Here is a 57,671-nt window from a genome sequence, read left to right on the forward strand (position 1 = left end):
CCCAATCAATCATCTAATTACACCTTTATGGATCTGTTTTGCGGAGCAGGGGGAATAACACAAGGACTAGTTCAAGCTGGATTTCAACCCTTAGCTAGCGTTGAAATCAACCCAATCGCTTCTGCTACCCATAAAAATAACTTTCCACAATGTCATCACTTTTGCGGAGATATCGAACAGTTTGATTCCCATAATTGCCTACAACAAATCGGCTTACCTGAAGTACATCTTGTTATAGGCGGGCCGCCATGTCAGGGTTTCTCGGTAGCAGGAAAACGTGACCATAAAGACCCCCGCAATCGTTTATTTTATGAATTTGTACGTGTTGTCTCAGAAATACGTCCTTGGTATGTTGTTATGGAAAACGTTCCAGGTATTTTGACTATCCAAAACGGAGATGTAAAAAAAGCAATTATTGAAGCTTTTGAATCTATTGGTTATCCTAATATATCTGTTGCAATTCTTGAATCTGCTGCCTATGGAGTGCCACAAATTCGACCAAGAGCTATCTTTATAGCTAACAGATTTGGAATGCCAAATCCCTACCCCAAGGCTAAGTTGTTACCTGAAGAATATAAATCTATTGAATCAGCTATTTCCGATTTACCAGCATATACCCCAATCCCAGAGATAAACCATCAGTGGACTAAACATTCACCTGAGTATATGGAACGAATTGCTAAAGTGCCTCCAGGTGGTTCTTTATATACAAAATACGTTGATGCTTTCAAGCGTCAATATCCTGGTAAACCAAGTATGACTGTTAAAGAGAATCACGGCGGTACTCATATTCATCCATATCTAAACCGTGTAATTTCAGCGCGTGAAATGGCAAGATTACAGACATTTCCAGATTCATTTATTTTTGAAGGTTCTATGAAAAAAGCTATGTGGCAAATTGGAAATGCTGTACCACCACGTTTAGCAGAATGCATTGGCTACGCGCTTATTCCTTATCTAACTGATATTGCTATTAACACTAAAAATAAAGTTGATGCTTGCCAAAATGATATCCTCTGATATCCTTTTCATAAAATGCCATCTTTATAGTGAAAAGTAACATCTAGGTAAGATTTTGAGGCTTTACTATGCTTGCGCTTAATATCAACCTGAATATTTTCCAAATCTTTGTAATTCGTTATATAGCGGTTATCGGTTGAGTGAGGTACAAGAACCCCACCCCCAACCCCCTCCCCGCAAGCGAAGAGGGGGCTATGATGTACCTCATGTGATTAGGAAATGCTATATCTATCGGGAGCATCTCAGTTTTGCAAATATACCAGATGAGAAACAAGATTCTTGTTCCCTCTCCTTACCAAGAAGAGGGTTGGGGTGAGGTTTTACAAGGCTTTTTACACTCATTGAGATGCTCCCTATCCCACATTTCGCACTTCAAAATGTCATACCTTAATACTTCAATAAAACTTCTACTTCTAGTCTTACTTCTCTGCTAAACCCACTTGTCCTCCAATTAACCCCAGAAATCCTGTTCCAAAGTGCTGAATCTCCAAAAAACTGGCTTGCTCTGGTGAGGTTTTGTAAATCCGAAATGTCTTCATAATTCCCAAAGTAGCAGCACTTTCTAGAGGACCAACAAAGTTAACATCTCGGTTGAGAAAATAAGTTTGATTAGCCCAATGAGCCATCTGATTTGCATTCAAAAAGTAGCAGCCTGCGTGAGGATTGAGGGCACGACAAAAAGTAATTAGTGTATTCAGAATTGTACCTTTGAGTTCCTGTTGCTCTTGCACATTTTGAAAGTGAGCAGTTACTCGTAAAGCCAAATCCCCATCAATGTAAGCTTTGTGAACCAAACCCAAACCGTAGGGGGAGACTTCATAACGATTTGGCTGGAGCAAGTTTAAGTCACCAGCTTGTTGGGTAAACCAGTTTAATTTTATAAAAAACCAAGGGTCATAGATAATTAGGTCATCTTCAAGAAAGCAGTAGTAATCATACTGGCCGAGACAACTTTGCAGAACAGCTTGACACTCAAACCCTAAAAGTAGAGGTTCGATATCAGTAGAATGATGCTTATATAAATGAGATGGTAAGGGAAGCTGATTCAGAAGATGATTATCTTGGGTTGTGCAAATAACAATATCTAGTTCGTGAGACTGCGGCTGATTAGCAGGGAAAGCAAGTCGTTGAGCAATGTTGATGATAGTTTGAGATTTGCCAAATAATTGATGTAAGGCAATAAGGCTTTTAGTTAACGCCTCCAAGCGCGGTTGTGGGTCTTTGCGCTGCGAAGCATGACGACCCTCACTGCTAGGTTTGAAAAAATGGGCAATGGTAAAAATAATTCGCATTGGGGCTATAGATTTATTCTTTGTAAATATCCTTATTTTTTTAGTTTTTGCCAATCAAAAAAGTTCAGTAGATCACAATTAAACTTCGGTAAACTAAACCCCAACTATTGAGCTAATTTCTGGCAAATCCTTTAGAAGGTGAGCGCTTTTTCAAGCTATTAGAACTTTTACCAGCGAACATCCATTGTAAATGCTGTGGTAACAGTTTTGCCAAATCATAACGCTTGATAATTGTCTCTCGCGCATTCGCCCGAATTGCGTTCATCTCTTGAGGATTGTTCAGCGCCTCTTCAACCCTATTAGCAATATTCTGAGGAGAAAAGAAATCTACCAGCAGTCCATTTACCCCATCCTGTACGACTTCCAAGACTGGCGCAGTCTTAGAAGCTATTAATAAACATCCTGCTGCCATTACTTCTAACATTGACCAGGATAAAACAAAAGGACGGGTTAAATAAATATGAGCAGAAGAAGCTTGCAAAACCTGAAGGTATTCATTATAAGGAAGCCTATCTGTAAAGTGCAATCTCGATAAATCCAAAGATAATTTTTCTAGCATTAATTGTTTATAAGTCTGACCATCAGGGAGATTTTTACCATAAGCAACCCGATCTTCGCCCACAACTACCACATGGCACTTAGGTCTTCGCTGCTGAAGTAGGGCCACCGCTTCCATAAACTGCGGAAAACCTCTATAAGGTTCCATTCCCCGTCCCACATAAGTTACCAACTCTTCCACATGGGAAAGATCAAGATTTCTTCTTGGTAAAACTAACTTTGCGCCTGGTTTGGGAGCAAAAAATTTGGTATCAATACCATCATGAAGTACAGTGATTTTGTGATGATATTCTTTAGGAAACTGCTGCCGTTGCCAATTGGTCGGAGAAAGACCGCGATCGCAGCTATATAAATCAGTCAAAATCGGCGCATTTTTCACGCGGATGCGGCATTGATCATCAGCATTAAGTGGTTCATTGGGATCAAAATCTGCATCCGAACCGTAAGCATGGTAAAACCACTCGAAATAACACAATAATTCGGCTTTGGGGAAAACATCTTTCATAAATAAAGTTGGCCCCCAACCAGAATGACCATAAACTATATCTGGAAAGAAACCTTCGGCTTTTAATTTTTCTGCCACCCGATAGACAGCCTGCGCGGTGAGAACAGCATTTTCTAGGTTGCGAACATAGTGGTGCGTTTGGGGAGCAGCTTCACGAGAAGGAGTGTAAATAGCCTTATAAACGCCAGATATTTCCCCTTCACGACGATTTGTCCCAAAGACGACTTTGTGATTCTTATCCTTACCTAAAACTGTCGCTAGATTGCGAAATTGCGAGGGAAAATTGGGATGTAAAAATAAAATCTGCATCGGAATAATCTTGATTAACTTATTGCCAGATAAAATAAATTAAGACAAGCTTTTCCAGATTATAAGATTATTTCCCTGATTTTTGGCAAATAAATTTAGGTGAATTGTTGACGCGAAATGCCAAAATAATCGCAAATTCGTGTTATGACCATGAAATTTATTGGCATTGATTTAGGCTGGAAATCGCAACCAAGTGGATTATGCTGCTTAGAATGGATAGATGGACAACTACAACTACTTGATTTAGATCGCAAAGAAGCCATTGCAGACATCCTCACCTGGATCGATCTGAGGGTACAACCAGACGAACCAGCGATCATTGCCGTAGATGCACCTACACACCGTAGCCTTAGTAAGGAGAGGGAAGCCGGAGGCAGGGTGAGGTTTTATATTTAATTTGACCCACTTACTTATCAGTAAATACTTCTGATAATAGATGACTTTTTGTTCGGGAAAGGGATAATGCTGAAAGACCTAATTTTCTCTGATTAATTACTGACTAGGAGATTATTTTATGAAAACCAGAAAGCTAGGCAAACAAGGCTTGGAAGTTTCAAATATTGGACTTGGTTGCATGGGAATGTCTGAGTTTTATAGTGGTCGTGATGAAATTGAGGCGATCGCTACTATCCATCGGGCATTAGAACTTGGGCTAAATTTCCTTGATACTGCTGATATGTATGGGCCGTTTACCAATGAAGAACTATTAGGCAGAGCAATTAAAGATCGCCGAGATCAAGTAGTATTAGCAACCAAGTTTGGCAATGTCCGCACTGAAGACGGCGGTTGGAAAGGGATTAGTGGCAAACCAGAATATGTCCACACAGCTTGCGATGCCTCGCTAAAACGCCTGGGAGTTGAAGTGATTGATCTCTATTATCAACATCGTGTAGATTCAACCGTACCCATTGAAGATACTGTCGGGGCAATGGCAGAGTTAGTCAAGCTTGGAAAAGTGCGCTATCTAGGGCTTTCCGAAGCTGCTCCTGCCACGATTCGACGGGCTGTAGCAGTTCACCCCATTACTGCACTGCAAACAGAATACTCTCTTTGGACTCGCGACCCAGAGGATGAAATTTTACCTATTGTGCGGGAATTAGGAATTGGGTTTGTTTCCTATAGCCCATTAGGAAGAGGGTTTTTATCAGGCGCAATCACCAGCCCTGATGATCTTGCACCTGATGACTATCGAAGAAATTCTCCTCGCTTTCAAGGTGAGAATTTTTATAAGAACCTGCAATTAGTAGAGCAAGTCAAGGCAATTGCCGCCGAAAAAGGAGTAACTTCTAGTCAGCTTGCACTAGCATGGCTTTTGGCTCAAGGAGAAGATATTGTGCCAATTCCTGGTACAAAACGCCGTACTTATTTGGAGGAGAATATTGCAGCTACCGAAATCACCCTGACTGAACAAGAGTTGAATCGAATTGAAGCAGTTGCCCCAAAAGATATAGCAGCAGGTGAGCGCTACCCTGACATGAGTACTCTTAACCGTTGATCCATCTGAGTGCTGGAGTATTTTTTCTGATTCTGCTTTTGATGAGTGTAAACATTGCTCCCCTTTTCCTCTATAAAGGGCGGCATATTCGGGTGATTTGTCTTTTCGTCCTAGCTTAAAGGCTGGGGCGATCGCTCCTCTTTTCCTTTCACCGTGCCAATTTTAGATTTTATATTTTAAATTAACGCTGCGCTATCTGCTAGTTGGACTCTAATTCATGGCTTTATTCTGACTACTGACTCCTGAATACTGTTTTGATAACTATAGATGATACTTATGGCATAAATCTTCTGATAGAGAGACGATCACAAGATGAAATTGTATTCTATTAACAATGTCATTTTGAGAAAAATGCTTCTCATAAAAAGTAGTTTTCTATAAAGAATTGAAGTCAAGAGAATTACTCAATATTATTACTCAACAAAAACAGAATGGAGTAAACAAATGAAGTTTGTTCTAAGACGCCGCAGGTTCGGTAAATTGATGATTGTCAGCACAGTAGCAGCTACGATCGCTAATTTTGCAGAGAAAACTGTAGCACAAACTCAAGTCAAAAAAACTACTCCAATGCTGGAAACTTCGACACCTGAGACTATGAAGGTGACACTGCAAGTGAACGGAACAGCACATAGTTTGCAGATTGAACCGCGTGTTACCTTACTTGATGCACTGCGGGAATACATGGGATTAATTGGTACTAAAAAAGGTTGCGATCACGGTCAGTGCGGTGCTTGTACGGTGCTGGTTGATGGGCAACGGATTAATTCATGCCTGACATTTGCGATTATGCACACCGATGCCGCGATCGCAACTATTGAAGGGCTGGAGCAAGGAAACAATCTGCACCCGATGCAAGCCGCGTTTGTTGCCCACGATGCGTTTCAGTGCGGCTACTGCACACCGGGACAGATTTGTTCGGCGGTGGGTTTGGTGAATGAGGGACACGCTAAGTCAGATGCCGACATTCGTGAACTGATGAGCGGCAATATCTGCCGTTGTGGGGCTTATCCAAATATCGTGGCTGCTGTTCGCGATGTCTTAGAGGGGAAAAAAGATGCAGCCGTTTAGCTATCAGAAAATAGGAAAAGTAGACAATGCCGTGACATCGGTCGCTCCAGAGGTGGAAGCTGCTTACTTGGCAGGGGGTACAAGCTTAATTGATTTGATGAAGCTGAATGTACAGACCCCAAAACAGTTGGTTGATATCAACCCCCTACCGCTAACTCAAGTGGAAGTGCAGGGTAACAGTGTGCGGATTGGGGCAATGGCACGCAATAGCGACGTTGCTTATAATCCCATAATTCAGGAGCGTTATCCGGTGCTGTCGGAGGCGTTGCTATCTGGGGCATCACCGCAACTGCGAAACATGGCGACAGTAGGCGGAAATTTGCTGCAACGTACCCGTTGTTACTACTTCCGCGACACAGCTTTCCCCTGCAATAAGCGCGTTCCTGGTTCAGGTTGTCCGGCAATCGAGGGTTACAACCGCATTCACGCGATTTTCGGCGGTAGCGATCGCTGCATTGCCACACATCCTTCCGATATGGCGGTGGCAATGATCGCACTTGATGCAGTTGTGCAAACACGCTCTCCGAATGGAGAGCGCAGTATTCCCCTCGCCGATTTTCATCTTCTACCAGGCGATACACCCGAACGGGAGACAGTTTTACAACACGGAGAGTTAATAGTTGCCGTTGACTTACCTGCTTCAACCTTTGCCAAGCGATCGCACTATTTAAAAGTCCGCGATCGCGCCTCCTATGCCTTTGCGATGACATCGGTTGCGGCGGCATTAGATATTCAAAATGGGATTATTCGCTCGGCACGCATTGCCTTGGGTGGTGTGGGAACAAAGCCCTGGCGTGCCTATGAGGCGGAAAAAGCGCTTTTGAGCAAACCCGCAAATGAGGTAACATTTCTTGCAGCAGCATCAGTTGCGATCGCTGGAGCTAAACCTCAAAAATACAACGGGTTTAAGGTCGAACTGGCTAAACGCACAATTGTTAAGGCGCTGACAACCGTCGGAGGGATGGCATGAATACAGGGGATACAAATACAGTTGTCGGCAAACCGCTAAATCGAGTCGATGGACATCTAAAGGTGACGGGTGGCGCCCGCTATTCGGCGGAGTTTCCGATCGCAAAAATGACTTATGGAGTCACGATTCAAAGCACGATCGCTAAAGGTAAAATCGCCCAAATCGATACAAAGGCCGCAGAGCAAGTACCGGGTGTATTAGCAGTAATTACCCACCTGAACGCACCCAAGGCATCTGGTGAAAAGGGCGGCGGTCGCAAGCTGCAAGTGCTACAAGATAACGTTGTCCTATATAGTGGTCAGCACATTGGTGTCGTTGTTGCCGATACCTTTGAACGAGCTATGTATGCTGCTTCTCTGGTGCAAGTTCGCTATGACGAAGAGAAACCGACGATCAATATGCGGGACAATCTCGCTAAGGCATACTTGCCTAAAGGTAAAATCCCCAAAGACGAGCCGCCCGATTCAGCGCACGGCAATGTCAACCAGGGACTAGCGACTGCTGCTGTCCGCGTCGAGCAAACCTATACTACACCGATCGAAAATCACAATCCAATGGAGCCTCATGCCACAAGCGCAGTTTGGCAAGGCGATCAATTGCTGCTGTATGACGCAACTCAGGGAATCTTTTCCACTCAACAAAAAGTTGCAGGGGTATTAGGAATTGAGCCAGAGAAAGTCCGGATTATGTCTTACTTTATTGGCGGTGGCTTCGGTTGCAAAGGGTCGGCTTGGTCGCATGTGCCTCTAGCGGCGATCGCAGCCCGACAAGTTAATCGCCCAGTGAAATTAGTTCTGGGACGGATACAGATGTATGGGCCTGTCGGCTTCCGACCAGAGACAATTCAACAAGTTTCTCTCGGTGCAACCCGCGAGGGCAAATTGACCGCTCTGCGACACGCGGGGACTTCACAAACTTCAACTTTCGATGAATTTATCGAACCTGTTGCTAAAAGCGCCCGGATGATCTACGCTTGCCCGAATATCGAAACCAGCCACCGTCTGGTTAAACTCGATCAAGGAACACCAACCTTTATGCGTGCCCCAGGCGAAGCTTCTGGGTCCTTTGCCTTAGAATCGGCAATGGACGAACTGGCTTATGCGCTGAATATCGATCCGGTGGAACTGCGTCTGCGTAACCATGCTGATGTCGATCCCAGCAAAGGACTGCCCTGGTCGAGCAAGTCACTCATACAATGTTACAAATTAGGGGCAGAAAAGTTTGGCTGGCAGAAGCGCAATCCCAAGCCCCGTTCGATGCGAGACGGTAACTATTTGATCGGTTGGGGTATGGCGACAGCTACTTATCCGACCAACCGTTCTCCAGCATCGGCGATCGCTCAAATTATGGCAGACGGTACAGCCGTTGTGCAGAGCGGCTCACAAGATATTGGTACGGGAACTTATACTGTAATGACTCAAGTCGCAGCTGAAGCACTCGGTCTACCAGTTAACAAAGTTCGCTTTGAACTAGGCGATACTAAGATGCCAGAAACCCCCGTTTCCGGTGGTTCGCAAACTGCCGCCAGTGTCAGTTCGGCGGTGCATTTAGCAGGAAATCAAGCTCGCAGTCAGCTTTTGCAACTAGCACTTGCCGATCAAAAATCGCCGCTTTATAGTTCAAACGCTGAGGATGTGATTGCCCAAGATGGCAGCTTTTTCTTAAAAAACAAATCGTCAGCAAGCGAAACTTATGAGGCAATCTTGGCACGGCATGGAATGAAAATGATCGAAGCGCGTGCAGATGCCAAGCCGGGAGAGGAACAAAAGAAGTTCTCAATGCACGCATTTGGAGCGCAGTTTGCCGAAGTCCGCGTTGACCCTGACTTGGGCGAAGTGCGAGTAACGCGCTGGGTGGGAACTTTTGGCGTGGGACGCATACTCAATGCGAAAACAGCTAACAGTCAACTGATCGGTGGAATTATCTATGGTATTGGCATGGCGTTAATGGAACAGACGCTAACAGACCCTCATCGGGGACGCGTTGTCAATCATGATTTAGCTGAGTATCACGTACCAGTGAATGCAGACGTTCCTGATATTGAGGTGCTGTTCGTTGATGAACACGATCCACATATTAACCCGCTTGGTGTCAAAGGAATTGGTGAAATTGGGATTACTGGAAGTGCGGCGGCGATCGCTAACGCTGTTTATCATGCCACAGGTAAGCGCATCCGCGATTTGCCAATTACATTAGACAAACTTTTGTAGAGAGATTTGCGATCGCCAAAACGTTAACTAGCGATACCTGCGGTGGGCTACGCCTACGCAACTAGCTTTTTGCGGGAAGGACGCTTGCGGTCTGATTTTTTCTTCAGTCCCACAGCCTGAGCTTGATCGCTATCTGAACCATATTGCCCGCGCACGACTTCTTTCATTGCTAATACACCATTATGAAATTCCCATTCTGCTAATCGGGCAGCATCAGAAGCAGCACGGTATAAAGCTAGTTTCTCGGTTTCAGTTTGTTGAGAAATCAACATCAACTGATAAACTTCGTGTAACTTAGCATCTGAAGCATCAGCACGAGTCGTGTTGTAGGTGCTGACGGTTTGCAAACCGTGGAATGAGTCAATATCTTGACTAATGATTTGAGGGCGCAAACGGCGTGTTGTATCTTGGATAGTCATAAATGTATTTACTAATATAGGATACATACATTTAATGTACCCATTAAAACTAAAAATCTATCAGTAAGATAAAGTTTTAAATCGGGCAAGTCTAAACAAAAAGTAAGCATTGCCAATGCCTAAGCTTGCATTGGGAATACAGCAACTTGCATTGGGAATACAGCAACTTACATTGTGAATGCCTCAACTTGCATTGTGAATGCCTCAACTTGCATTGTGAATGCCTCAACTTGCATTGTGAATGCCTCAACTTGCATTGTGAATGCCTCTTACGAAGTATGTTTCAAAACATACCTTAGTTAGAGTCCCTGTGCCAGATTGTCGTGATACTATACAGCTCATTCCTGTTGTTACTTGTAGGAGACAATTATGGAGATCAGTAGACGCAGCTTGTTAAAAACTGCTTCTGCTTCGGGATTAGTAGCGGCAGGACTTGTAGTTTCGGAAGGATTTTTGCAGCCGCTTTTAGCCCAAACAGAACCTGTTGATGAAAATACTCAACTGCTAGCCCAAAGTTCACCTACTCCAACTCAACGCGGCGAAATGTTGTATCGCAGTCTTGGACGCACTGGAGAACAAGTATCTGTGATTGGCTTGGGTGGATCTCACATTGGACAAATTAAAGAAGAGCAAGAAAGTATCAAGCTGATCCGCACTGCCATTGATCGCGGCATCAACTTTATGGATAATTCTTGGGACTATCACAACGGCCGTAGTCATCGGTGGATGGGAAATGCTCTTAAAGATGGTTATCGTCAAAAGGTCTTCCTAATGACAAAAATCGACGGTCGCACCAAAGGCGCTGCCAAGATGCAGATTGATGAATCGCTCAAAGATTTGCAGGTCGATCACATCGATTTATTGCAGCATCATGAAATACTGCGCTTTGAAGACCCCGATCGCGTCTTTGCTCCTGGCGGCTCGATGGAGGCAGTCGTCGAGGCGCAGAAAGCGGGCAAAATTCGCTATATCGGTTTTACAGGACACAAGAATCCTCAGATTCACCTTCAGATGCTGGAAACTGCTGCACAAAATGGTTTCCGCTTTGACACTGTGCAGATGCCATTAAATGTGATGGATGCCCATTTTAGAAGTTTTGAACACCTGGTTTTACCTGAGCTAGTGAAAAACAACATTGGTGTACTGGGAATGAAATCCATCGGAGAGTCTTACATTCTTAGAAGCAACACCGTCAGTGCGATCGACTGCCTGCACTACGCCATGAATTTGCCAACCTCAGTTGTAATTACGGGCATTGACAGCATGAGAATTTTAAATCAGGCATTTGAAGCAGTCCGCACCTTTAAGCCAATGGATCAGGCACAAGTTACAGCACTGTTAGCGCGTACCCGTGAGGCCGCGGCTAAAGGGGAGTACGAACGATATAAGACCACAACCCAAAATGACACTACAGCCATGAATCCAGCTTTTATGGGGTAAAAATTAATCCTATTTTTAACCGTTTTTTTATGCAAACAGCGATGTCTACGACGGTCTTCTAATTCGTAATTTCAACTTGTCATCTTCAGCATTACTGATCGTACTCAACTGTGCGATCGCGCTTGTTTTTCATTCTGCAAGATATAGCTTTATTCAAGGAAAACATTGATTATGTTCAACTTCAAAATATTTTCTGGTGGTATAGTGGCGATCAGTTTATCTCTGGCGACTGGTTGCACACCAACTACTCCCCATGACCAGAATACATCTGAAGTTCCACCTGCTGTGCCTGTGCAAACCACTGAGACTCCATCATCAACTGCCTCACCAAGTGCTTCACCAACTGTTTCTGTTTCACCAACTCCATCAGGGCAAAATACCCTCAGTTCTTCAGACAGACTATTTATCACTCTAGCTGCTCAAAATGGTTTAGCAGAAGTCCAACTAGGGCAACTGGCATCACAGCGTGGAACTAAGAATGCAGTAAAACACTTTGGACAGCATATGGTTCACGATCATACCCAGGTGAACAATCAACTCAAACAGTTGGCAAGTCAAAAAGGTGTTACGCTGCCAACTAGTATCGGCAGCAAAAATCAGCAAGTGAAGCAACGCTTATCCAAACTTTATGGTGCTAACTTTGATCGCCAATATCTGAATCAGATGGTTCAAGCTCATGAACAGGATATTGCTGCATTTAAGAGGGAAGCTCAACAGGGACAAGATTCAGACGTGAAAGCATTTGTAACTCAAGCGCTACCAACACTCCAAGAACACCTGCAAGAGGTTCGGTCCATTGTTAATTCTGGAAGTTCAACTAGTACCCCAAGTTCAACTAGTACCCCAAGTTCAACAAGCACCCCAAGTTCAACAAGCACCCCAAGTTCAACAAGCACCCCGTAATCTGATGTCCGGCAAATCACACGTAATTAGTCAATTGCGAGTTAAATGACGCGATCGCAGGGTTTTTGGGATTGATTCCCTACCCCTGCGGCAACGCTAACTACAGTTTTGCGTAAAAGCATTTGCTCAAAGATGTCAATTTGATCGCTCGATTTGCCCAAGATTTCAATTCTCCAACGCCTGCTGCCGCAATTGTCAGGAGTGCTGAGTGCTGTTTCGGTCAGAGAAACCATTAAAACAGCAGTTAATCAAGGATGGGGGCAAGAAAATGCATCGGCATTGATCAAAGCTTTGGAGTTAGAAGCAGGAGTGACCGTTAAATGATAACTGCAAATTACTGAAATTAATTGGTTCTGTTTGTAATTCGTGATTTAATAAATTCGTCATCTTCAGCATTAGCGATCGCACTCAACTGTCCGATCGCGACAATTCTACGTTCTAAGATACAGCTTTATCTCAGGAGAAGATTAATTATGTCCAAGTTCAAAATATTCTCTACTGGTATAGTAGCGATCGCCTTATCTCTGGCGACTGGTTGCACACCAACTACTCAACAAGATCAAAATACATCGGAAACTCCACCTGCTAAGTCTGTGCAAGCAACTGAGAGTCCTGTTAGTCCTGGAACTCCAGACAGTACCCCAACTCCAGACAGTACCCCAACTTCAGACAGTACCCCAACTTCAGACAGTACCCCAACTCCAACCAGTACCCCAATTCCAACCAGTACCCCAACTCCAACCAGTACCCCAACTCCAGACAGTACCCCAACTCCAACCAGTACCCCGTAATCTGATGTCCGGCAAATCACACGTAATTAGTCAATTGCGAGTTAAATGACGCAATCGCAGAGTTTTTGGGATTGATTCCCTACCCTGCGGCAACGCTAAGTACAGTTATGCGTAAAAGCGTAGCGTTTTTAATACAGCCGACGCATTAACGAATAGCACTAAGGGACTGACAAATAAAAAAACATCCCAAATTTTCTTGTGGGACGGGTGAAGACACGCATCCCATGTTGTGGGGTGGGCATCCTGCCTGCCCCACAACATGGATAATTTATTTCTTGTCAGTCCTTAAGAAAAGCCCAAAGGCTTGTGTGGCCTGGTTAAGAGTCTTAAGACTGGGAATGTATTCCGAGAGGGCTGATGCCTCTGGTCAAGAGACAGGAGGCTTTGCCTCCCAGAATGGGTTAAGAGCCTTGAGGCTCTTAAGCAGTCAAGCAGTCAGGGGAAGGGGTTGTATCTTAACTTAGTGCTATTTGACGCATTGGTATTGTATCGGGATGCATTGCCATTGCAAGGGAACGCATTGGTATTGTATCGGGATACATTGCCATTGCAGGGAGACGCATTAACAATGTAGCCGACGCATTGATATTGTATTGGGAGGCATTAGCATTGCATTGGCAGGCATTAACATTGCAACCTATTGCCAAGCTTTGAAACCCCCATTCCCTTGTAAGGAAGGCGGGCTAGGGGGGGTTAGGTTCCTGATGCTTTTGATGTTACCAAAAATACTTGTTCATTCATCCTCTAACAGCAACGGTAACAATGACAGTTATAAGCTGACTTGATATAAATCCAAAATCTCATCATTAAAGAACCACGATGTCTGAATTGTTTAAAGGAAAATTTTCTCGTCGTCAGATTCTGACTACTGCGGGATTAGGAGCCATCTCAGCCACCGCACTTGGTAGTATAGGCGAAGAGGTTGCTGCTCAAGTGCCAACTGGGCAACCAACGCCACGCGGTGGACCCTTGCCGCCTCAAATACAATTTCCCCCCATCTCAGCACAGACGGAAGTGGATACGGGTGGGCCTCCGACTGCATTACCTCCAGAGCGACGCTTGGGATTTGCGATCGTCGGACTTGGCAGACTTTCACTAGAAGAAATCATGCCTGCATTTGCAGAATGTAAACTAGCAAAGCCAACTGCATTAGTTAGTGGCGATGCTGCTAAAGCCAATCAAGTTGCACAGCAGTATGGCATCAAACCGCAGAACGTTTACAACTATCAGAATTACGACAATCTCCGCAACAATCCAGACATTGATGTAATTTATATCGTACTGCCTAACAGTATGCACCGGGAATATACAGTGCGTGGTGCTAAAGCCGGAAAGCATATTCTATGTGAGAAGCCAATGGCAACCACAGTAGAAGATTGTCAGCAAATGATCGACGCGTGCAAAAGCGCGAATCGCAAGCTGATGATTGCTTATCGCTGCCAATATGAGCCGCACCATCGCGCCATGATTGAAATGATCCGCAGCAAAGAATTGGGAACCATCAAGGTGATTCAGGCAGACAACGGCCAAAACCAGGGGGGTGACTTAAACCAGTGGCGATTGAAACGTGCCTTAGCTGGAGGTGGCTGTTTACCGGATGTGGGAATTTATTGCTTGAATGCAACTCGCTATTTGACGGGAGAGGAACCGATCGCAATTAGCGCCCAAATCTTCAGCACTCCTGGCGATCCGCGCTTCCAAGAAGTAGAAGAAAGTGTTACCTTCCAGATGCGGTTTCCCAGTGGGATAGTAGCAATTTGCTCCAGCAGTTACGGCTTTCACGAAGCGCGGCGGTTTCGCGTCTTCGGCTCTGATGCTTGGGGACAAATCGATCCGGCGTTCTCTTACAACGGTTTGCGGATGATGATTTCGCGCAAATCACCAACCAACAGCATGGCAGAAAACGTCAGCGAAGTGCGGATGAGCGAGAAGAACCAGTTCGCCTTAGAAATTGATCACATGGCGGATTGTGTGATTCAGAATAAGCAACCCCATACGCCTGGTGAAGAAGGTTTGCAAGATCAAAAACTGATAGCGTTGATTTACGAAGCCGCACAAATAGGCAAAACGATCGCTCTACCTCATGTGTCAGGATTGGATGTCACTCGTGGCCCCGCTCCCAGAATGCTGAAGTAAATACGTGGATACCGCAGTCATGACAACCTCTGCTTAGAGTCCGCTCCGTAACTCTTTGTTTGGCGATCGATGGCAGCCATTACTTTAAATAGTGCTGGGTTTAGCATTGCACGAGCAGTTGAGCCAGCGATCGCCAGCTTGATTTTGGTAGCAGCAAATGCGGGAGTTGTCTTTTTGATTTTCATCCCTTAGCGTTGGCAGCACAAACCGTGACTCATGTTTGACACTAGCAGCGATGCACAATGGCACAGTAATCACATTGTTTTTATTGGGACTGCTTGCTGAAACTTACAAACTGCTAGAAACGGAAAAATAAGCAATCAAATGAACGAATTACAAGCAATTTTAGAAGGCTTCGAGTCAAGTCAAAAAAGTGGTGAAATCACTTTCCTGGCCACTGTAGTCAAAACTGAAGGTTCAACCTATCGCCGACCGGGTGCTAAAATGTTGATCACAAATACAGGTCGGATGATCGGAACAATCAGCGCTGGTTGCTTGGAGAACGACGTATTTCAGCATACTCAACAACGAATGTCAAGCGGCGAAGCAATTGTTGTTACTTACGATAACACCGCCTCTGAAGATATTCTTTGGGGCTTTGGTTTGGGGTGCAATGGGATAGTACAAGTTCTCATCGAACGTCTGGAGAGAGAAAGTACACCGAATGCGATCGCTTTTACCCAGGAGTGCTTAAATAAAAAACATTTGGGTATTATTGCCACAGTCTTTGCCATTGAAGGCGCAATCAATGTCAAACTGGGGTCGCGCTTGCTGCTATATCCTGATGGTAAAATTATCACTGACATCAAAGAGCAAAATTTAATTCAATCTCTGATTGCAGATGCTCAAGTAGCCTTTGCTAATCAAAAGTCAAGGGTAAACAACTATCATTTACCTTTAGGCAGTGTAGAAGTTTTTATTGAAGCCATCCAACCACCCACGCCTCTAGTAATATTTGGTGCAGGCTATGACGCTGTACCCGTAGCACAGTTTGCTCAAGCATTAGGTTGGGACCTTACTGTAGTCGATTGTCGAGCTAATGAGGCAACGAAAGAGCGATTTCCAATAGCTTGTGATGTCATTCTTAGTTGCCGAGAAGTTATACATAAACAGGTATTTATCGATGACTACACAGTTACTGTAGTGATGACGCATAATTACCTTGACGACCTGGAAATTTTAAAAATGTTGCTGCCATCTTCTGCACGCTACATAGGGGTTCTAGGGCCAAAGCTGCGTACTGAAAGATTCCTTGAAGATTTACGTCTGCAAGGAATAGTTTATAATACTCAACAATTAAAAAGATTGCATGGGCCGATTGGGATTGACATCGGAGCAGATACACCTGAAGGAATAGCGATCGCGATTATTGCCGAAATTCAAGCAGTGCTAACAAACCGCAATGGTAATTTTTTAAGAAATCGCAATCAACCAATTCACCAATCCTATGCAAGCAACTTAAACTTGCTACTTCCCACATAATTTTGAATTTTGAATTGTTAACTGTTATGGTATTTGACACTGAGCAAATAGACAATCAAAAATCAACCATAGCCATTATGATTCTTGCTGCTGGTGCATCGACTCGTATGGGTACACCAAAACAACTATTGCTTTACCAAGGACGTAGCTTTTTGGAATACATTACAGAAATGGCGATCGTTTCAGTTTGTCAACCTGTAGTAGTAGTACTTGGAGCAAATGCAGAACAGATTCATCCCCAAATTAAGCAACTTCCCGTTAGAGTAGTTAAGAATTTTGATTGGGCTTGTGGAATGAGTACTTCAATCAAGAGCGGTATTGAATTGTTAAATAATCTTCCTCAAAAAATAGAAGCAGTAGTTATTACACTTTGCGACCAGCCATTTGTTTCTCACCAAATTATTAATCAACTTGTTAATGCCTATTATTCGACAAAAAAACCGATCATTGCTTGTGAATATGCGAATACATTAGGTGTACCCGCTCTATTTAGTCAGAGATATTTTTCAGAACTTGCGGCTTTGAAAGAAACATCAGGAGCAAAAAAAGTTATTAATAATAACCTGAATGAAGTATTTTTCATTCCGTTTCCACTAGGGGATATCGATATTGATACACCAAAGGATTACGAACAATTGCTATCAATTACCAGAGCAGCTTCTGAAATATAGTAATATCAAGTTGGGATAATTAGTTATGATTCCCACAGTCATTGCACCCCACCCCCAACCCCTCCCCGCTCTTCGGGAGGGGAGACAAAGTGTAGCTTTGGCGGGGTGGGGTTCTTGGGGTTTTATAAGTAATCAAGCGGACATTATATAAGTGGTTATTTTGAGCGCTCAAGCGATCGCTACGAGCTTATTTTTCCTCAATGTATCTTTGCCACATCTGCTCATAAGCCTTTTCCATTTCACGGGTAAACTGTTTGCCATTCCACAATGGTGCTGTTTGCCGCGATGCTTTCAGTTTCAGAGCAACTTGCTGGCGTAAAACTTCATCCTTCCCCAAACGCACACCCCATTCTATATACTCTTCATCAGTCCAGCCAATGCCTTCTGTAATTCCTGCATTCATCATCATGGTGTAGCTGTTACGCGCTGCAAATTGTTCACCAACTCGCGTTACCAAAGGTATACCCATCCACAATGTTTCTAAAGTTGTTGTCGCTCCGTTGTAGGGAAATGTATCTAATACAATATCAGCAATGCCTAAATTAGCACGATGAACTGACTCTAAATGAACTTGTGGTAAAAATCGTAACCGCGAACAATCTACACCTTCTTCTTCGGCAATTTGGTAAAAGAAGCGTTTAATTGTTTCCTCCTCAGCAGGCCCCTTAATCAAAAAATAGCTGTTAGGTACTTGTTTGATAATTTGCATTTGCCACTTTATGGTTTCTGGATGGCGTTTATATCCTCTTTGGGCGCTGAGATATACAACGGCATCCATAGGAATATCCAAGCCATCGCGGCGGAGAGTTGGTACACCAACTTCAAAACCATCTACTGCTATATAAGTTTGAGGTAATCGCCAGATTTTCTCTGTATAGTAATTTTGTGCATCATCTGGCAGTACATAAGGATCTGCGATAAAGTAATCAATTGCAGGTATACCTGATGCATCCCACCCCAGCCAAGTAACTTGAATTGGGGCTGGCTTTAGTGCCATCACTTCACTGGTAATATCCAGAGTGATGCTATCGAGGTCAATTAAAATATCAATTTCATCTTGATATATCTGGTCAGCAATTTCCCAGCCATTCATACCTAATTTATGAGCATTTCCTGCCTTTTCTACATACCAATCCCCCAAGAAATCATCTACTAATTTATAGTTGACAAAATAGGTATGAATATCAAATTTCTCTCGACCATGATGCTCAAATAACCAGCGAGCTAGCCAACCAACAGAATGATTCCTTAAAGCGTAAGATATATAACCAATTTTTAATTTCTTGGGATGATGTGTTAAGGATTGATGATTAATAATTTGACGAGTATAGTTTTTTCCTTGTAATTGGGCAAGAGCTTGAATATAATTATTAAAAATCTCAGCTACCTGATTATGAATAGCTCGAAATTCCGCAGGAGCATCTTTAATGTGAGGTATCGCAAAAGATGGCGTAAGTAACCGTAATATTCTTGCTTCTTCTAAAGGAATTCGTTGAGCTTTAATAAACTGTTGAAACACAGTTTCCAATTCTTGACAAGTTGTGCATATCTCTTGCCAATATCCTCCTGCTGACATTAGACCTCTTAACAGCAAATGGAGTGCAAAAATTTTATCAGCCAAGCTTTCTGATAAGGAATAACACAACCTAGCTGTCTCTATGCCGTGAGAATAATTACGAGCATCTTGATAAAAAATCGCTAAGTGCCGCAAAATTTCTACATTATCTGGCTCCAATCTTAAATACAATTCTAGCAGAGATGCTGCTAGTAAAGGCTGCCGCAAAGTATGACTAATTTCCATAGCAGCAGGAAGCAGTATAGAGAAGCATTGATGAGTTTCAGAGAAATAAGGAAGACTAGCTTCTATTAAATTTAGATTGATTGGATGTAAGGGAACAGTATTTAAAAATTCTTTTAAAACTTGGATCAATAATTCGGGATTTATTTCTATATTTTCTTTTACATTTAAGCTTTCAATTAATCCCCAGTCATTCAAATTATCAATTTCTTCAAACTTTTGTAATTTTATAGAAAGTATAAGGATCTGAAGCAAATTATTTATATAACTAGGATTAATTTCCCGTATATGCTGGCGAATTAACCAAGCTAGAGAATATTCCGCCAGTGTTTCACGCCTTTCAGCTTCTATTTGCAAAACCTGAAATAGTTCATTTGTCCAAATTTGTAACTGTTCTTCATCTGCTTCTGTCATTGGCAGCATCCAAGTCATTTGAGCTTCTGCTTCTTGCCCTTGCAATAGCAATATTAATCCTAAATGCCAGTAATAAGGGATAGTATTTGGTTCTATCGCTATTGCTTGCTCGTATAACTTAGCTGCTTGTAAATAGTTCCCTTGAATGAAGTATTGTTCAGCTTGAACTTGCCAATTATATATATCAGTAACCATTTTAATTATCATAGAAAAAGGTATGAGAAACACCAATTGTGAATAAATCACAAAATTGAAATAAAGTGGATATAAAAAAATCTACACACTTGGGAAAATACGTAATTTAGCTTAATAAAAGCCGTCGTGACAAGTTAACTTTTATCTCAAGTGCTGTAGATGAGTAATATTTTGCTTATTAACTCACATATCTACTTAGCCAAAGTGGTGTAGCCGGTGGGACAAACAAGTGCTCCAGCGGTGTAAGCAAATTGAGAGGTAGTGGCACTTGCATTTACACCACCGTTAACCATAGCGGCGTTAGCTTCACACAACAAAGCTATAGTAGTAATTTCACTGGTAGCAGCTTGGGTTGTCACCTCTACACCACCAACATAGCTTTTGAGAGGCGCAGTGCTTAGATTTACTATTCCTTGGTTGGTTACTACACTATTGCCCGACAGCGTAACAACCTGGTATTTGTAATTTGCGGTTTGTGTTGCAATACCAAGACCTAAAGCGCCAATTGAAGCTGTAAATGAATTATTTTCTAAGTAATAAGCTTGTTGAGCACGGTTCATCGAACCTGTATAAGTTTTAGCTTCTGACTGCTTGGCTTTGTTAGCTTGGTTCAAGAAAGAAGGCAGTGCGATCGCAGACAAAATACCGATGATGATAATTACTACTAGTAATTCAATGAGTGTAAAACCCTCATCTCCTTTCTTATTGGCGAGGATGTGCTGGAGAAATTTGGCTTTTAGTTCGGTTTTCACAAGTGTTTTTGCGGAGGTCAGAAAATGCTTGGGTGTTATAAATGTAACTTACCCACTCCCATTTGCTTTGATATCAGCCCACCCCGAAAAAATTTTGACCATATTTATAGCCTTGGCGAATGGAATTCGCTTGTGAATAAATCACAAAATTGAAATAAAGTGGATAGAAGCATCTACCCACTTGCAAAAATATCTAGTTGAGAGACAGTTTATATACTGTTTGTCTTTGGTTGGTTACTTAGCCAAAGTGGTGTAGCCGGTGGGACAAACAGGTGCTCCAGCGGTGTAAGCAAATTGAGAGCCAGCGGCACCTGCATTTACACCACCGTTAACCATGGCAGCACTAGCTTCACACAAAATAGCTATCGTAGTAGCTTCACTGGTAGCAGCTTGGTTTGTCACCTCTACACCACCAACATAGCTTTTGAGAGGCGCAGTGGTTAGATTTACTATTGCCTGGTTGGTTACTACACTATTGCCCGACAGCGTGACAGCCACGTATTGGTAATTTACGGTTTGTGTTGCAATACCAAGACCTAAAGAACCAATTGAAGCTGTAAATGAATTATTTTCTAAGTAATAAGCTTGTTGCGCGCGGTTCATTGAACCTGTATAAGTTTTAGCTTCTGACTGCTTGGCTTTGTTGGCTTGGTTCAAGAAAGAAGGTAGTGCGATCGCAGATAAAATACCGATGATGATAATTACTACTAGTAATTCAATGAGTGTAAAACCTTCGTTTTCTTTCTTTTTGTTGAGGATGTGTTGAAGAAATTTGGCTTTTAGTTCGGTTTTCATAAGTGTTTTCCGTGGTGTTGGAAGTGCTTCTGTGTTCTAGATATAACTTACCCAACTGCGATCGCTTTCCTATCACCTTCAGAAAAAAAGTTTGGCGAGATGCGGTTACGCAATCCAAAATCCTTGCATTCAAAAGCCCCTAATGTACACCAGGGGCTTGATTCCCAATTTTGTTTGCGAGAGTGGCTTACTCAAATTCAGGTGGCCACAGTTCTGATACCGCCAGTTCCCAACCCGGTAACAAGTCCGGTAATATAAGTGTGTCTCCATTTTGCAACACCACTGGAGCTTGGTTTAATCGGTAAACCATCACTGTCAATTTATTAGGGTCAATAAGTAAGCCTACTACAGAGCCAAGCTGCAAAAATAGCTGAATTTTCTCTTCAAGCGGTTTAATTCTGTCGCTTTTAGATTTAATCTCAACCATTAGGTCTGGAACTAACTCTACAAAGTCGCGCTTGGTTTTCTTCAATCGATCAGCGCGAACAAAAGACACATTAGGGACACGCAAATTTCTTTTTTCCGAGTCGCCATCTTCTATACTCCGTATGATAAAGCCAGCGCTAGAACCAGTTATACGTCATAGTCTGCGCGACATGACCCAGTTATTCAAGAAGGTAATGAGACGAGCGCCAATTTCGTGTGACTCGTAATCTGATGGCCTCATAACTATGATTTTCCCCTCTACCAGCTCCATCTGCCATTCTGGATGCTCAGTTTGTGGCTGCTCTAAGTCTGTAATGGTGAAAGACATAATATTACAGAAAATACTTCTATAGATATCATAAGTACCGCACTCTAAAAGGTTGTTTTAAAAGTGGTTGGCTGTGATTTTAGGCACTTATTGATCGCACCTAGCTCCCCTTAAAAAGGCTACCGTGTACACACAAGTCTGTCTTGATGCAATTTACGGTTTATCGAATAGCCTAAAGAAACCTCACCCTGGTTCTGCTACGCAAAACCTGTCCCTCTCGTTACTAAGGAGAGGGATGTTTGTCAGGACAGGGTGAGGTTTTGTTTTAGCTAATTCGATGACTTGTGTGTACACCGTAGCTTAAAAAGAGGGGAACCGGAATCAAAGTCCTCCTTTTTAAGGGGGATTTAGGAGGATCTAGAACGTTTTGCTACCGATAATAGGACTTTTAAAACATACTCTACGAAAGCTACAATATATTGTATTCAAATAAAAGCGACTGTATAGTTTGCCATGAGTAGCATCAATGAAAATAGATGTAATTTTTTATTAACTTATCAATGAACTACCACAGATATTTTTTGAACTTATTGACAAACCTGATACTAATCCCAATATTTATACATTTATCGCACCGGAAATAAAACAACAATCATTTCGTTTAGACGGTTTATTTTCTACTGTCAAGGGATTTGAAAATGAACCTTTATACTTTGTAGAATTGCAAACCTACAAAGATGAGGAATTTTACGAACGACTTTTTGGGGAAATTTTTGTTTACTTCCGTCAATATAAACCCGCAAACTCAGACTGGTATGCAATTGTTATCTACGACAAACGCATTCATGAAACCCCACCTCACCCCCGCTATCAGGTTTTAGTAGAACAACATCTACGCTGTATTTATCTGAATGAACTTTCTAGTAGTACTGAAGATTCCTTGGGGATAGGAATTGCCAAACTATTTGTAGAAGCACTTACAAAAGCTACTTCCTTAGCCCAACAGCTAATCAATCAGGCACGAGAAGACTTTCCCGATGAAAATCTTCAAAAGAAAGTGATGCATTTATCCAAGCCATTATATTTTATAAGTTTCCCAATCTTGCTTTAGAGGAAATTGAAGCCATGCTCGATTTAGATGAATTCGTAAATACTCGATTGTACAAGAGCATCTTGGAAAAAAGTAGATTGAAATTAGCCCCAAAACTTAGTGATAAAGGTATGAGTATTCAAGAAATAGCAGAATTGCTAGAAATAGATGTTGAAGTTATCAGGAAATATCTGCAAGAACAGTCTTAACGGTCAGAGGATGTTTTAAAAGTATTATTGCTAACACCAAAAGCTCAGAAACCTAACCCCCCTAGCCCCCCTTCCCTATGAGGGAATGGGGGTTTCAAAGCCTCTCTCCGCTTCGGGGAGAGGAATGGAAGCGGGGTTTCTTAGCCCGCCTCAGAATGAATTCTGAGTCTAATAGCGAAAGTCCTCTGAAGACGACTGAGACAAGGTTATAGTCCAATACGCTTAGGTTAAGAAGAATAGTAGGTTGGGTTGAGCGTAAGCGTTACCCAACAAAGCCTTGATAATGTTGGGTTTCGTTCCTCAACCCAACCTACGCCAGTTTTAGTTTTTAGCCTTAACCCAAGCGTATTGGGTTATAGTCCGTTTTAACGGACTTTAGCTATTAGCCCGGAACTTTAGTTCTGGGCGGTTTATGTTTAGAACGAAATAGCCCTGCTTAACGGTTAAGAGGATATTTGATAAATGTTGAGCGCATAATAACCGTAGGCTTTTTGCGATCGCCTACCATCTGACGTAGCCAATCACAGTTTATTATGCTATATTAAGCGTAGTCGTTATGAGTTTATTTATTGCCATGACTAACCCCACAGTAGAAAACTTAGTAATTATCGGTTCTGGGCCAGCAGGGTACACAGCCGCCATTTATGCCGGACGCGCTAACCTGAAACCCGTTGTATTTGAAGGTTTCCAAGCCGGGGGATTGCCTGGTGGTCAACTAATGACAACAACGGAAGTCGAGAACTTTCCTGGGTTTCCCCAAGGAATTACCGGGCCGGAACTGATGGATCAGATGAAGGCGCAGGCGGAGCGCTGGGGGGCTGAACTATATACTGAAGATGTTATCTCAGTTGATTTGAGTCAGCGTCCCTTTATAGTGCGATCGCAAGAAAGGGAAATTAAAACCAACAGCATCGTCATTGCTACTGGTGCAACAGCAAAGCGTTTGGGTTTACCCAGCGAACATGAATTTTGGAGTCGGGGAATCTCTGCTTGTGCGATTTGCGATGGTGCTACACCAATTTTTCACGGTGCAGAATTGGCTGTGATTGGTGCTGGCGACTCGGCGGCGGAAGAGTCAATTTACCTCACTAAATACGGCTCTAAGGTGAATATGTTGGTACGCACTGATAAGATGCGGGCTTCTAAAGCCATGCAAGACCGGGTTTTGAGCAACCCAAAAATCCAGGTGCATTGGAATACAGAGGCTGTGGATATCTTCGGTAATGGTCGCATGGAAGGGGTGAAAGTCCGCAATACCAAAACTGGTGAAGAGAGCCAACTGCACGCTAAGGGTTTATTCTACGCCGTTGGTCACAGTCCCAATACGTCTCTATTTAAGGGGCAATTAGAACTAGATGAGGTGGGTTACGTTGTCACCAAGCACGGTACTGTAGAAACCAGTGTAGAGGGCGTTTTTGCTGCTGGCGACGTGCAAGATCATGAGTTTCGGCAAGCAATTACGGCTGCGGGTACTGGCTGTATGGCGGCGATGTTAGCAGAACGTTGGTTGTCGTCTACTGGCTTAATTCAAGAATTCCATCAACAGGCAGAAACAGCAGATAATGAATTAGAACATCAGCCAGCCAAAAAGACTGAAGCCGAGGAAGAAGCTGGATTTAATTTGAATGGGACCCGCCATCAGGGAGGTTATGCTTTACGAAAATTGTTCCATGAAAGCGATCGCTTACTCCTTGTTAAATACGTCTCTCCTGGTTGCGGCCCTTGTCATACCCTAAAGCCAATTTTAAATAAAGTGGTGGATGAATTTGACAGCAAAATTCACTTTGTGGAAATTGACATCGACAAAGACCGAGATATTGCTGAAAATGCTGGTGTGACAGGAACGCCAACAGTTCAATTGTTCAAAAATAAGGAACTGGTGAAGGAAGTTAAAGGTGTGAAGCAAAAGAGCGAATACCGTCAGTTGATTGAAAGCAGTTTGTAAGGAAGAGTTTCTGCTTTCGCTTGGGCGATCGCCTGTTGATTATCTGTTGCTAAAGCAATTCGAGTATTAATTCTAGGCAAAAGAGTTTTCCATTGTGCATCACTCATCTTGCCTAGCAGAGAAATTTCTGGACCCTCAGTTATATCTACATCACCCTCCATGAGCAAATTCATGGTCAAAGACGATAAAAGCATATCGGCTTCTTCCTCAGAAACGTTGTGAGTATCTATCAGGAGAGTTATGTGACTTTTATCTGGGTGAGTAGTGAGAGTAGAAATGACACTTGCTAAATCTTGATAGAGTAGGTCTTCTGGCTGTGACCAGTCTGGGAAAATAATTAGGTTAATATCTCCTAAGCGGAAATTTTGACTCAGAGTATCTGCAAGATATTTATTAAATAGTTCCTGGAAAAGACTACCTATTTTAGCTGAGTAAGAGCGGCTATCTAGAAAACTAGGATTACCTTGCATTTTTTCTTTGATTTGGGCGCTCTTTTGTTGACGTAATTCAGGATCAATTCCAAGTGCGATCGCTAACTGTATATAAGACTCTTCACTATCCGCAACTAAATCAGATACATCTAGTGCTTGCACTATTGCAGCCCCCATTGCAGAGCGAAAGCTAGTTCCCCGTCTAGCAATTACTGGTAAATTAACCTGTAGTGGCTCTATCAGAGAAGTTGTTCCCGCAAATGGATAAGAATCGAGATAGACATCCGCAATACCGAAGTATACTTTAACTTCTTGTCGATTTGGTACGGGTTGAGGATCTAAGACTATCAATCGTTCTGCTGGTATTCCATGCTTTGAAAACACTTGATTCAAGTAATTCACAAAAGCTTTTTTAGGATAAGCATTTGACCAATTTGGGCCAAATGGCAGAAGCACTAAAACGGAGTTGGGAACTGCAAAAATAATTTTTGCCCACGTATCAATCAGTTCAGGGATAACTTTGAAGTAGTTAGCACCAGAGATAAAAATAACTGTTTCTTCAGAGATACCCAAACTTTCTCGATCAACTTTGACAGTTGCATTTTCTTGTTCATTACCATAGCTAAAGCAATGAGCAGTTCCTTCAAGTTTCACCAACTTTTCTTGATATTGCTCTTCTGCCGTAACCAACGGATCGGTTAGTGTACCAGAGATGTAATAATCAATATGCCGCATTCCGGTAGTAACAACAGATCCGCCACTTGTGACTTGTATTCTAGCTAACCGATGCATTGATAAGAGGCAGATTTGATTTGTTACTGCCGTCACATTAGTAGCAATGAATAATATATCGAGATCATCAGCCCGAATAATATTTACCTGTTCTGCTAAATCTTGTGGTAGTAGTTTAAAGGAGTTTGCACAGCTTTGGCAATATTGCTCTAGTTGATAACCAGTTTGATTAAGAGAGTACAAGATTACTTCAAAATCTCTACTGATATACTCATAAACAGGAAGGTAAGCAAATGTTTCAGATCCAGGTAAAAAATATGCCGCCAGGGCACCCAACCTTATTTTTTTTCTGGTAGTAGGTTTATCAGCAAACTCGTAATCTACCTCATAGCCCTTAAGCTTTAGTAAAAACTCTATTATCTCTCCACGTTTAGCATAGATATCTTTAAGATTATGCTCATTAAAATATAGGGGAATAAAATTAGCAACGGGAGCAAAGTTATTAATTATTTCATGCCACAAGGAAGAATCAGGATTTTTAAGTATCGATGTGTGTAGGTAATCAATCCACCCCTGCATATAGTAATAGTAGTTATCTGCATCACCCAGTTGTTGAAAGTTGATTGGGGAAGAGAATAGGAATTGTAAATAGTCCTTAAGTAACCAACGAGGTATGCGAGAGAGATCATACTGTAATGGTAACTGGTCAGCACGGCGATACAGCATAGCTGCTAGTAAATACTGAATTGCTTTTGGCTGCTCAAAACCTTGAGATATATTTTTAACTATATCATTAGCGAAAATTCCTTCTTCATCAGTCAGACTTTCATATTTGATGCTACTATTCAGTAACATCTGATGTGTTTTACCTAGCAGACCCATGTACCTGTCTTTTATCTGTTCATCTGAAATATTTAGCCATTCTTCTGCTATTTGTTTTCGTAACTGACACAATTCAGTACTCTGATCACTCAAAGCTGCATATCTATAAAGAGCTTGTTGTCTCGTTGCTTGAGGATATCGCGGATCATTGTAAATTGTCTGAAAAAGTTTTTGGTAATCTAATAAGATAGCGTCCTTTAAAGCAACATTTCGACGAGTTTGTTGTTGTGAATGTATCCTAAAGTGAGATAAAACTTTGTCAACAAAACCAATTTTGTATTGGCTCATAATTCTAAGCCACATTTCCAAATCTACAAGTTGACAAAATTCAGAATTAAATAATCCTACTTTTTCAAATACGTCTTTTCTAATGAGGACTGTACTTGGTTCACCAATTTTATTAATTGGATTGTCAAGTATATTTGGATCTAACAAAAGTTGCTGTCCTAATTGAATCAGCTTTAATGTTGACCAAGCTTTGTGTACATCCTTGGCTTCGTGATGCATTAAAAAGTTTGAATCATAGTTACTATCGCCAGTATTGCTGAAAATTGTTCTAGGTGAAAAAATCAAACCTATCTGTTCATCTTGTTCAGCGAGATTGACCATTTCTTCAATAGCAGTTGGCTCTAACACATCATCTTGAAATAAAAATTTTATATATTTTCCTTTAGCTTGAGAAATACAAAAATTCCAATTATGAGCTAGTCCATACTGACTATGTTCGACAATTGAGAAATCAAAGGATGTTTTTTGTTTTAATGATTTAGCAATCTCAACTGTTCTGTCACTAGAATTATCATCAGATAAGATTATTTCTATATTAGAATAGGTCTGCCATAAGGCACTGGCAATTGCTTCTTTAACAAAATTTTCACCATTATAAGTAGGAATACAAATAGTAACTAGAGGTTGAGAGTGTTTAATCGATGTTATTTTATAAGTTACAATATCAGATAATTGAACCTGCTCTTTTTGATAATTTTTATCTTCTTTGTTTTCATCTACTTTAACTTCGAGTAAACCTTGCCTAAATAAAGATTTGAAGTGAGCTATTTCTACATCCTTAACTGAGATATTATATCTTAGTTGCTGTAATAAGACAAAATTAGTAGCATCTAAATCCTTAGTTAATTTATATAATTCAGTTAAGCCAAAATTATATTTTTGCTTGGCGGTATCTAGTATATCCTCATTTTGCAGTAATTCAAACAGTTTTTCTGCTCCGATACATTGGATGAAATGTAGATTATGTAACAGATAGAGAAAAGCTTTTTCTAATTTGTATTCGATTTCACTGCTAAAGTCTGGTTTTTTGATTTGATTGGCAAATGCATCTTTGAATATTTCAATAGGAACATCATTAAATATATTTTTAGATATTTGACAAAGTTCAAAATTTGAACGAGCTTGATTAGACACACTACTGAGGTTAGCATTAGTGGCTCGAATTCTATACTTAATAAGCTTCTCATTTAAAATAAATAATTCATGTTGTTTCAAGAGTTTAAGCCACATCTCAAAATCTTGTAGTTGAATAGTAGCTAAGTTAAATAGTCCAGCATCTAAAAGTAGTTCTCTACAGATAAAACCAGTTACAGCATTAATATAGTTTCCATTAAAAAAGAAATATCTTAGTATTTCAGTACTTGTTCTATTAGGATGATTAAATAAGCTTTTTACGAAATGACCATCAGTAATGATGTGGCTATTTTCATCGATAAAATTTACCCATGAAAAAACAACTTTCTTGTGAGATGTAGCTAAATAATTATATTGTGTTTCTAGTCTATGAGGATAACAAATATCATCTCCAGACATAAAAGCAACATACTTACCTCTAGAATCTAATATAGCTCGATTGATTGCACTACTTGTACCTTGATTCTCTTGATAAATATAAGTTATACGCTCATCTCTAAATTTTCTTATAATTCCATCAGTCTTATCATTAGAACCATCATTAACAATAATTAATTCAAAATTTTTATATGTTTGATCGAGAACACTTTCTATGGCTTCACCTATATATTTTTCATGGTTATAGGTAGTCATAGTTACGCTAATTAAAGGATTAGATAATGTCATATTTGAATACCTGTAATAAAATTAAAACAACTTTGATAGGCTGCATCGAGTTCTTCTTTTAATTGTAAAGGAGGAGCTTTTAAATCAAGAAATGGAACTTCCATTATCTATGCTCCTTACTGCCTTTATAAATTCATCGTAATCGCGATAGTAGTCAGATTCCTCATAGTAGGTCGATGCTAAAACCATACAAACAGAACCCGATGAGAAATTATCTAGTTCTCGCCAAACCATAGAACTAATATAAAGACCGTAGTAAGAGCGATTTAGAGGAAAACGCCATTTGCCATGTCCATCATCTAAAACCACATCAAAACTACCAGACATAGCAATGATTAGCTGCTGTAATTGTTTATGAGCGTGTCCACCTCTCTCTGCTCCTCCAGGAACATCATAGAGATAATAGACTCTTTTGAGATCGAAGGGAACATGTTTATTACCTTCTATAAATGTTAAATTTCCTCGCGGATCTTGTACCTTTGGTAGATGAATAATACGACACTGTTCAATACTCATGCTTGTAGTTAATCATTTGGAAAGCTTTCTAAATTGATATGTATCAGATTAGGATGAATTGTAGCAATATTAACTATTTTGGAATATTTTTTTGATACTGATATAATACATCTACTATTTTGAACGAATTTAAGAAACATTAAATAGATTACATCATAGGTCATGAATAAAAATAGCTTTGAGTTTTAACATACTATTCAAATAGGAATAGAGCTAACTAACTTCTTCGTTATTACTGATATCTCTAATCACTCGTGCTGGATTACCTGCGACCATTTTACTAGCAGGAACATCTTTGCTAACAACAGATGCGGCAACCACAACAGATTGTTCTCCAATACTAACTCCTGGTAAAATATTTGCTCCAGCACCAATAGCTACTCCATCACTAATCTTTGGACCTCTAACACGATCTTCGTCGTAATCTAGTTTTCCTATAGCCCGATCATTTGTAGTGCTAACTAGGACGCTAATAAATACATCATTACCAATCTCACAATTACCTGTAATATGTGTAAGATCCATGATTTTAGTATTATTGCCAATATTAGTATTGTAATTAATAGTTACATTTCTACTAATAATACAAAAATTGCCGATTGTAACCTTCTCTCTAATTGAAGTGTTCTCACAAATTAAGGTATTCTTACCAATACAAACATCATAATAGATTACTGTATTTGGTCCAATTACACAGTTATCGTCAATAATTGTCTTTTCTTCATAGTCTATTTTTCTAGAAACTGCACCAGTTCCTTTAGGTCGTTTCCCTAAATAAGCACCTGGAAAAATTTCAACATTGTCACCAATTATTACTCCCGCTTCTATAACAACATGAGGATGAATAATCACATTATTGCCTAAAATAACTCCAGCATAAATAACTGAGTAGTGCCCTATAGATACATTATTTCCAATTTTATTTGTTTCAATTATTGCAGTTTTTTTTTGTAACATATTCAACCTTTAATATTCAGTCTAGAGTTTAAATAAGCTCATCTCAGTGTTAATAAAGCGAACTAACTAACCACTTAGCGATCGCTCTTTCCTTCTTGTTTCTTAATTTGCTCTAATACAATTTTGTAATCTTGCCTTTTGGGGTGCAACTTCACCAGTTTCTCCAAAGGTTCCATCGCACCTTTAGCATCCTTCAATTGCAACCGCAGCACAGACAGTTTCTCTAAAGCTAGTTGGTTTTCTGGTTCCCGTTGTAAAACCAGCTCGTAGCCCCGCGCCTGTTGCTGTAATCCTGGCTCAGGAGAAGCAGACGCAATTGCTGGCTTAGGTTGGCTAGCCTGTTGGATTGCTGGAATGACTCTAAACACCATAGAACCAAAAAAGAAAAACATCGACACTATCGTGACAATCTTTTGTCGCCGCCCAATCTGCTTTTTATGAGCAATTAGGTATTCTGCCTCCGAACTAGCCATGCCTCACATACTTGCTGTGGTAAATACTTAGATATCAGCAAGGCTCCTATTGTAAGGATGCCCATCTGCTCAACAGAAACTAACATCTTGGCTAAAAATTTTTTACACAAAATTCAAATGCTGACTCTGAAGACGAGACAACTTTATGGTAAGCCCATGCTGTACCGACAATTTTGCCATGCGATCTGCTCCTATGCTTCAAAGCAAAACCCTCTCCTGCACCTAAACAGGGCAACCCTCCAAGTCTTATTCTCTAGGCGAAATATTAAAATTATATAAAGATTTGCAATTAATTTGCCTAATGGCAGATGTTTGCGATATTCTGAATAACGTTTAAAGAAACAGAAACAGTAGATATTTCTACTCAATTATAAATTTCCTAGTCAGTCAAAAACTTTCAAACTAACCCGTGTCCTATGGGTTCTTCAATAACCATACATATTTTTTGTGATTCAAACAAATAGAATTTTCCCAGTCGTCCTCATTAGTGCAACTTCCTAAAGGACTACTTCTTCTGCTCGGCGTCCACAATAGATATCTTACAAAAGGTACTGTCGCACTCTAGTGGAGAAAGGGTAAAGGTTATGTACAGCTTAATCTCACCCCCATAAAGCACAGCTCTATCTCCCCTCTCCTTACTAAGGAGAGGGGTTGCGGGTGGGATTTTGATATATTTTCATGCACCTGGGAACCCCTATAAGAGGACAAAGAAGACGGGGAAAATTTAAAGGGAAAAGGGGAAACATAAGCATCCCTTAACCCTTCGCCTTCAACCTTTGTCTGATTTCTGCAAAAAGTTTCAGGACTGCTTAGTGGAATTAGAGTTTTGTGGTGGTAATTACCGTACAAAACCGAATTGACCAGTAACTTAGTAGAGTTTGTTGTGGTATAGTTAGAAAGTTAAGACTAGCTTTACCGAATTACACCACTCTACGACCCGGCAACAATTGCAGAATGGGAAGCAGTTTTTATCAAGTATTTACCAACAAAACCTGAATTCAATCGAGAGTTATGACTCAGCAAGTGATTCACCCGATGGTGAAATTGCAGCGCAACGTGCAATCACTCATAGAATCGAATATTATCAAGCCAAGCGATAGCATCTGGAAAATCGCTTTGCTCTATGGTAATGAATGGCAGCACTGGAAACAGGAACTGCAAGACTTTGGCTTTAGTATGCAAGACCCAGTTAGTGAATTACTAGCTGTAGAAACTTGGGATGAGGAATAGGGAATAATATTATGTCCGCCAGATTATTCATAATAAAAGAACCCCACCCCCAACCCTCCCCGCAAGCGGGGAGGGGAGACAAAGCATAGCTTTGGCGGGGTGGGGTTCTTTGGGTTTAATAAGCAATCAAGCGGACATGATATAACGCCGTGTGCGACTTTCTCTCAAACTTAACCGCCAACCCCTTTTCTACTAGCGTTACCACGGTGTACACATAAGCCTTTGGTGAGGTTATTTAAGATTAATCGCGCAGCCCCTCAGATACCTCACCCTGGTTTTGCTATGCAAAACCTGTCCCTCTCCTTATTAAGGAGAGGGATGTCCGGTAGGACAGGGTGAGGTTTTTGTTTTGGGTAATTCGATGACTTTTGTGTACACGTAGACTAGCGTTGGGGAGTAAGAATCAAAGCCTCTCTCCTTGTGGAGAGAGGAATGGAAGCGGGGTTCCAAGAATAAGTTGCACATCGCGTGGAATAGTGATATTCAATATTCCCGACTCTCTAAACTTTGCAAGCAGCTAAAGCCGCAGCTAGCTCCTTTGCAGTTTGATAACGATCGCGTGGCAATGGTTCTGTAACCCGATCAATCACATCCCTTAATTGGGAACTAATGGTGGGAACTTTTGCCACATCAAACTTGAAGTTTCGCCCTCGTTGGTGGTAATACTTAAAGGGGTTTTCCCCTGTGAGCAGAAAAATCAGCGTTGGCCCAATTGCATACAAATCAGATTGAGTCAAAGGTTGTCCTCGTTCTTGTTCAGGAGCGCAATAACCTTCTGCACCAATTCGAGTACCGGGCGCTGTGCCAATTTCCTTAACTGCACCAAAATCCAGCACCACTATGCGATTTACTGAACTTCGCACCATCAAATTGGCGGGTTTAATATCGCGGTGAATCAGTGGAGGGCTTTGGCTATGAAGATAGTCTAAGATATCGCAGGTTTGGATCATCCAAGCGATCGCTTGGTTTGGGGTCACTGGCCCAGTGGTATAGACACGTTTCTCTAAATCTTGTCCGTGGATTAGTTCCATTGCCAAGTATTTTTTTCCGTCTTCTACAAAGAAGTCATAATACTTGGGAATTCCAGGATGGTTAAGGGATTTGAGAGTGTACGCCTCCCGCTCAAATAACTCTTGAGCCTTGGCAATTTTCACCATATCAGCATTCATTTGCTTCAACACCAGCAGTTGTGGCATACCCGCAATCAGACCAGCCGCATCCCACGCGAGATAAGTAGTACCCATACCTCCTTGTCCGAGAATTCGCAATACCTGATAATGGCGAATTTTCTGTTGCACAGAGAGGGGTTGACCGCAGTGGATGCAAAACAGATTATTCGGGGAGTTACCTTCGTGCGTGCAAGTGGAGGATGAATTTGCCGGATTTTTTTCTGAGTAAAGGATCTCGGCGGCGTTTGATTCAGTCCCTTGGATTTGTGGCGATCGCAAACCAGCTTCCACTACTGTTACCTCCTGAATTTGGAATTGCAGTATTGGGCCTCCCTGTGCCAATTGCAAAAGGGAATTATCTGGTAACGGACTCTGAATTACAAGGATACCGTTGAGAAAAGTCCCATTTGTACCCTGACTAATCAGCTGCCAAGCATCGCCATTGCTAGGGGAACCGACTTGTCTCAGTTCTAGATGATGTCGGGAAACTAAACTATCAGTTAAAACAACCTGATTATCTGCCGCTCGACCAATCCGAATTATCGAGGAGTTCTCAAAGCACCACTGCTGGAGGGGCGTTTTCTGTTGCGGTTCTAACAGAGTCAGACTAACCACAATACAACCTAAAAGCTAAGAGGAACAAGGAGTGGAAATTAGGTATTAACCCAAGTTGCGGGTTATAGATGAATAGCGATCGCTTTGCGGCATTGATTGCCGCCATTTTCTTTAATGGTAATTAGAGTCAGGCTTGTGCCTATATCAAAGACCATAATTTGATGCCAAGAATGTGAGAAAAATTACGATGTTACCACTATTACATAGACTTTCCATCTTAATCAACGATTTATCGAGGAAGACAGGAGGTAGAGGGCAGTTCTTCCAAGAGGATAAACTTGTGCCCGTACTCTAGAAATGCTGCGATGCCTACGGCGGGAAACTACGCTAGGGAGCCAAAACTAAAATTCTTGACCCACTCGTGAATCTGATTAAAGACCAAAGATTGTAACTTAACAATAATTATTTAATTTATATTACGATTGTGTGTTAGTTTATTACGTTTTGTTGCAAGTTGTGTGATGTGCTATTTCCATCATCTGAATCAAGCGATCGCTTGACACAAAATATTAAACTAGAAACTAAGATGCTCAAAATAGTCTATGGATGCCGCAACAACCACTTCACCTTCTACACTCAAGTTGAAAATTGACTTGACTGATGAGCAATTTTTCCAGATGTGTCAGAAAAACCGCGATTATCAATTTGAGCGTACAGCATCAGGGGAATTATTAATTATGCCACCTACAGGTAGTGATACTGGTAGACGTAATGTTAAAATTACCACTCAATTAGATATTTGGAACTCTGAGAGTAATTTAGGCGAAGTTTTTGACTCTTCAACTGGTTTCACCCTACCCAATGGTGCAGAACGTTCTCCTAATGCTTCTTGGGTGAAGATTGAGCGGTGGAATGCTTTAACCCTAGAACAACAAGAAAAATTTGCCCCGATTTGCCCTGATTTTGTAGTAGAGTTGCGTTCTCGTGATGATTCCTTGAAAGAATTGCAAGAGAAAATGCAGGAATATATCGAAAATGGCACTCAATTAGGCTGGTTAATTGACCGCAAAAACAAGCGAGTAGAAATTTATCGTCCAGGTAAAAATGTAGAGATATTAGACAATCCTACTAGTTTATCAGGAGAAAATGTCCTACCTGGATTTGTGCTAGATTTACGGCAGATTATGTAGCTTTATCGATTCGGATAGACATGGCGCATTTCAAAGCGACTTTATTAAAACAGAATTTAGGAGTCAGGAGTCAGAGTTTATGCTGAATTCTGACTCCTGAATTCTTCTTCAATCAGCCTCTAAAATTCCAAGTTTAGCGATACAATTATGGTTGAAATTAGAACATTAAAGAAGGCAAAAGGTAGAAAATTAGATGAGGCTTTGACAACTGAGCAAACCACTAATTAAGTAAAGGCAAATATTGGCGAATTAACCCAATTGTCACTGCTGGCAATTCCAACTGCGGTGTTAACCCCACATCTTCTAACTGTTGAAAAAATCGGATCGCTTGGGGATTAATTTCGGCAAGGCGGCGACCAATTGATGGCCCTGTAAATTCCGACCTTTGTCCCCAAATAATGGCGGTGGGAGTTGTTAGTTGTTGAATATAAAGAGATAAATCAAAGCACAAATCACCGCGTACAAAAGACAGCGCTGCATACTCAGCATTAGGCTGTTGGGCAGATTGTAAATAAGCATCAACAATTTCTTGGTACACTCGATTAGACTGGGCAAATTGCCGTTGCTCTAGGAAACTGCGAATACCCCCACTCGTAGCAATTCCAGTGCTGTAAAGTAAACGATCAACAAGGGGAACGCTGACTACCTGGGCAAAAAAACTACGGGAATAGTCTTCGCCAAAATCGGAAAGTCCGGCGGGGGTAGTCAGAATTAAAGACTTGAATAAATCAGGATGATTTGCTGCGACTCGAATTGTAAATGCTGCGGTTAAAGAAGAAGCGATCGCTGTTACTGGCCCAGTACAAGTCTGCTCGAAAAACTCCCGAATCGTGGTCAAATAATCCTCAATATTATAACTCCGCGCCGGATGCTCAGACCTACCCCAACCGATCAAATCTGGCGCAATGACCCGATATTCGGCCGCAAAAGCCGGATAAACTTTCGACCACTCATAAGCAGAAGATCCGCCACCAAAGCCGTGCAGGAATACCAAAGTTTCCCGATCATCTTTGGCAGTTACATTGTCCAGCCAAGGTGCCCCAGCAGCAGTATAGTATGCCATTCTACCTAGTGAGGTATTTATGGAGCGTTGTTCAAATCCTAGTGGTTGAAACATAAGTATTTTTTGTTGACTGTAGTAATTAGTTGGCGCAAGTGACAAAAGAAACCTGGGGATGCAAAGAGAAGTCTTAGCGTCGGCTTGCGGCTCTAGCGCAGCGTTACCGAGTCCGCGAGCGTCTGATTTTGCGACACAGAGAGAGTATTTGATAATTTCTCCGTGTCACCGCGTCTTCTTTAGTCATCCCAGAATACCTACCTGTTTAGTTCAAACTCCCCACTCATTGTTATTATCGGTGAACCAATCACTTTAGGACTTCTTACTACCGCTAGATTAAGTAGATATAAAATTACTGGATTACTTGTAAAGATTTGGTGATTATTTTTTCATAATAAAAAATAATTTAACGTTGTAATTACTGTTTTATAAGGGTTTTCCGTGGTAGCGAGTATCACCAAAGCCGGAATTAAACATAAGTTTTTATGGTAGTCTATCAAAAAACTCATAAATAATTTTGAGCGTCAATAATAGTTAAAACGCTCATTTTAATCAACTATTAATTCTACTTCTATATGTAGAAACAATAGCTTTTAATGTATAACTAATCTGATTTTATCTAAGTAATGGTAAGGACGAATGTCATGGTAAAGCAGGCTACTCTTCAATCAAATAAACTACCAACGATTGAAGACGCTAAATTTGCGCTTGACAACTTTGATATACAAAATGAAATTACAGCTTCAGCTTGGCGGGGTCAGGTCGAACCAGCTATTGACGTTGCCAGAGTGACTGTACCTACTTGTATTTGTTTAGACTTAGAAGACTTAAAGTGTTTTGAAACAGTAGAACGCCAGTATGAACGCTGGGGAGTAATTTTTCACAATTCTCTAGCAATACAGCCATCAAATCCAGCATTTCCAACCTATTCAGGGCTAACAGTCTTAATGGGGGCGCCTAAAAGCGGATTTTTAGAAGCTACTTTCTTGCGTCCGGTTAACTCGGTTAGCGCCTTTGTCACTAGTTCGCAACGGCTAATACTTTCCGCCTACGATCGCGATCGGCAATTGCTCGGTCAAACTGCACTACCAAGCGCTAATCTTGCCAATTCCGACTCGGCAATTTCCCCCAATACCTTATTATCTATAACTGTGAATAACATCTACAGCCTTACCTTCTGTGCCTTTGATGGTCAATTCACCCTTGATCACTTTCGTTTTTGTCTTTAAAAAGCCTTTATGCCTGACCAACTTGCTCCCGCACTCTGATCAGAGGACATGGAGGAAAGGAACTCTTTTTCTGGTAGAATTGTGCATCTTGACCATCAATGCCGTAAGGGGTATCTTGTGGTTTGGGTCTTCACCTACAATAGGTAATTTTGTAATCAAGTAGGTAAACACTGTGGCACAGGCTTCGTCTTATTGGCAGCAATTGATCAACCAGATCCCAAAATGGAACTGGCGGCTGACAAAATTCAAGGCAAAGGGAGCCACAAAGCAGCAAACATTTAAGCGCTTCTCTGGACCTGGGGGCTTTCTTGGGTTCTTGACAATCGTCGTTGCCATGTTCTTGTGGAACTGGATACTGCTATTGGCTCTCTTAATTGGCGTTGGGATAATGGTATTGGTTTACTCAATGCAGGAGTGGGACTGGCAATTGCACTGGTCTAAGATACGTAAGTTCTTAAACAGTTCAAATCGTCGGTTAGCCTTAGCAGTGGTCAGTGGTGGTCTAGCTACTGTTAGCACTTACATGGCAGTTGCAATTTGGGTTGACTCTTATAGTCCCTGGATTGGCGCTGGTGCTATTGTGCAAGGTCTGGGAACCCTGTTAACTTTAATTTTATTGGTATGGCAAATTGTCAACTTCTATGAAAATCGAGAAGAAGACCACCTCGATCAGTTGTTGGTCAATTTAACAGAAAAAGATCCATTGAAGCGGTTGATTGCCCTACGTCAACTAACTAAATTTATCAGCCATAAGCGAGTTGATTCTTCAGTGCAGCAAGATGTTGTCGAGTGCTTGCAACTCCTACTCAGTCGAGAGGAGGAAGTTGTGATCCGAGAGGCAGCTTTTAAGAGTTTACAAGCTTGCGATCGCCTACAACTGCTACCATCCAAAACAGCAGCAACTTTCGTACCCGTATCGACAAAAGTCAAGCACCACGTTTATTAATTACGGCTCAAAAGCAGTATGAAAGAGAGTTTCAGGTCAAGTCATACTGCTATGCTCCTTGAATTTTGTCAGTCAACCAGGCAAGATATGTGTAAATAAATGTGGTTATTCAATATATAGTATGCCAAGCTATAGCAATCCGATTTGATTCCTGAATTTACTTGCATGGTATAGAACAGGGAACAGGACAGAAAGGATTTCTATATTAGTTAAACATCAAAATCCAAATTTTATATCATGTCCGCATAATTAGTTGTGATTCCCACAGTCATTGCACCCCACCCCTTAATCCCCTCCCCGCTTGCGGGGAGGGGAGACAAAGCATAGCTTTGGCGGGGTGGGGTTCTTAGGGTTTAATAAGTAATCAAGCGGACATGATATTACTTAAAAATTAAGGATAGAACGCCCCAATTGCTACAAAATTTTCCCATGTTAGATAATAATGTTATTTTTTATTGTCTGGCAAAATTTCCATAATTTTGGCGAAGCAACTTCGCATAATTATTGAAAAGCCATCAACATTAAATTACTTTTGTGTAGCCAATGATAAATAGGATAGAAAAAACTCTAGACAAACAGCGAGATATTAGATTTGATATCTTAAAAACCATCGCCCTGGTTTGTATTATTTTTGCCCATGTAGGACCTGAAAATAATATTTTATTTGACATCAGACGTTTTGATGTACCTCTGATGGTTATTGCATCAGGAACATTATATTACTATTCAGCTAACAATAAAAATATCTCTTTTTGGAATTATTTGCAAAAAAGATTGCCTCGTCTGATTGCCCCGGTATGGTTATTTTTGACTTTTTTCTTCATTTCGGCTAATCTGATATTTTTTTTGCTGGCTAAACCTTATCCATTTTCGTCTTCAGAAATAATTGAAACATTTCTCTTCTTAAAAGGGATTGGATATGTCTGGATTATTCGTGTATTTACTCTCGTTGCTATTTTTGCGAATCCTTTATTGAAGTTATACAAATTATGTAAATCGGAAAATAAATTTTTAGCTTTGCTATTTTTAATATATCTGGGATACGAAATATTATTTCTTAAAATTGGTCATTTTCACTTAGACAATCAAATTATTATACAATTAATTAATGATTACTTATTTTATCTTATTCCCTACGGATGTTTATTTGGCTTGGGCATAGTGTTACTCCAACTTAGCTTCAAAAAAATATTATTTATTTCTGGAATCTTTTTAACTATCTTCTTATTCTTAACTGGTTTCTATTACCGAACTCTAGGACATTTTGCATCTACCGCAGATTTTAAATATCCACCCACAATGTACTTTGTTTCTTATGGTATTTTTATGTCTTTGTTTGCTTTTTGTGCAGTAGATAGAATTTGTTCTAAGTATAATTTATCTAATAATAATCATGTCTTGATCAGGGTAATTATTTTTATCAGTTCATCCTCTTTATGGATATATATGTGGCATATATTCTTTGTTTATTATTGGCAAACCCTGGTAGTATATTTACCAAAATTTGCTAGTCACTTTCTGATTGCCTTTTCAGTGGTAACTGTAGGAGCGATCGCAGTCACTTATCTACAGAAGAAAATCATTTCTGGAATAATTAGGAAAACCAGGTGTGGTCAGAATCACTCGAATTTGCTTTCTATGTTGTTGTTGAAATAATTTATACTCAGAGAAACAAGACAAAATAGGTTAGCGTTAGTCACGTCGCTTCTCTAACGAGACGCTGCGCGAACGCTGCGAATTCAAAATTCAAAATTCAAAATTAATAATCCCCATAAATAAATTTAGTTGCTCTGTATCATGAGTCTTTGTCGGTCAGGGGTAGCCGACGGCTGTTTCTGACTTCTTTTTTTGTAGTAAATTTAATAATCAATACTTGCTGTGCGCCCCTACTATTACTATATTTATCATTTGCAAATGACAAATGATAAATGACAAATGACCAATGCTTATTTTCAAGACAGCCGTCCATTGCGAACTTGCACTACCCGATGATTGCATCGCCGCACCAATTGTTCATCGTGAGTGGTAACAATTACCGTAGCTCCAAAGGAATTTAACTTCTGGAGAATCTGGATCACTTGCCAGGAATTATCTGGATCGAGATTTCCAGTAGGCTCATCCGCCAACAGCAGGGGTGGTGTACCAACGATCGCACGGGCAATACTCACACGCTGTTGCTCTCCCCCAGACAGTTGATCTGGAAAGCAGTCAGCTTTATTCAGCAAACCCACTAGCTTCAACGTTGGTTGTAGGCGTCGTTGAATTTCTTTACGGGTATAGCCTTGAGCTTGCAGCACAAAAGTCACATTTTCCGCTACTGTTCGTTGGCTAATCAGTTTGTAGTCTTGAAACACAATGCCAATCCGTCGCCGCAATAATGATAAGCGATCGCCCCGTAAACCCGCTACATTACATCCATCAACAATAACTTCTCCCTGTGTAGCCAACTCCTGTCCATACAGCAGTTTCAAGAGCGTTGATTTACCAGAACCGCTTGGCCCTGTGATAAACAGAAATTCTCCCTTTTTTACCTCAAGGTTCGCATTCAACAAGGCATGAGTGCCGTTAGTATAGGTTTTGGTTACAGATTGCAACTGTACCTTTGCAGTAGTATTACTACCGTGCTGTTGAGTTTCACCATCCTTTCTATGAACTGATTTGTCTGTCTTAACTTGAGTCCTTAATACTGGCATTGTTAAATTTTCCTCATACCCACAACCAAAAAGTTTGCCAACTTAGATGTGACATTCGTCTCACAAATAAGGATTCCCAGGTTTCGCCTGGGAATTTAAAATGCAACAAAGAAAATTTCAAATTTTTTGAAACCTTTAATAAAAACCAAGTAATAACACTTAGAGGTTGTTTGAAAAGTCTAATTTATTACTAGCCCTGGCGACTAGAAGTCGCGGCTATACAGACAAAACCCACCGACCTGGGTTAAAAACCCTAATTTTTCGTTAGTCCACGGAGGAAGACGAGAGTTTGTGTAGTAGCGAATTTTATTCGCCCAATACTTTTCAAACATCCTCTTAGAACTCCCCACTCCCCACTCTTAACTAATTGCACCTCTTGCTGTCAAACGATAAACAAACGCTTTCACAGCAAACGCTGGCAAAGCCAACATTCGCCGCCAACGCCAAGGTTCTTGATAAAGCCGATACAACCATTCCAAATTATTATTTCCCAACCAGGCGGGAGCGCGAGTTTTAGTTCCCGACCAAATATCAAAACTGCCACCAACGCCAATCCAAATTGCTTGAGGACACAAATGGCGGTTTTCAGCAATCCATAACTCTTGACGTGGCACTCCCAAACCGACAAAAATCACTTGTGGCTGCAATTGGACGAGAGTTTGTCGCAATTGTGCTTCTTCTTCTGGCGAATGGTAGCCTGAGTGAGTGCCTACTATATTCAAATCTGGAATTTGCTGTTGCCAAAAATTTGCCGCAATTGACGCCACTCCAGGCGCTCCTCCATAGAAAAATACCTTTGCCCCTGTCTTCTGTTGCCCAAGTTCTTGCAAAAGTTTTTCTGCTAATTCAATCCCCGGAAAACGCTGGACTTTTTGCCATAACAGCCACCGCAAATACAGAACAACCCCCGCTCCATCTGGAATCACTAGTTCAGCATTTTTAATCACCTGAGCTAAGAATTGATTTCGCTCTGCCTGCATAGTCATTTCTGCATTCAGGGTTACTACATGAGTTCCTTTGCCTGCGTCCAGGCATTCTAACAACCAGCCTGGATAGTTAGCCATCACATGAACTGGTATTCCCAACACTGAAAATGCTTGATTGCCGTTAGACATAGCCTATTCTTGATTAACCATCACACCAGATTTTTGAATGTTAAGTTTATCAAACGCCAGTGAATGCTTACGGGTGTATCCTCTGACGGCGACGGTAAAACCGTTGTTATTCGGTCGATTTTAGCACAAATTAAGTTAAATCAAGATGAGCATTCATTGAGCAATTGTTAGCTTATTGAATGCTGTTGATTAACAAATACTATACTACTTGCGCTTAGTGTGGGAGTATGTCACGAAACTCGACTTTATAGTTAAGGTAGTGTAACGGGCTGAAGTTGGCTATGAGTAAAATTCGTATCGCTCTGATTGAAGATCATGACCTAACTCGTGTAGGTATTCGGACAGCACTACAGCAAAAAGATGAAATTGAAGTTGTAGGTGAAGCTGCTAATGCTGCTGAGGGACTAAAAATGTTAAAAATGCTACAACCAGATATTGCGATTGTAGATATTGGTTTACCAGATAAGGATGGCATTGAACTGACACGGGAGGTAAAATCTACTACTAATGGGCAGCAGCTAGTCACAAAGGTGTTAATTTTGACGCTGCGGGATAACAAAGAAGCGGTGTTGGCAGCTTTTGCTGCTGGGGCAGACTCTTACTGTATGAAGGATATCAAATTCGATAATTTGCTGGAAGCAGTGCGAGTAACTTACAATGGCAACGCCTGGATCGATCCGGCGATCGCTCGGATTGTATTACAACAAGCGCAACAAAATCCCCAAAAGTTGGAATCGGCTTTTGTCGATATCAAGACTATTGCCTCTAACCCTGATTCTGTCGAGAATCTGGAAGGAATTCAACCTTACACCCTGACAGAAAGGGAATTAGAAGTGTTACAGTTGATTGTCGAAGGTTGTAGCAATGCACTAATTGCGGAAAGACTTTACATCACTGTTGGGACTGTTAAAACTCACGTTCGCAATATTTTGAATAAACTATGTGCCGATGACCGTACCCAAGCAGCAGTCCGCGCCTTGCGTTCTGGGTTAGTTGGATAAAGTTAATTTTGGCGTGGAGCAATTATTGAGGATGAACAAGAGAAACTCACAACTTTGAGAAAGTTATATTTTCAAAGTGAATGGCTTCTCTGATTTTTTGTTATTTATCAGGTGGGATAAACATTATGCTATCTCGCCATTCAAATATGTGAAAACTGAAGTTAAATATGTCTGAGATCGGGTTGGACAAACTTAAGCTCATGGTGGTAGATGATGAGCCAGATAACTTAGATCTACTCTACCGCACTTTCAGACGAGATTTTCAAGTATATAAAGCCAATCATGCCTTTGCTGCTCTGGAAATCTTGGAGAAATTTGGCGAAATGGCGGTGATTATTTCTGACCAAAGAATGCCAGAAATGAATGGCACTGAATTTTTGAGTCGTACTGTAGAGCGCTTTCCAGACACGATTCGGATTTTGTTAACTGGTTTTACTGATGTCGAAGATTTGGTGGATGCGATTAACTCCGGTCAAGTATTCAAGTACATTACCAAACCCTGGAATCCGGATCGGCTGAGAGGGTTAGTTGAGCAAGCCAGTGATACATATCGCCTAGTTAAGAAGCGCACGCAAGAATTACGTCGGTCCCTACGGCGAGAATCTTTGTTTAATGCGGTAACAACTGCAATTCGGGAATCTTTAGACTATGACAGTATGCTGCAAAAGATTGTAGCAACTATTGGACAAACATTTGAAGCTACCAGTTGCTTGCTCAGACCAGTGGAGGACGATCGCCTCACACAAGACCAGTTTTTTTACACCGATTCGGAATCTGATGTATCAGATTTCTTCTTCGATCCCAGTCTTTTAATTGAAAAGGTGCTGGAAACCCGTCATTATCAACTTGCTGAAGATGTATATAACGGTAATCCTTCTCACCACCTGGTTGTACCACTTAGCTACCAGCAGCATCTCTTGGCTGTGCTAGCCCTCCACCAATGGGGACGCGATCGCCCCTGGAAAGACGAAGACATCCAACTGATTGTAGATGTTGCCGAACAAGCAGCCTTAGCCCTCTCTCAAGCAAAATTCTACCAGCGCCTCCAAGAAAAGCAACAGCAGATTCACAATGAGTTGGAAGTGGCTCGCCAAATTCAATACAACTTGCTACGCCAAAGTTTACCTGACATCAAAGGTGTGAAAGTGCAAGCCTGCTGTTATCCAGCGCGGGAAGTAGGGGGCGATTTTTTTGAAGTTTTTGTTCATCCCAAAGGCGACTTGTGGCTAGCAGTGGGTGACGTTTCTGGCAAGGGCGTCCCCGCGGCTTTATTTATGGCTAGTATTATTTCAGTTTTGCGTCGGGAATTATCTCAAGAAGCACCAGCCGAGCCAAATGTGGTCATGCAGAACCTCAACCATGCTCTCAGTGAAGACTTGATTAGCAACAATTATTTTATCACCCTTGTGTTAGTCTGTTATACCCCTACCACTAAGGAACTCGTCTACACTAATGCTGGTCATATCTATCCACTATTATGGTCACGCCAAGGCGCTTTAGCCGACAATCCCAATTACCTCAAAGTCCGCAGCATTCCTTTGGGGATCTTGCCTAAGTGGCAGGCACAGTCTGGTCGTTTGGTTCTCGCTGCTGGAGACACATTGTTATTAGCCAGCGATGGAATTACAGAAGCAATGGTATCAACTAATTTTTATTCAGTAGTAAAAACCGAGTCTGACGTTGAGTCAGTTAACCGTTCTATGCTGAATCAAGATGGTCTTTGGCAACTCTTACAACAAGAGGAACAACCGCTTTCTCTTAAGCATTTACTAGCTCGCATCCAGGCAGATAACCAGGTTCAAGAAGATGATCAAACTATACTTTCACTGGAGATTTTGTAAGTCATGAAAAGTGAGCTTCATGTACCAAGTGACTTGAATTTTCTTAATATTGTCGAAAACTGGTTGCTCGGATGTTTGAAAATCCAGTTAGGAGACTCTGTAGATTGGTCACGGCAATCAAGTCGTTTGAGACTAGCTTTGGTAGAAGCCTACTCAAATGCAGTCCGTCATGCTCACAAGGAGAAACCAAATTTACCGATTTTACTGCGTTTGGAACTCAAAGGTCGGGAGCTTTCCCTAGAAGTTTGGGATTATGGCGAAGGCTTTGATATGTCTAGCTACTACGCTCCAGACCCTATGGAAAAACAAGAAGGTGGTTATGGTTGGATGATTATGAATCGTCTTATGGATAAGGTCGAGTATCAGTTGCAGATTAATGGTGCCAACTGTCTCAAGTTAGAAGCTACTTTACCTGAATTAGTCAAATAGACAAAAGTTCCTATTTTTCAAATTTTATTGAACAATTCAGAACTCAGGAGTCAGAATAAAGCCATTATATTTATTTCCTACTTTTCACGCTGTAAAGAAAGTAACTCTTGGGGAGAAGCTAAAAGTTTGATTCTAGTATAGGAAATTTGCCGTTGTTGGTTGAGAATAAATAGCCACAAGACATTTACACTACACCAGGAAGTTTGGGCTTTGCCTGTTACCTGGACTTGGAGATCACCGTTTTCTAAAGTCTCGGCTATTCCGGTGTTGGGGTAAGCTTTAATGTTTTGACCTTCTTGTTTTAAGTAGGCTGCGATCGCATCTGTCCCCACAATATCAGATTCAAATGGTGGACGCATTACACCATCTACCGCAAACAAGGCAGCAGTTGCCTCAAATTCTCCGGCATTTAAGGTTTCAAAATAACGCAGTATACTTGGTTCTGTAATTCCCTCAATCTGGAATTCTCCTTTCAACTGCCCTGGCGATCTAAATTCAGCAGAGGTCATAAAATTACCTGTGTCATGCTAGCTGAATATTAATTTCAATACAAAAATAGTTAAAAAGAAAGCTGCTGTTGAGATAGATTACCATATATTGGTAAATCTTCCTCACGATGGAAGTTTTACAGCAGAATTCAGTACGACGCAGTCCTAACCCTCCTTAAAAAGGCTACCGTGTACACACAAGTCTTTCTTGACGCAATTTACGGTTTATCGAATAGCCTAAGAAAACCACCTCACCCTGGTTCTGCTACGCAAAACCTTTCCCTCTCCTTGGTAAGGAGAGGGATGTCTGTCAGGACAGGGTGAGGTTTTTGTTTTGGGTAATTCGATGACTTGTGTGTATACCGTAGCCTTAAAAAGGAGGAAATTAAGCTCACTCAAGATGGGGCAGGCAACGCATTGGGCTATAAATAAAATTTATATGTATGGAAGTAACAAATCTTAATCAAAGGGATTGACTATGTAATATAAAATTAGATCGCCTTTATTTAGGCAAAATCCCAATAAAAAAATGAATCAGTATTCCGTAACAAGCAGCAGTGTAGTGAAAGAAAAAGCCAGGGAATTGGGCTTTCACAAAGTTGGAATTGCTGCTGTAGATAGGGTAGATGCCACAGAAGCGCAGAGGTTACAAGCATGGATTGAACTGGGTTATCACGCCGATATGGAATGGATGGCTAATCCCAAGCGTCAGGATATCAGCTTAGTGATGCCACAGGCGCGATCGCTAGTGTGTGTGGCGCTAAATTACTACACACCAGATCAACGTCCCGAAGGCGAGGAATATGCGAAAATTTCCCGTTATGGTTGGGGAAGGGATTATCACAAGGTGATAGATAAAAAACTCAAACAGCTATCTACATGGCTAGAATCACTTGATCAAGGCGTAGAAGCTCGCTATTATGCAGATACTGGCCCGGTGCAAGATAAAGTCTTAGCTCAACAAGCCGGAATTGGTTGGATTGCCAAAAATGGTAATGTGATTACACCAGAATATGGCTCTTGGGTATTTTTGGGAGAAGTGTTGACCAATTTGGAATTAGAGAGCGATCGCCCGCATACAGAACACTGCGGTAGCTGTACTCGTTGTCTTCAAGCTTGTCCTACGGGTGCAATTACTCAGCCTTTTGTAGTGGATGCTAATCGCTGCATTGCTTATCATACCATTGAAAATCGAGCCGAGGAATTACCAGAGACAATCATACCCCATTTGCAAGGCTGGGTTGCTGGTTGCGATATTTGCCAAGATGTTTGTCCTTGGAATCAACGTTTTGCCAGCACAACTGATATTGCAGAGTTTCAGCCTTATCCTGGGAATATTGCTCCCCAACTGCTAGAATTAGCCCAAATCTCAGATCAGGAGTGGGATAAACGATTTCCAGCATCTGCCTTGCGGCGGATTAAGCCAGAAATGTTACGACGCAACGCCCTAGCTAATCTTGACGCATCCAGGCGAAAGAATGACCCCGAAAGTAATTATTTTTGATTTTGATGGCACAATTGCTGATACAGTAGATGCCCTTGTAAGTATTGCTAATCGTCTAGCTGTAGACTTTGGTTATAGACAAATAAGCCCAGAGCAATTAGCCGTCCTTAAAAACTTCACATCTAGGGAAATTATTAAGTACTCAGGAGTTTCTCTATTTAAGATACCTTTTCTAGTTAAAAAAGTTAAAGGGGAATTAAAAAACAAAATCCCAGAGTTAAAGCCCATTCCGGGAATTAAAGAAGCATTAATAGAACTCCAAAATCAAGGATATAAGCTGGGCATTATCACTTCTAATTCTAAAGAAAATGTGACGCAATTCCTGACAATTAATGATTTAAATCACCTATTTGATTTTATCTACTCAGGAATTACAATTTTTGGCAAAACAACCATAATCAATAATGTATTAAGGCAAAATCAACTCAAACCTCAAGAAGTTATTTATGTCGGAGATGAAACCAGAGATATAGAAGCATCAAAAAAAGCAAATATCCAAGTAATTGCAGTGACTTGGGGCTTTAACTCATCAGAAGTATTAGCCAAGCAAAATCCAGATTATTTAATTCAGCAACCTAGCGAACTATTAGAAGTGATGAATGGTTGTTAATTAATCAATCAATCAATATTCAAAAGTAGATAGTGAAAATCTTAACTATTGACGATTTACTAAAACAGTAAGGTGGGCAATGTCTAGCAATGCCGATAACTTCAATTTTAATATTTGTGAGATTGCCCACCCTACAAAATAGTAAGATATCCGGAAAACTTAATTTTTCCGTTCGCCCTTTTCCAAAGCTTGTTGTACTAGATCATCACTGACATTAGTTACACCCTCATTCGGAGAATTCCCAACTTCCTTTGCTAACTCCATAAAATCATCAGGATTACCAGTTGACTGCGTTTGAGTTTTTGTGTCTTGTGGTTTAGAGGTTTGATTTTTAGGTGCAGTCGCTGCTTCGGCTGCTGCTGCACCTTTACCTGTGCGGTCAACTTCACTCACGCTAAATTTTTGTGCAGTTGCATAATCAGCATCAAAATTGACCGTTGGCGCTTTTTCTTCACCACTAGCTATGCTATCGGCAGCTAATTGTGCATCCTGGGTGGAAGCTTCATTTAAATTGGGCTTCACTTCTTCATCAGGCATAATTAAAACCTTAGGTAAATTTTTTATTGTTGTGGTAATTATAGCAAAGTAATATGCTGCTTTCTTGCTTCTTGGGGGAGACTTTTACCTCTATTAAAAGGTAGATTAAAGCTGCAATTTTAAATTAATTTAACTCTTTCTATGGGTAGTAGAATCTGATTATCAAACTCTGGTACCACTTAGTTTGGCGTGTAAAATTTCCTTGGAAACAAATTTATGACTGCAAGTTACGATAAAACTATTTCTCAAGCCCAGAGCAATGAAACTCAAAAATTGGTGGATGCGTTTAACGCCTTAGATACTGATGCAAAATTAGCCTGGTTCTATTTGGTTTATAAAAAAATGGGTGACTCGATCACCCCAGCTGCTCCAGCTGCTGCCGAACCAGAGTTAGCACCACTTCTGCTTGGAGATTATTTTGAATTATCAGATGAGCAGCAACTAGATATTATGCGGGATATTGTTAACCGCAAAGATACAGAATATTCCCGTGCTTATGGGGCGATAAAAGAAAACAACCAGCTGTTAGTTTGGTATGCTTGGGCGGTAGCTATGGGAGATACGGTGGTTGATTTGCCAAGCACCTACCAGCCAACTAAAGAAATTAAAGATTTGCTTTCGCAAATTGAAGGATTAGAATTTGAAGAACAAATGTCGGTGTTTCGGACAATAGCTGGTGAAGTGGGTTACACCGATGTTAAGCCAATCGCAACGCAAGCAGAAACTGGGAAAACGCCGAGTTTATAATCATATCAAAACCCCATTTATCAGCCCTGGCGACTAGAAATAGCGACTACATTAACGTTCGCCTAGCGTCTGGTAGAGAAGTTTACCTACCCTGCCAGAACGCCAAGGGCGAACGCGGACTTTAAACAGCAAGGTGATTCAAGTCGGCTGGGGTGAGGTTAGAATGTACTACTTCACCATCACGGAACCAAACGATGCGCTGGGTTTGACGAGCAACTTCTGGTTCATGTGTCACCATGACAACCGTGATTCCGCTGGAATTTAGTTCGCCAAAAATATCTAAGACTTCTTGGGTTGTGTGGGAATCAAGTGCGCCTGTGGGTTCATCAGCTAGGAGTACTACGGGACGATTAACGATCGCACGAGCGATCGCTACTCGTTGTTGTTGTCCACCAGATAGTTGAGTTGGTTTGTTGTTGAGGCGATTTGCTAAACCGACTCGCGTCAGTGCAACTATTGCGCGATCGCTTCTTTCTTTTGGATTTAGGCCAGCATACACCATCGGCAGCATCACATTTTCTAATGCTGTTAGTTGGGGCAATAGGTGGAATTGTTGGAACACAAACCCCAGCTTTTTATTACGGATGTGTGCCAATGAGCGATCGTCCATTTGGGCTACATCAAGATTATCTAAGTAATAATGTCCAGAAGTAGGACGATCTAGACAACCAATAATATTCATGGCTGTGGATTTACCAGAACCTGAAGGTCCCATGATTGCACAATATTCGCCCTGTTCCACAATTAGGTTGACATCATTCAGCGCTCGGATTTCTGTTTCGCCACTACCATAAATCTTGAAAATGTTTTCTAGTCGAATGATTACTGGTTTCGGTACAGGATTTTCAACCAGGGAATCGGTAATTAAAATAGTATTTGCCATAAAGATATAAAGCCACAAACCTAATACCAGTCAGAGTTTTAAAATTTGCCTTTGATTTTTGTTTTCGGAGAGTGATACAAAAAGGATATTTTGGTAATCTTCTAAATTTTGCAGCAGACGGGTATATATTAGTGCTAGCTGTGGTAAAGCTTTTAACTGGTTTTTTTTAGTTAGTTAAATTCGCTGCAACCATAGATTCTTACTCGCCTAATTTAGGCATTTTATCAATCTTTGCTTCTATTTGAAGATAAGCTGCATCTAATTTTTTATAAATTTCTCTACTGTCTTTATAAGCTTTGACAACTTTAGTACGAAAGAAAAGTAAATCCAGAGTTAGCGCGTCTCAAACCCTATTTATAGGTGGATTCTAGCAGAGTGTTGAGTTTGGGATTTGCTGTTGCTTTTCTTGCTTTTCTTGTTCTCAAATCCTGTTGGCATTATTTTGATCTTGCGGCTAGATGGTAAGAGTTCTACCCTAACTCGGATAGTGCCACTTTCAAACCGATCTTGCAGATCAAATAAGTCCGCTTGTCAATAGGTTTTGAAATGCGCTAACCCTGATTTGGTATTAGAGATAGAGCTGCTTGCAAGAAAAGGCAACTTGCCTATTTTTTAATCAACAGCAACTATCACATCTGATGATTTAATCACGGCATGAGCCTGCTTACCTTCTACAAGTCCCAGCGTTTCCGCAGATGATTTTGTGATGATTGACACTAACTCTATTCCTGGTGCCAATTCTAAAGTTATCTCAGTATTAACTCCACCATGCACAACTTTTTTGACAGTACCTTTGAGAGAATTGCGAGCGCTAATTTCCATTTTTTGTCTCTGATTTACTTAATACTTAAATAAACTAGCATACTTTAAAGCACATTTTTGTAAAGAAAATGAACTAATTTATATTTCTTAATAAGTGTCACTGACATAAAGTAAATCTCAGTGTAATATTTCTGTTTGATTAAACATAATATTCAATGAAAATATTACATCAAATTTGAGCATTTTCAGGTATTGATCATGGGTAGGCGTTTCACATTTTAGATATCGCTAGTATTTAGTAGCACAGCCCTGGCGAAGGTCATTCGCGGCTACACAAACAAGAGCCACACCGACCTGGGTTTTGCCTCATCTAGTTACGTTTTATAACCGCCCTTTCAACGTTAAGTTGAGACTATCTGCTATTAGTCTAGATGATGAAATAAAATTGTAAAAAATGCTGCATTTTCAGTGTTTCTCAAGATTTTTTCTTTACAAATGATTCAGAATTTAAAATTATTAGAGTGATAATATATAACTAAGTTCAATTGTTGCTAGTCAACTTATTACTAGTTGGTTTATTCAAGTAATAGACTTTAGCTACTCGTATAGCATTTTCAAATAATGGTGGGTAATGCCCACCATTAAGTTTTCCAAGCAAGTTTATGCTGAGAAATAACTTAGGTTTGTGACATTTAAGGAACAATTATGAGCCAAGTAAACAGGCAAGATTTGAGTGAAGCAACAACCCAATGGCTAATAGCAAAAGGCTATAATCCTGGGAATTTAAATCAGCCAGGTGAAAATGGCGATACAGCTTTGATGAAAGCTACAAGAGAGGGAGTTTATGCAGTCGTTAAGGAACTGATTGATGCAGGTGCGGATATCAATGCTCGAAATAGCGATCGCAATAATGCTTTGTGGTTTGCTTGTTTTGGTAATCACTACGATTTAATTAATTTACTACTGGCTGTCAATATTAATATTGACAATCAAAATGATAACGGTGCAACTGTTTTAATGTATGCAGCATCAGCCGGAAAGACAGAAGTCGTTAAGTTACTTTTACCGCATCATCCTAACTTAAATTTGAAAAACTTAGACGACTATAAAGCTATGGATTTTGCAAGCAATGTAGAAGTTTTAAGAATACTTAAAAATGCCACAAAGTCAAATATCGGGCAAAGCTTATCATGAAGCTACCAAGCATTCTTACTTATCGGTACAAATTGATCCAAATTATGTAGATGCTTCAACGCAGCCATCTCCATTTAAAGTTTATCCAAAATTTTATCGGAGAGTAAAATTAAATCTCAATAATCCTGTTCATTCTTTTATCTCCTTAACCAGTGCAATAACCCTGGAGAAAGTGTATAAAGATGGCCCTTATAAACTGCGAGTGAATCCATCAGCAGGCGCTCTGTACCCCACAGAAGTTTACGTACAGGTTCGCGGTATCGAGGGAATAGTAGATGGTATATATCATCTAGAAGTTGAGAATAATTGTCTAACTCTTATCTATGAATTAATTGATGATGGGTTAGAGAGTTATATTATACCGGGGAAAAGTATCAACGGATTCATCTTTTTAATTAGTTGTGTTTATTATAGGTCTAGCTGGAAATATCAAAATAGAAGCATAAGATATTGCTTATTAGATAGCGGGCATCATTTAGGTGCGTTAGCAGCTTCAGCTTTTCTCCACAACCGAGATATACAATTAATTTTCGACTTTGATAAACTTGCGCTCAATTCAGATTTGGGATTTGAGAATAAGGAGTTTATTACTGCTTGTGCGGTGTCAGGAGAAGTACAAGACAAGAAAATCAGACACTTAAGGCTGAAAGTTCCTTTTGTCTGCGGTACTGATTATTTTGAATCTAATCAATTTATTGAAGATGCCTATAAAGCAACTACTCTACAAAAGAGCCGTCAGCAGAAATTAGAGTATCCTCAATTTGACTTTGACAAGGATAAATTTTATCAAACAGTTTGGGATAGACGTTCTATTAGACGTTTCCGGAAAGAGTCTATTTCTCAAGAAGATTATTTATATATAATGCAGCAACTTCAGCAGCCAATACCGACAGAAAATTATGAGGAAATAGAAATTTACTCAGTGGTGCATCGAGTAGAGGGAATGACACCTGGGTTATATAAAGGTACGTATCTGGTTAAGACGGGTAATTTTAGTGAAAAGACGGGTTACTTATGTATTAATCAGGCTATTGCTAAAGATAGCGCTGTAACTTTATTTTTTGTGTCAGATTATTTAAATTATCAAACTGCTATGCAAATAGCTGGTTTTCTAGCACAGAGACTTTATTTAACTAGTAATTATTTGGGAATTCAATGTAGTGGAATAGGTGCTTATTATGATGATGAAACCCAGGAATTATTAGAAACAAATAAAGATGTACTTTATGGAATGGTAATTGGAATATAAGCAGGAAGCTAAAGAGAGATGGCTAGAAAGATGTATTACTTTAATGGTGATGACTCACATCCTATGCAACCGACATCGGCAGATATTATACTGCGGCAGCAACTAGAGTATTCTATTAGTAGATACTTTTATGATGCTTGCGATCGCATCATTCAAAATCTTCTATCTAATTGTCGGTGGTATGTCACAACCCATGCCAATGCTCTAACATTGGTAATTGAATGTCCCGATCAAGTTACTAATTGGCGTATTTTGCAAAAAATAGTGCCAATGGGGACATTACTCTACGGAGTTGTCAGCAGTGCTAAAATCCGTGTTTGTCCGCCAGAGAGTCAAGGCGTACCTTTTGAAATGAGGGTAGATGAACTTTCTGTTTATCGGGATTGGGCATAAGAGAATAGTTAGGAGTTAGGAGTTAGGAGTTTGGAGAGACGCGATTAATCGCGTCTGTACAGGAGTTTGAAATTGAAAAGTACTACTCATGGTTTTGGCTGATAAGTGCAGCTACCTCTTCAAAAACCAAATCAGCAGAATGTTTGATAGCAGGACTTAACTCCAGTCCAAAAGCAAGATTTGCCGCCTCAATTAAATAAACTGTCACCTCTTCGGGAAAGTCATTTTTAAAGATTTTCCGTCCGGCGGCTAAAGCATTATCCCAACGAAAATCATGCAAGTTATAACTAGGTTCTGGCAAAGCTTCCAGTTCTTTTCCTGGAACTTTAAACACAGCACCCGGTTCTGAACCAGTTGAACTTGCATCAATAATTACTAATTGTTTACTACCTCTAGCTTGAAACATTACTTCCATCCCTGCGGTGCCACAGTCATAAACTCGCACATTAGGATGAGGGTTTTCAGCTAGATATTTTTGTAAGCGCTGGGCGATGATTACGCCTACTGCGTCGTCACTGCGATTGAGATTTCCACAACCAATAATAGTTAGCATGGAATAAGGTTTAATAGCTTAAGCAGTTGCAAATTCAGTTAAAGCGCGATCGCTTGGAGGATGAAAAGCTAACACAATATCACTTTGGGGAACCCCTGCGTTTAATAATTCGGTGGCGATACCTTCTTCAGTCCAATCTTCTTCGATCCAAATTTTGTTATTTTTAATGCGAATATGTACAGTAATGCCTTTAATTCGGCGATTTTTTTGCTAGCCAAGCTGAAACCATAGATATTGATCGCGTTCATCATCGAGTGCTAAAGGCTCTCTACGTCGTCATCAGGTGAGCTATTGCAGAGGCGGTCATATTCTATGAGAATATTTTTAATAATATTTCTATAATGACTTAGTTTATCCATTGAACTATCACAGGAAACTATAACTCTACACCATGTTTATTGGCAATTTAAGTAAGTTTATCAGACTGATGTTGTGATGCTATCTAGTAAGAATCTCATGCTCAAATAGATACTAAGTGAATGTCTTCAGCTGCCACCAGCGCGATCGCGTATCGTAAGCAGGCACGAATATCCTCAATTTGTAGCTCTGGATAGTAGTCTCGGATAATTTCTTCAAAAGAAAGCCCATCATTGAGTAGTTCAAGAATGCTTTGTACAGTAATGCGTGTTCCTGCTATGCAAGGTTTACCAAAATGAATTTGCGAGTTAACTACAATTTTGTCCATTAACTATAAAGTTAAATGTGTTTCCTCAATTTTAAGATAAAGAGTCGCCTTGCTTAACCACTAAGGCGTGTTTTCAAACTTTCTTTTTGCTTCAGCTAATTTGGCAAAGCTGGAGGCGGATATTCAGGTAGGGATGCTGAAATAATTTAGGCTATTCATATGCCAGCAAACTGCTAGCATAAAGGTAATAATCCGCTAGTCGAATAGCACTAGCAAAGGAGGCAGTATGGCAACAATTACCATTCGCAATATATCTGATGAGTTAGTCGATCGCATTAAACGCTTGGCGGGACAAAAGGGGATTTCGATGGAGCAAGAAGTCCGCGATTTGTTGCAAAAACGCTATGGCCAACGTGATGAAGTGCTTGCTCGTATTCGTCAACGGGCGGAAGCGTTACCGATGGAATCAGAAAGTCGGGTACAGACTTGGAAATCAGAAGGACGACCCTGATGGTGATTGATACAATGATATTTGCCTATGCGCTCTTACACGTAGAGGACAGGTGTGAAGAGGCGATCGCTGCTTTAGAAACTGTAGATCAGATTGTGGTGCCTGATTCGTTGTTTGCCGAGTTGGGCAATGTGATTTGGCAATGGATACAATTCCGGCAACTACCGTTGCAAATAGGTTTAGATGCGCTGCAAGATGCTGAGGCATTGGTTGATGTAATTATTTCTAGTTCTCAAATTCGGGATGTTGCTCTAAAACTGGCAGTCGAGGCAAGTCATTCGTTCTACGATACGTTATTCGTGGCAGCAGCAATTCAAGCTGATACTCAAGTGCTGACTTGTGATCGTAAACTGGCGGTTAAGTTTGGCGATCGCGTTGTATTACTAGAATCAGGTAATTTATGATGGCCAGAAGCTTTGTTTGCAAATGACATTCGCAAACAAAGCTTTTTGTCTAAAGTCCAAAATACAGACAAAGCCTCTGAAAAATAATTTATCAGCAGGAAACTATAACTCTACACCATGTTTCTTGGCAATTTCAGTAAGTTTCTCAGACTGATGTTGTGATGCTTTAGTCAAGAGTTCTTCAGCCTCTTCTCTAGTACTTCCCTCTTTAGGGATTAAGTACTTGACATAAAGGGATACAAAATCGGCAGCGATCGCTAAACCTGATAAAGCGTGTTTGTCAGCTTCTTTACCTGCGATCGCTGCTACTAAACCTGCTCTAATTGGGTCTGGTTTAACTTTCATGAACTGATCGACAAGTTTAGGGATGTAGTCTGCTGGCGGCAAATTATCTAACTTACTTGTATCTGGAGTAAAGTTACATTCTGCGGCTTTTGCCTGCTCTAAAACACACCATTCTATGTATTCTTGCAATCCTGCATCGGGAACGCGAGGGAGATATTCGTGTAGCGCTAAATCAGACACAAGCTTACCTTGTAAATTTCTGTTTTGTTGAAGTGAATTAAGCCAAGCCTAACGCACTGTTTCTATCAGTTTTAGTGTGTTACGCTACGAGTTTTGAATAAAAGGGCATTGGGCATTGGGAATTGGGCATGAAGCAATGAGCAATTGATGCAAGAACCCAAAGCGGTTAAAAAGTTTATTGCGACATTTTTACCAGGTTAAAAGAGTTGATGGAGCGATCGCCGAAGTAGCAAATGCGTAGGCGTAGCCAGCTGTAGGCATCACCGAAATAGCAAATGCGATCACCGAAGTAGCAAATGTAGTCGGCGAAATAGCAAATGCGTAGGCGTAGCCAGCTGTAGGCATTACCGAAATAGCAAATGCGATCGCCGAAATAGCAAATGCGAACTCCGAAATAGCAAATGCGTAGCTGGCCGTAGGCATCGCCAAAATAGGAAGCACTCGGTATCTAGCAGGAGTTTTACTTCTCACCGCCCTCAAATGTTGCCAAAATTTATTCTGGCAAAGGAGTATTGAAGTCATTCGGCACAACAAAACGCCCTTGATCCTGCCCTAAACTATTGAGTCGATTTGATGAGGAGCGAAACGGAACTAACTTGGCGATCGGAATGCCTCGGTTGGAAATAATGATTTCTTCTCCAAGTTCTACGCGTGATAACAGCTTTGAGAGATTCGTTTTAGCTTGATCAATATTTACGGTTTCCATAAGATTAAACTAAGTCTATAAAGACCTCGCCCTTAAGGGCGGGGTTTATTTAGTGAAGTCGCTGAAAAAATGAATTTCAAAGTACAGGAATTCAATCGGGAGGTGGATGACATCCACGTATTAATTGAATATCCTCCCAAGTTGTCTATCTCTGAAATAGTGAATGCACTTAAGGGTGTTTCGAGCCGTCGATATGGGCAGGAGGGATTTAAAAAGCCACTGGGGAAAGAGGCTTTATGGAGTCCTAGCTATTTTGCATCCTCTGTGGGAGGCGCACCCCTAGAA

55 protein-coding genes and 4 pseudogenes (2 of these 59 cut by a window edge) are annotated in these 57,671 nt (G+C 40.9%); 33 read left to right on the forward strand and 26 right to left on the reverse strand.

What is annotated here, in order from left to right:
- On the forward strand, positions 1–1,020 hold the 3' portion of the coding sequence (locus tag V7K36_RS29195; protein WP_335121150.1) for a DNA cytosine methyltransferase. 156 nt of this gene lie to the left of the window's left edge; only the last 1,020 of its 1,176 coding nucleotides appear in the window; its start codon lies off the left edge, out of view; the stop codon is at positions 1,018–1,020.
- 419 nt (positions 1,021–1,439) lie between these two features.
- Here V7K36_RS29195 and V7K36_RS29200 read toward each other — a convergent pair whose 3' ends face one another.
- Entirely contained in the window at positions 1,440–2,312 is an 873-nt protein-coding gene (locus tag V7K36_RS29200) for a calcium-binding protein (protein ID WP_335121151.1), read from the reverse strand.
- Positions 2,313–2,424: 112 nt separating this feature from the next.
- On the reverse strand, positions 2,425–3,684 hold the full coding sequence (locus V7K36_RS29205; protein WP_335121152.1) for a glycosyltransferase family 4 protein: 1,260 nt from the start codon (positions 3,682–3,684) through the stop codon (positions 2,425–2,427).
- 150 nt (positions 3,685–3,834) lie between these two features.
- On the opposite strand from V7K36_RS29205, the pseudogene V7K36_RS29210 reads away from it, so the two are divergent.
- From V7K36_RS29210 to V7K36_RS29230, 5 genes and pseudogenes are all read left to right on the forward strand, one after another.
- Positions 3,835–4,023 (forward strand): annotated as a pseudogene (locus V7K36_RS29210) (DUF429 domain-containing protein); the annotation flags it as partial.
- A gap of 175 nt (positions 4,024–4,198) precedes the next feature.
- Positions 4,199–5,179, forward strand: a complete 981-nt coding sequence (locus tag V7K36_RS29215; RefSeq protein WP_335121153.1) for an aldo/keto reductase — start codon at positions 4,199–4,201, stop codon at positions 5,177–5,179.
- Positions 5,180–5,623: 444 nt separating this feature from the next.
- Positions 5,624–6,247 (forward strand): (2Fe-2S)-binding protein, encoded by a 624-nt coding sequence (locus V7K36_RS29220; protein WP_335121154.1) that lies wholly within the window; start codon positions 5,624–5,626, stop codon positions 6,245–6,247.
- Complete coding sequence (locus V7K36_RS29225) at positions 6,234–7,217, forward strand: FAD binding domain-containing protein (RefSeq protein ID WP_335121155.1); 984 nt, start codon at positions 6,234–6,236, stop codon at positions 7,215–7,217. The genes V7K36_RS29220 and V7K36_RS29225 overlap by 14 nt, the downstream gene beginning before the upstream one ends.
- Positions 7,214–9,427: a xanthine dehydrogenase family protein molybdopterin-binding subunit gene (locus V7K36_RS29230; RefSeq protein WP_335121156.1), complete on the forward strand. Its 2,214-nt coding sequence runs from the start codon at positions 7,214–7,216 to the stop codon at positions 9,425–9,427. Before V7K36_RS29225 ends, V7K36_RS29230 begins: the two co-directional genes overlap by 4 nt.
- Before the next feature lie 53 nt (positions 9,428–9,480).
- On the opposite strand, the gene V7K36_RS29235 is transcribed toward V7K36_RS29230, so the two are convergent.
- Positions 9,481–9,846 (reverse strand): hypothetical protein, encoded by a 366-nt coding sequence (locus V7K36_RS29235; protein WP_335121157.1) that lies wholly within the window; start codon positions 9,844–9,846, stop codon positions 9,481–9,483.
- A gap of 369 nt (positions 9,847–10,215) precedes the next feature.
- On the opposite strand from V7K36_RS29235, the gene V7K36_RS29240 reads away from it, so the two are divergent.
- From V7K36_RS29240 to V7K36_RS29260, 5 genes are all read left to right on the forward strand, one after another.
- Entirely contained in the window at positions 10,216–11,286 is a 1,071-nt protein-coding gene (locus V7K36_RS29240; protein ID WP_335121158.1) for an aldo/keto reductase, read from the forward strand.
- Between the two features lie 171 nt (positions 11,287–11,457).
- Positions 11,458–12,189, forward strand: coding sequence for a DUF4142 domain-containing protein (locus V7K36_RS29245; protein ID WP_335121159.1), 732 nt, complete (start codon positions 11,458–11,460; stop codon positions 12,187–12,189).
- Positions 12,190–12,342: 153 nt separating this feature from the next.
- Positions 12,343–12,513: a hypothetical protein gene (locus V7K36_RS29250; protein WP_335121160.1), complete on the forward strand. Its 171-nt coding sequence runs from the start codon at positions 12,343–12,345 to the stop codon at positions 12,511–12,513.
- Positions 12,514–12,662: 149 nt separating this feature from the next.
- Positions 12,663–12,980: a hypothetical protein gene (locus V7K36_RS29255; RefSeq protein ID WP_335121161.1), complete on the forward strand. Its 318-nt coding sequence runs from the start codon at positions 12,663–12,665 to the stop codon at positions 12,978–12,980.
- Between the two features lie 819 nt (positions 12,981–13,799).
- The gene (locus V7K36_RS29260) at positions 13,800–15,116 is read left to right on the forward strand and encodes a Gfo/Idh/MocA family protein (protein ID WP_335121162.1); all 1,317 of its coding nucleotides are present in this window, start codon (positions 13,800–13,802) and stop codon (positions 15,114–15,116) included.
- 17 nt (positions 15,117–15,133) lie between these two features.
- On the opposite strand, the gene V7K36_RS29265 is transcribed toward V7K36_RS29260, so the two are convergent.
- Positions 15,134–15,301, reverse strand: a complete 168-nt coding sequence (locus V7K36_RS29265) for a hypothetical protein (RefSeq protein ID WP_335121163.1) — start codon at positions 15,299–15,301, stop codon at positions 15,134–15,136.
- A gap of 139 nt (positions 15,302–15,440) precedes the next feature.
- Between V7K36_RS29265 and V7K36_RS29270 the strand changes: the two genes are divergently transcribed.
- Both V7K36_RS29270 and V7K36_RS29275 read left to right on the forward strand, forming a co-directional pair.
- Entirely contained in the window at positions 15,441–16,598 is a 1,158-nt protein-coding gene (locus V7K36_RS29270) for an XdhC family protein (RefSeq protein ID WP_335121164.1), read from the forward strand.
- A 2-nt stretch (positions 16,599–16,600) separates the two neighbouring features.
- Complete coding sequence (locus tag V7K36_RS29275; RefSeq protein WP_335121165.1) at positions 16,601–17,269, forward strand: nucleotidyltransferase family protein; 669 nt, start codon at positions 16,601–16,603, stop codon at positions 17,267–17,269.
- A gap of 187 nt (positions 17,270–17,456) precedes the next feature.
- Here V7K36_RS29275 and V7K36_RS29280 read toward each other — a convergent pair whose 3' ends face one another.
- The 4 genes and pseudogenes from V7K36_RS29280 to V7K36_RS29295 all read right to left on the reverse strand — a co-directional run bounded on the left by V7K36_RS29280 (position 17,457) and on the right by V7K36_RS29295 (position 21,977).
- Positions 17,457–19,676 carry an O-linked N-acetylglucosamine transferase, SPINDLY family protein gene (locus V7K36_RS29280; protein WP_335121166.1) on the reverse strand — a complete coding sequence of 740 codons (2,220 nt, stop codon included), beginning with the start codon at positions 19,674–19,676 and terminating at the stop codon, positions 17,457–17,459.
- Positions 19,677–19,867: 191 nt separating this feature from the next.
- Positions 19,868–20,428, reverse strand: coding sequence for a type IV pilin-like G/H family protein (locus V7K36_RS29285; protein WP_335121167.1), 561 nt, complete (start codon positions 20,426–20,428; stop codon positions 19,868–19,870).
- Between the two features lie 234 nt (positions 20,429–20,662).
- The gene (locus V7K36_RS29290; RefSeq protein ID WP_335121168.1) at positions 20,663–21,223 is read right to left on the reverse strand and encodes a type IV pilin-like G/H family protein; all 561 of its coding nucleotides are present in this window, start codon (positions 21,221–21,223) and stop codon (positions 20,663–20,665) included.
- A 187-nt stretch (positions 21,224–21,410) separates the two neighbouring features.
- Positions 21,411–21,977: pseudogene (locus V7K36_RS29295) on the reverse strand (Uma2 family endonuclease).
- Positions 21,978–22,533: 556 nt separating this feature from the next.
- Here V7K36_RS29295 and V7K36_RS29300 point away from each other — a divergent pair.
- From V7K36_RS29300 to trxB, 3 genes are all read left to right on the forward strand, one after another.
- Positions 22,534–23,028, forward strand: a complete 495-nt coding sequence (locus V7K36_RS29300; protein ID WP_442948529.1) for an Rpn family recombination-promoting nuclease/putative transposase — start codon at positions 22,534–22,536, stop codon at positions 23,026–23,028.
- Between the two features lie 14 nt (positions 23,029–23,042).
- Positions 23,043–23,216: a hypothetical protein gene (locus V7K36_RS29305; protein ID WP_335121169.1), complete on the forward strand. Its 174-nt coding sequence runs from the start codon at positions 23,043–23,045 to the stop codon at positions 23,214–23,216.
- 574 nt (positions 23,217–23,790) lie between these two features.
- Positions 23,791–25,161 carry a thioredoxin-disulfide reductase gene (gene trxB, locus V7K36_RS29310; RefSeq protein ID WP_335121249.1) on the forward strand — a complete coding sequence of 457 codons (1,371 nt, stop codon included), beginning with the start codon at positions 23,791–23,793 and terminating at the stop codon, positions 25,159–25,161.
- Here the strand turns inward: trxB and V7K36_RS29315 are convergent.
- From V7K36_RS29315 to V7K36_RS29330, 4 genes are all read right to left on the reverse strand, one after another.
- Positions 25,137–29,294, reverse strand: a complete 4,158-nt coding sequence (locus tag V7K36_RS29315; RefSeq protein ID WP_335121170.1) for a glycosyltransferase — start codon at positions 29,292–29,294, stop codon at positions 25,137–25,139. The genes trxB and V7K36_RS29315 overlap by 25 nt on opposite strands.
- An 84-nt stretch (positions 29,295–29,378) precedes the next feature.
- Complete coding sequence (locus tag V7K36_RS29320) at positions 29,379–29,810, reverse strand: sugar 3,4-ketoisomerase (RefSeq protein ID WP_334904563.1); 432 nt, start codon at positions 29,808–29,810, stop codon at positions 29,379–29,381.
- A 213-nt stretch (positions 29,811–30,023) separates the two neighbouring features.
- Positions 30,024–30,767, reverse strand: a complete 744-nt coding sequence (locus tag V7K36_RS29325; RefSeq protein ID WP_335121171.1) for an N-acetyltransferase — start codon at positions 30,765–30,767, stop codon at positions 30,024–30,026.
- 74 nt (positions 30,768–30,841) lie between these two features.
- On the reverse strand, positions 30,842–31,240 hold the full coding sequence (locus V7K36_RS29330; RefSeq protein ID WP_335121172.1) for a tetratricopeptide repeat protein: 399 nt from the start codon (positions 31,238–31,240) through the stop codon (positions 30,842–30,844).
- 1,011 nt (positions 31,241–32,251) lie between these two features.
- On the opposite strand from V7K36_RS29330, the gene V7K36_RS29335 reads away from it, so the two are divergent.
- The gene (locus V7K36_RS29335) at positions 32,252–32,470 is read left to right on the forward strand and encodes a DUF4327 family protein (RefSeq protein WP_094347581.1); all 219 of its coding nucleotides are present in this window, start codon (positions 32,252–32,254) and stop codon (positions 32,468–32,470) included.
- A gap of 500 nt (positions 32,471–32,970) precedes the next feature.
- Here the strand turns inward: V7K36_RS29335 and V7K36_RS29340 are convergent, their stop codons facing one another.
- A complete protein-coding gene (locus V7K36_RS29340; RefSeq protein ID WP_335121173.1) occupies positions 32,971–34,254 on the reverse strand; it encodes a protein kinase domain-containing protein in 1,284 nt (427 codons plus the stop codon).
- A 542-nt stretch (positions 34,255–34,796) separates the two neighbouring features.
- On the opposite strand from V7K36_RS29340, the gene V7K36_RS29345 reads away from it, so the two are divergent.
- On the forward strand, positions 34,797–35,384 hold the full coding sequence (locus V7K36_RS29345) for a Uma2 family endonuclease (RefSeq protein WP_335121174.1): 588 nt from the start codon (positions 34,797–34,799) through the stop codon (positions 35,382–35,384).
- A gap of 220 nt (positions 35,385–35,604) precedes the next feature.
- Here the strand turns inward: V7K36_RS29345 and V7K36_RS29350 are convergent, their stop codons facing one another.
- Complete coding sequence (locus V7K36_RS29350) at positions 35,605–36,501, reverse strand: alpha/beta fold hydrolase (protein WP_335121175.1); 897 nt, start codon at positions 36,499–36,501, stop codon at positions 35,605–35,607.
- A gap of 584 nt (positions 36,502–37,085) precedes the next feature.
- On the opposite strand from V7K36_RS29350, the gene V7K36_RS29355 reads away from it, so the two are divergent.
- From V7K36_RS29355 to V7K36_RS29365, 3 genes are all read left to right on the forward strand, one after another.
- A complete protein-coding gene (locus tag V7K36_RS29355) occupies positions 37,086–37,670 on the forward strand; it encodes a hypothetical protein (RefSeq protein WP_335121176.1) in 585 nt (194 codons plus the stop codon).
- A gap of 172 nt (positions 37,671–37,842) precedes the next feature.
- Entirely contained in the window at positions 37,843–38,616 is a 774-nt protein-coding gene (locus V7K36_RS29360) for an armadillo-type fold-containing protein (protein ID WP_335121177.1), read from the forward strand.
- Positions 38,617–39,159: 543 nt separating this feature from the next.
- Positions 39,160–40,272 carry an acyltransferase gene (locus V7K36_RS29365; protein ID WP_335121178.1) on the forward strand — a complete coding sequence of 371 codons (1,113 nt, stop codon included), beginning with the start codon at positions 39,160–39,162 and terminating at the stop codon, positions 40,270–40,272.
- Positions 40,273–40,568: 296 nt separating this feature from the next.
- On the opposite strand, the gene ftsE is transcribed toward V7K36_RS29365, so the two are convergent.
- On the reverse strand, positions 40,569–41,309 hold the full coding sequence (ftsE, locus tag V7K36_RS29370; RefSeq protein ID WP_335121179.1) for a cell division ATP-binding protein FtsE: 741 nt from the start codon (positions 41,307–41,309) through the stop codon (positions 40,569–40,571).
- Positions 41,310–41,668: 359 nt separating this feature from the next.
- The gene (locus V7K36_RS29375) at positions 41,669–42,424 is read right to left on the reverse strand and encodes a WecB/TagA/CpsF family glycosyltransferase (RefSeq protein ID WP_335121180.1); all 756 of its coding nucleotides are present in this window, start codon (positions 42,422–42,424) and stop codon (positions 41,669–41,671) included.
- A gap of 281 nt (positions 42,425–42,705) precedes the next feature.
- Between V7K36_RS29375 and V7K36_RS29380 the strand changes: the two genes are divergently transcribed.
- The 3 genes from V7K36_RS29380 (at position 42,706) to V7K36_RS29390 (ending at position 45,695) form a co-directional block, all read left to right on the forward strand.
- The gene (locus tag V7K36_RS29380) at positions 42,706–43,425 is read left to right on the forward strand and encodes a response regulator transcription factor (RefSeq protein ID WP_334826802.1); all 720 of its coding nucleotides are present in this window, start codon (positions 42,706–42,708) and stop codon (positions 43,423–43,425) included.
- A 167-nt stretch (positions 43,426–43,592) separates the two neighbouring features.
- Positions 43,593–45,266 (forward strand): SpoIIE family protein phosphatase, encoded by a 1,674-nt coding sequence (locus V7K36_RS29385; RefSeq protein ID WP_335121181.1) that lies wholly within the window; start codon positions 43,593–43,595, stop codon positions 45,264–45,266.
- A gap of 3 nt (positions 45,267–45,269) precedes the next feature.
- On the forward strand, positions 45,270–45,695 hold the full coding sequence (locus V7K36_RS29390) for an ATP-binding protein (RefSeq protein WP_334826800.1): 426 nt from the start codon (positions 45,270–45,272) through the stop codon (positions 45,693–45,695).
- Between the two features lie 77 nt (positions 45,696–45,772).
- Here V7K36_RS29390 and V7K36_RS29395 read toward each other — a convergent pair whose 3' ends face one another.
- The gene (locus V7K36_RS29395; protein WP_335121182.1) at positions 45,773–46,204 is read right to left on the reverse strand and encodes a ketosteroid isomerase family protein; all 432 of its coding nucleotides are present in this window, start codon (positions 46,202–46,204) and stop codon (positions 45,773–45,775) included.
- A gap of 508 nt (positions 46,205–46,712) precedes the next feature.
- Between V7K36_RS29395 and queG the strand changes: the two genes are divergently transcribed.
- Both queG and V7K36_RS29405 read left to right on the forward strand, forming a co-directional pair.
- Positions 46,713–47,687 carry a tRNA epoxyqueuosine(34) reductase QueG gene (gene queG / locus V7K36_RS29400; RefSeq protein ID WP_335121183.1) on the forward strand — a complete coding sequence of 325 codons (975 nt, stop codon included), beginning with the start codon at positions 46,713–46,715 and terminating at the stop codon, positions 47,685–47,687.
- Positions 47,662–48,297 (forward strand): HAD-IA family hydrolase, encoded by a 636-nt coding sequence (locus tag V7K36_RS29405; protein ID WP_335121184.1) that lies wholly within the window; start codon positions 47,662–47,664, stop codon positions 48,295–48,297. Before queG ends, V7K36_RS29405 begins: the two co-directional genes overlap by 26 nt.
- A 159-nt stretch (positions 48,298–48,456) precedes the next feature.
- On the opposite strand, the gene V7K36_RS29410 is transcribed toward V7K36_RS29405, so the two are convergent.
- Positions 48,457–48,834 (reverse strand): hypothetical protein, encoded by a 378-nt coding sequence (locus V7K36_RS29410; protein WP_335121185.1) that lies wholly within the window; start codon positions 48,832–48,834, stop codon positions 48,457–48,459.
- Between the two features lie 216 nt (positions 48,835–49,050).
- Here V7K36_RS29410 and V7K36_RS29415 point away from each other — a divergent pair, with 216 nt between their 5' ends.
- On the forward strand, positions 49,051–49,581 hold the full coding sequence (locus V7K36_RS29415) for an orange carotenoid protein N-terminal domain-containing protein (RefSeq protein ID WP_334826795.1): 531 nt from the start codon (positions 49,051–49,053) through the stop codon (positions 49,579–49,581).
- A gap of 121 nt (positions 49,582–49,702) precedes the next feature.
- Here V7K36_RS29415 and V7K36_RS29420 read toward each other — a convergent pair whose 3' ends face one another.
- Positions 49,703–50,464 carry an ABC transporter ATP-binding protein gene (locus tag V7K36_RS29420; protein ID WP_335121186.1) on the reverse strand — a complete coding sequence of 254 codons (762 nt, stop codon included), beginning with the start codon at positions 50,462–50,464 and terminating at the stop codon, positions 49,703–49,705.
- Between the two features lie 612 nt (positions 50,465–51,076).
- The gene (locus V7K36_RS29425; RefSeq protein WP_335121187.1) at positions 51,077–51,286 is read right to left on the reverse strand and encodes a TOBE domain-containing protein; all 210 of its coding nucleotides are present in this window, start codon (positions 51,284–51,286) and stop codon (positions 51,077–51,079) included.
- Between the two features lie 645 nt (positions 51,287–51,931).
- Between V7K36_RS29425 and V7K36_RS29430 the strand changes: the two genes are divergently transcribed.
- Genes V7K36_RS29430 through V7K36_RS29440 form a run of 3 tightly spaced genes read left to right on the forward strand, consistent with a single transcriptional unit; the run spans position 51,932 to position 54,062 of the window.
- Positions 51,932–52,420, forward strand: a complete 489-nt coding sequence (locus tag V7K36_RS29430) for an ankyrin repeat domain-containing protein (protein ID WP_335121188.1) — start codon at positions 51,932–51,934, stop codon at positions 52,418–52,420.
- Positions 52,383–53,669: a SagB/ThcOx family dehydrogenase gene (locus tag V7K36_RS29435; RefSeq protein ID WP_335121189.1), complete on the forward strand. Its 1,287-nt coding sequence runs from the start codon at positions 52,383–52,385 to the stop codon at positions 53,667–53,669. The genes V7K36_RS29430 and V7K36_RS29435 overlap by 38 nt, the downstream gene beginning before the upstream one ends.
- Positions 53,670–53,687: 18 nt before the next feature.
- Positions 53,688–54,062, forward strand: a complete 375-nt coding sequence (locus tag V7K36_RS29440; protein ID WP_335121190.1) for a hypothetical protein — start codon at positions 53,688–53,690, stop codon at positions 54,060–54,062.
- An 82-nt stretch (positions 54,063–54,144) separates the two neighbouring features.
- Here the strand turns inward: V7K36_RS29440 and V7K36_RS29445 are convergent, their stop codons facing one another.
- The 3 genes and pseudogenes from V7K36_RS29445 to V7K36_RS29455 all read right to left on the reverse strand — a co-directional run bounded on the left by V7K36_RS29445 (position 54,145) and on the right by V7K36_RS29455 (position 55,300).
- Complete coding sequence (locus tag V7K36_RS29445) at positions 54,145–54,615, reverse strand: hydrogenase maturation protease (RefSeq protein ID WP_335121191.1); 471 nt, start codon at positions 54,613–54,615, stop codon at positions 54,145–54,147.
- Between the two features lie 18 nt (positions 54,616–54,633).
- Positions 54,634–54,974: pseudogene (locus tag V7K36_RS29450) on the reverse strand (XisI protein).
- A 101-nt stretch (positions 54,975–55,075) separates the two neighbouring features.
- A complete protein-coding gene (locus V7K36_RS29455; RefSeq protein ID WP_335121192.1) occupies positions 55,076–55,300 on the reverse strand; it encodes a DUF433 domain-containing protein in 225 nt (74 codons plus the stop codon).
- 226 nt (positions 55,301–55,526) lie between these two features.
- Here V7K36_RS29455 and V7K36_RS29460 point away from each other — a divergent pair, with 226 nt between their 5' ends.
- Entirely contained in the window at positions 55,527–55,751 is a 225-nt protein-coding gene (locus V7K36_RS29460) for a FitA-like ribbon-helix-helix domain-containing protein (protein WP_335121193.1), read from the forward strand.
- A complete protein-coding gene (locus V7K36_RS29465; protein ID WP_335121194.1) occupies positions 55,751–56,155 on the forward strand; it encodes a type II toxin-antitoxin system VapC family toxin in 405 nt (134 codons plus the stop codon). Before V7K36_RS29460 ends, V7K36_RS29465 begins: the two co-directional genes overlap by 1 nt.
- Before the next feature lie 102 nt (positions 56,156–56,257).
- Here V7K36_RS29465 and V7K36_RS29470 read toward each other — a convergent pair whose 3' ends face one another.
- The 3 genes from V7K36_RS29470 to V7K36_RS29480 all read right to left on the reverse strand — a co-directional run bounded on the left by V7K36_RS29470 (position 56,258) and on the right by V7K36_RS29480 (position 57,386).
- Positions 56,258–56,680: a hypothetical protein gene (locus V7K36_RS29470; RefSeq protein WP_335121195.1), complete on the reverse strand. Its 423-nt coding sequence runs from the start codon at positions 56,678–56,680 to the stop codon at positions 56,258–56,260.
- A gap of 189 nt (positions 56,681–56,869) precedes the next feature.
- Positions 56,870–57,103 carry a hypothetical protein gene (locus V7K36_RS29475; protein ID WP_335121196.1) on the reverse strand — a complete coding sequence of 78 codons (234 nt, stop codon included), beginning with the start codon at positions 57,101–57,103 and terminating at the stop codon, positions 56,870–56,872.
- Positions 57,104–57,173: 70 nt separating this feature from the next.
- Positions 57,174–57,386, reverse strand: a complete 213-nt coding sequence (locus tag V7K36_RS29480) for a type II toxin-antitoxin system Phd/YefM family antitoxin (RefSeq protein WP_335121197.1) — start codon at positions 57,384–57,386, stop codon at positions 57,174–57,176.
- 48 nt (positions 57,387–57,434) lie between these two features.
- Between V7K36_RS29480 and tnpA the strand changes: the two are divergent.
- Positions 57,435–57,671 (forward strand): annotated as a pseudogene (gene tnpA, locus V7K36_RS29485) (IS200/IS605 family transposase); its annotated part runs 42 nt beyond the window's last position; the annotation flags it as partial.

It is taken from the genome of Nostoc sp., assembly GCF_036919555.1.
Lineage (GTDB): Bacteria > Cyanobacteriota > Cyanobacteriia > Cyanobacteriales > Nostocaceae > Nostoc.

Bases quoted from the DNA above. Each gene is read 5' to 3' on its own strand.
- V7K36_RS29220 (WP_335121154.1), top strand. From the start codon at position 5,624: ATGAAGTTTGTTCTAAGACGCCGCAGGTTCGGTAAATTGATGATTGTC.
- V7K36_RS29445 (WP_335121191.1), bottom strand. From the start codon at position 54,615: ATGCTAACTATTATTGGTTGTGGAAATCTCAATCGCAGTGACGACGCA.
- trxB (WP_335121249.1), top strand. From the start codon at position 23,791: ATGACTAACCCCACAGTAGAAAACTTAGTAATTATCGGTTCTGGGCCA.
- V7K36_RS29390 (WP_334826800.1), top strand. From the start codon at position 45,270: ATGAAAAGTGAGCTTCATGTACCAAGTGACTTGAATTTTCTTAATATT.
- V7K36_RS29290 (WP_335121168.1), bottom strand. From the start codon at position 21,223: ATGAAAACCGAACTAAAAGCCAAATTTCTTCAACACATCCTCAACAAA.
- V7K36_RS29350 (WP_335121175.1), bottom strand. From the start codon at position 36,501: ATGTTTCAACCACTAGGATTTGAACAACGCTCCATAAATACCTCACTA.
- V7K36_RS29465 (WP_335121194.1), top strand. From the start codon at position 55,751: ATGGTGATTGATACAATGATATTTGCCTATGCGCTCTTACACGTAGAG.
- queG (WP_335121183.1), top strand. From the start codon at position 46,713: ATGAATCAGTATTCCGTAACAAGCAGCAGTGTAGTGAAAGAAAAAGCC.
- V7K36_RS29305 (WP_335121169.1), top strand. From the start codon at position 23,043: ATGCTCGATTTAGATGAATTCGTAAATACTCGATTGTACAAGAGCATC.
- V7K36_RS29240 (WP_335121158.1), top strand. From the start codon at position 10,216: ATGGAGATCAGTAGACGCAGCTTGTTAAAAACTGCTTCTGCTTCGGGA.
- V7K36_RS29260 (WP_335121162.1), top strand. From the start codon at position 13,800: ATGTCTGAATTGTTTAAAGGAAAATTTTCTCGTCGTCAGATTCTGACT.
- V7K36_RS29475 (WP_335121196.1), bottom strand. From the start codon at position 57,103: ATGCCTACGGCCAGCTACGCATTTGCTATTTCGGAGTTCGCATTTGCT.
- V7K36_RS29215 (WP_335121153.1), top strand. From the start codon at position 4,199: ATGAAAACCAGAAAGCTAGGCAAACAAGGCTTGGAAGTTTCAAATATT.
- V7K36_RS29460 (WP_335121193.1), top strand. From the start codon at position 55,527: ATGGCAACAATTACCATTCGCAATATATCTGATGAGTTAGTCGATCGC.
- V7K36_RS29205 (WP_335121152.1), bottom strand. From the start codon at position 3,684: ATGCAGATTTTATTTTTACATCCCAATTTTCCCTCGCAATTTCGCAAT.
- V7K36_RS29380 (WP_334826802.1), top strand. From the start codon at position 42,706: ATGAGTAAAATTCGTATCGCTCTGATTGAAGATCATGACCTAACTCGT.
- V7K36_RS29265 (WP_335121163.1), bottom strand. From the start codon at position 15,301: ATGAAAATCAAAAAGACAACTCCCGCATTTGCTGCTACCAAAATCAAG.
- V7K36_RS29325 (WP_335121171.1), bottom strand. From the start codon at position 30,767: ATGTTACAAAAAAAAACTGCAATAATTGAAACAAATAAAATTGGAAAT.
- V7K36_RS29330 (WP_335121172.1), bottom strand. From the start codon at position 31,240: ATGGCTAGTTCGGAGGCAGAATACCTAATTGCTCATAAAAAGCAGATT.
- V7K36_RS29280 (WP_335121166.1), bottom strand. From the start codon at position 19,676: ATGGTTACTGATATATATAATTGGCAAGTTCAAGCTGAACAATACTTC.
- V7K36_RS29270 (WP_335121164.1), top strand. From the start codon at position 15,441: ATGAACGAATTACAAGCAATTTTAGAAGGCTTCGAGTCAAGTCAAAAA.
- V7K36_RS29335 (WP_094347581.1), top strand. From the start codon at position 32,252: ATGACTCAGCAAGTGATTCACCCGATGGTGAAATTGCAGCGCAACGTG.
- V7K36_RS29365 (WP_335121178.1), top strand. From the start codon at position 39,160: ATGATAAATAGGATAGAAAAAACTCTAGACAAACAGCGAGATATTAGA.
- V7K36_RS29420 (WP_335121186.1), bottom strand. From the start codon at position 50,464: ATGGCAAATACTATTTTAATTACCGATTCCCTGGTTGAAAATCCTGTA.
- V7K36_RS29255 (WP_335121161.1), top strand. From the start codon at position 12,663: ATGTCCAAGTTCAAAATATTCTCTACTGGTATAGTAGCGATCGCCTTA.
- V7K36_RS29405 (WP_335121184.1), top strand. From the start codon at position 47,662: ATGACCCCGAAAGTAATTATTTTTGATTTTGATGGCACAATTGCTGAT.
- V7K36_RS29440 (WP_335121190.1), top strand. From the start codon at position 53,688: ATGGCTAGAAAGATGTATTACTTTAATGGTGATGACTCACATCCTATG.
- V7K36_RS29410 (WP_335121185.1), bottom strand. From the start codon at position 48,834: ATGCCTGATGAAGAAGTGAAGCCCAATTTAAATGAAGCTTCCACCCAG.
- V7K36_RS29395 (WP_335121182.1), bottom strand. From the start codon at position 46,204: ATGACCTCTGCTGAATTTAGATCGCCAGGGCAGTTGAAAGGAGAATTC.
- V7K36_RS29425 (WP_335121187.1), bottom strand. From the start codon at position 51,286: ATGGAAATTAGCGCTCGCAATTCTCTCAAAGGTACTGTCAAAAAAGTT.
- V7K36_RS29435 (WP_335121189.1), top strand. From the start codon at position 52,383: ATGCCACAAAGTCAAATATCGGGCAAAGCTTATCATGAAGCTACCAAG.
- V7K36_RS29345 (WP_335121174.1), top strand. From the start codon at position 34,797: ATGGATGCCGCAACAACCACTTCACCTTCTACACTCAAGTTGAAAATT.
- V7K36_RS29415 (WP_334826795.1), top strand. From the start codon at position 49,051: ATGACTGCAAGTTACGATAAAACTATTTCTCAAGCCCAGAGCAATGAA.
- V7K36_RS29315 (WP_335121170.1), bottom strand. From the start codon at position 29,294: ATGACATTATCTAATCCTTTAATTAGCGTAACTATGACTACCTATAAC.
- V7K36_RS29230 (WP_335121156.1), top strand. From the start codon at position 7,214: ATGAATACAGGGGATACAAATACAGTTGTCGGCAAACCGCTAAATCGA.
- V7K36_RS29245 (WP_335121159.1), top strand. From the start codon at position 11,458: ATGTTCAACTTCAAAATATTTTCTGGTGGTATAGTGGCGATCAGTTTA.
- V7K36_RS29480 (WP_335121197.1), bottom strand. From the start codon at position 57,386: ATGGAAACCGTAAATATTGATCAAGCTAAAACGAATCTCTCAAAGCTG.
- V7K36_RS29225 (WP_335121155.1), top strand. From the start codon at position 6,234: ATGCAGCCGTTTAGCTATCAGAAAATAGGAAAAGTAGACAATGCCGTG.
- V7K36_RS29355 (WP_335121176.1), top strand. From the start codon at position 37,086: ATGGTAAAGCAGGCTACTCTTCAATCAAATAAACTACCAACGATTGAA.
- V7K36_RS29385 (WP_335121181.1), top strand. From the start codon at position 43,593: ATGTCTGAGATCGGGTTGGACAAACTTAAGCTCATGGTGGTAGATGAT.
- V7K36_RS29455 (WP_335121192.1), bottom strand. From the start codon at position 55,300: ATGGACAAAATTGTAGTTAACTCGCAAATTCATTTTGGTAAACCTTGC.
- V7K36_RS29430 (WP_335121188.1), top strand. From the start codon at position 51,932: ATGAGCCAAGTAAACAGGCAAGATTTGAGTGAAGCAACAACCCAATGG.
- V7K36_RS29375 (WP_335121180.1), bottom strand. From the start codon at position 42,424: ATGTCTAACGGCAATCAAGCATTTTCAGTGTTGGGAATACCAGTTCAT.
- ftsE (WP_335121179.1), bottom strand. From the start codon at position 41,309: ATGCCAGTATTAAGGACTCAAGTTAAGACAGACAAATCAGTTCATAGA.
- V7K36_RS29200 (WP_335121151.1), bottom strand. From the start codon at position 2,312: ATGCGAATTATTTTTACCATTGCCCATTTTTTCAAACCTAGCAGTGAG.
- V7K36_RS29235 (WP_335121157.1), bottom strand. From the start codon at position 9,846: ATGACTATCCAAGATACAACACGCCGTTTGCGCCCTCAAATCATTAGT.
- V7K36_RS29320 (WP_334904563.1), bottom strand. From the start codon at position 29,810: ATGAGTATTGAACAGTGTCGTATTATTCATCTACCAAAGGTACAAGAT.